General features: G+C 71.3%; 59 protein-coding genes (1 of these 59 running past the window's edge). 38 read left to right on the top strand and 21 right to left on the bottom strand.

Annotated features, from left to right (window positions below; all coding sequences use genetic code 11):
- Positions 1-13: 13 nt before the first annotated feature.
- Positions 14-1,615, top strand: coding sequence for a ricin-type beta-trefoil lectin domain protein (locus ABZS37_RS13750; protein WP_355168708.1), 1,602 nt, complete (start codon positions 14-16; stop codon positions 1,613-1,615).
- 39 nt (positions 1,616-1,654) lie between these two features.
- Here the strand turns inward: ABZS37_RS13750 and ABZS37_RS13745 are convergent, their stop codons facing one another.
- From ABZS37_RS13745 to ABZS37_RS13720, 6 genes are all read right to left on the bottom strand, one after another.
- Positions 1,655-2,263, bottom strand: coding sequence for a hypothetical protein (locus tag ABZS37_RS13745; protein ID WP_355168706.1), 609 nt, complete (start codon positions 2,261-2,263; stop codon positions 1,655-1,657).
- 56 nt (positions 2,264-2,319) lie between these two features.
- Positions 2,320-3,801, bottom strand: a complete 1,482-nt coding sequence (locus tag ABZS37_RS13740) for a HAMP domain-containing sensor histidine kinase (RefSeq protein WP_355168704.1) — start codon at positions 3,799-3,801, stop codon at positions 2,320-2,322.
- Positions 3,794-4,486, bottom strand: a complete 693-nt coding sequence (locus ABZS37_RS13735; protein WP_355168702.1) for a response regulator transcription factor — start codon at positions 4,484-4,486, stop codon at positions 3,794-3,796. The genes ABZS37_RS13740 and ABZS37_RS13735 overlap by 8 nt, the downstream gene beginning before the upstream one ends.
- 84 nt (positions 4,487-4,570) lie before the next feature.
- Entirely contained in the window at positions 4,571-5,083 is a 513-nt protein-coding gene (locus ABZS37_RS13730; protein WP_355168700.1) for a hypothetical protein, read from the bottom strand.
- A gap of 111 nt (positions 5,084-5,194) precedes the next feature.
- On the bottom strand, positions 5,195-6,208 hold the full coding sequence (locus ABZS37_RS13725; RefSeq protein ID WP_355168698.1) for an aminoglycoside phosphotransferase family protein: 1,014 nt from the start codon (positions 6,206-6,208) through the stop codon (positions 5,195-5,197).
- A gap of 58 nt (positions 6,209-6,266) precedes the next feature.
- Positions 6,267-7,439, bottom strand: coding sequence for an acetyl-CoA C-acyltransferase (locus ABZS37_RS13720; RefSeq protein WP_355168696.1), 1,173 nt, complete (start codon positions 7,437-7,439; stop codon positions 6,267-6,269).
- Positions 7,440-7,557: 118 nt separating this feature from the next.
- On the opposite strand from ABZS37_RS13720, the gene ABZS37_RS13715 reads away from it, so the two are divergent.
- Positions 7,558-7,992, top strand: a complete 435-nt coding sequence (locus ABZS37_RS13715) for a PH domain-containing protein (protein ID WP_355168694.1) — start codon at positions 7,558-7,560, stop codon at positions 7,990-7,992.
- 13 nt (positions 7,993-8,005) lie between these two features.
- On the opposite strand, the gene ABZS37_RS13710 is transcribed toward ABZS37_RS13715, so the two are convergent.
- Complete coding sequence (locus ABZS37_RS13710) at positions 8,006-8,917, bottom strand: rhomboid family intramembrane serine protease (protein WP_355168692.1); 912 nt, start codon at positions 8,915-8,917, stop codon at positions 8,006-8,008.
- A 100-nt stretch (positions 8,918-9,017) separates the two neighbouring features.
- Entirely contained in the window at positions 9,018-9,548 is a 531-nt protein-coding gene (locus tag ABZS37_RS13705) for a peptidylprolyl isomerase (protein ID WP_354997735.1), read from the bottom strand.
- An 84-nt stretch (positions 9,549-9,632) separates the two neighbouring features.
- Between ABZS37_RS13705 and ABZS37_RS13700 the strand changes: the two genes are divergently transcribed.
- The gene (locus ABZS37_RS13700; RefSeq protein WP_355168690.1) at positions 9,633-10,409 is read left to right on the top strand and encodes a hypothetical protein; all 777 of its coding nucleotides are present in this window, start codon (positions 9,633-9,635) and stop codon (positions 10,407-10,409) included.
- Positions 10,410-10,496: 87 nt separating this feature from the next.
- Here the strand turns inward: ABZS37_RS13700 and corA are convergent, their stop codons facing one another.
- From corA to ABZS37_RS13680, 4 genes are all read right to left on the bottom strand, one after another.
- Positions 10,497-11,645, bottom strand: coding sequence for a magnesium/cobalt transporter CorA (gene corA / locus ABZS37_RS13695; protein WP_355168688.1), 1,149 nt, complete (start codon positions 11,643-11,645; stop codon positions 10,497-10,499).
- Between the two features lie 309 nt (positions 11,646-11,954).
- Positions 11,955-13,049, bottom strand: coding sequence for a PLP-dependent aminotransferase family protein (locus ABZS37_RS13690; protein ID WP_355168686.1), 1,095 nt, complete (start codon positions 13,047-13,049; stop codon positions 11,955-11,957).
- A gap of 106 nt (positions 13,050-13,155) precedes the next feature.
- On the bottom strand, positions 13,156-13,614 hold the full coding sequence (locus tag ABZS37_RS13685) for an ester cyclase (RefSeq protein ID WP_355168684.1): 459 nt from the start codon (positions 13,612-13,614) through the stop codon (positions 13,156-13,158).
- Positions 13,615-13,721: 107 nt separating this feature from the next.
- The gene (locus tag ABZS37_RS13680) at positions 13,722-14,117 is read right to left on the bottom strand and encodes a CBS domain-containing protein (protein WP_354997740.1); all 396 of its coding nucleotides are present in this window, start codon (positions 14,115-14,117) and stop codon (positions 13,722-13,724) included.
- A gap of 113 nt (positions 14,118-14,230) precedes the next feature.
- Between ABZS37_RS13680 and ABZS37_RS13675 the strand changes: the two genes are divergently transcribed.
- The 5 genes from ABZS37_RS13675 to ABZS37_RS13655 all read left to right on the top strand — a co-directional run bounded on the left by ABZS37_RS13675 (position 14,231) and on the right by ABZS37_RS13655 (position 18,007).
- A complete protein-coding gene (locus tag ABZS37_RS13675) occupies positions 14,231-14,680 on the top strand; it encodes an NUDIX domain-containing protein (RefSeq protein WP_355168682.1) in 450 nt (149 codons plus the stop codon).
- Positions 14,677-15,444: a hypothetical protein gene (locus tag ABZS37_RS13670; RefSeq protein ID WP_355168680.1), complete on the top strand. Its 768-nt coding sequence runs from the start codon at positions 14,677-14,679 to the stop codon at positions 15,442-15,444. The genes ABZS37_RS13675 and ABZS37_RS13670 overlap by 4 nt, the downstream gene beginning before the upstream one ends.
- Positions 15,445-15,523: 79 nt before the next feature.
- Positions 15,524-16,255 carry a phosphocholine cytidylyltransferase family protein gene (locus tag ABZS37_RS13665; RefSeq protein WP_355168678.1) on the top strand — a complete coding sequence of 244 codons (732 nt, stop codon included), beginning with the start codon at positions 15,524-15,526 and terminating at the stop codon, positions 16,253-16,255.
- The gene (locus ABZS37_RS13660) at positions 16,243-17,310 is read left to right on the top strand and encodes an iron-containing alcohol dehydrogenase family protein (protein ID WP_355168676.1); all 1,068 of its coding nucleotides are present in this window, start codon (positions 16,243-16,245) and stop codon (positions 17,308-17,310) included. Before ABZS37_RS13665 ends, ABZS37_RS13660 begins: the two co-directional genes overlap by 13 nt.
- Entirely contained in the window at positions 17,285-18,007 is a 723-nt protein-coding gene (locus ABZS37_RS13655) for a CDP-alcohol phosphatidyltransferase family protein (RefSeq protein WP_355168674.1), read from the top strand. Before ABZS37_RS13660 ends, ABZS37_RS13655 begins: the two co-directional genes overlap by 26 nt.
- A gap of 172 nt (positions 18,008-18,179) precedes the next feature.
- Here ABZS37_RS13655 and ABZS37_RS13650 read toward each other — a convergent pair whose 3' ends face one another.
- Positions 18,180-19,448 (bottom strand): glycosyltransferase family 4 protein, encoded by a 1,269-nt coding sequence (locus ABZS37_RS13650; RefSeq protein ID WP_355168672.1) that lies wholly within the window; start codon positions 19,446-19,448, stop codon positions 18,180-18,182.
- Positions 19,449-19,528: 80 nt separating this feature from the next.
- Between ABZS37_RS13650 and ABZS37_RS13645 the strand changes: the two genes are divergently transcribed.
- From ABZS37_RS13645 to ABZS37_RS13625, 5 genes are all read left to right on the top strand, one after another.
- Positions 19,529-20,389: a DNA-formamidopyrimidine glycosylase family protein gene (locus ABZS37_RS13645; protein ID WP_355168670.1), complete on the top strand. Its 861-nt coding sequence runs from the start codon at positions 19,529-19,531 to the stop codon at positions 20,387-20,389.
- Between the two features lie 265 nt (positions 20,390-20,654).
- Entirely contained in the window at positions 20,655-22,226 is a 1,572-nt protein-coding gene (locus tag ABZS37_RS13640) for a sugar transferase (protein ID WP_355168755.1), read from the top strand.
- A gap of 39 nt (positions 22,227-22,265) precedes the next feature.
- The gene (locus ABZS37_RS13635; RefSeq protein WP_355168668.1) at positions 22,266-23,492 is read left to right on the top strand and encodes a histidine kinase; all 1,227 of its coding nucleotides are present in this window, start codon (positions 22,266-22,268) and stop codon (positions 23,490-23,492) included.
- A 31-nt stretch (positions 23,493-23,523) separates the two neighbouring features.
- The gene (locus ABZS37_RS13630) at positions 23,524-24,285 is read left to right on the top strand and encodes a LytTR family DNA-binding domain-containing protein (protein WP_355168666.1); all 762 of its coding nucleotides are present in this window, start codon (positions 23,524-23,526) and stop codon (positions 24,283-24,285) included.
- A gap of 65 nt (positions 24,286-24,350) precedes the next feature.
- A complete protein-coding gene (locus ABZS37_RS13625) occupies positions 24,351-25,013 on the top strand; it encodes a DUF5701 family protein (RefSeq protein WP_355168664.1) in 663 nt (220 codons plus the stop codon).
- Positions 25,014-25,105: 92 nt separating this feature from the next.
- Here ABZS37_RS13625 and ABZS37_RS13620 read toward each other — a convergent pair whose 3' ends face one another.
- Together ABZS37_RS13620 and ABZS37_RS13615 are read right to left on the bottom strand one after the other, a co-directional pair.
- The gene (locus ABZS37_RS13620) at positions 25,106-26,365 is read right to left on the bottom strand and encodes a hypothetical protein (RefSeq protein WP_355168662.1); all 1,260 of its coding nucleotides are present in this window, start codon (positions 26,363-26,365) and stop codon (positions 25,106-25,108) included.
- The gene (locus ABZS37_RS13615; protein WP_355168660.1) at positions 26,352-26,873 is read right to left on the bottom strand and encodes a sigma-70 family RNA polymerase sigma factor; all 522 of its coding nucleotides are present in this window, start codon (positions 26,871-26,873) and stop codon (positions 26,352-26,354) included. The genes ABZS37_RS13620 and ABZS37_RS13615 overlap by 14 nt, the downstream gene beginning before the upstream one ends.
- A 248-nt stretch (positions 26,874-27,121) precedes the next feature.
- On the opposite strand from ABZS37_RS13615, the gene ABZS37_RS13610 reads away from it, so the two are divergent.
- The 7 genes from ABZS37_RS13610 (at position 27,122) to ABZS37_RS13580 (ending at position 35,480) form a co-directional block, all read left to right on the top strand.
- Entirely contained in the window at positions 27,122-27,799 is a 678-nt protein-coding gene (locus tag ABZS37_RS13610; RefSeq protein WP_355168658.1) for a response regulator transcription factor, read from the top strand.
- Complete coding sequence (locus ABZS37_RS13605; RefSeq protein ID WP_355168656.1) at positions 27,796-28,878, top strand: HAMP domain-containing sensor histidine kinase; 1,083 nt, start codon at positions 27,796-27,798, stop codon at positions 28,876-28,878. Before ABZS37_RS13610 ends, ABZS37_RS13605 begins: the two co-directional genes overlap by 4 nt.
- Entirely contained in the window at positions 28,875-30,725 is a 1,851-nt protein-coding gene (locus tag ABZS37_RS13600; RefSeq protein ID WP_355168654.1) for a DUF4173 domain-containing protein, read from the top strand. The genes ABZS37_RS13605 and ABZS37_RS13600 overlap by 4 nt, the downstream gene beginning before the upstream one ends.
- A gap of 44 nt (positions 30,726-30,769) precedes the next feature.
- Positions 30,770-31,183 (top strand): hypothetical protein, encoded by a 414-nt coding sequence (locus ABZS37_RS13595; protein ID WP_355168652.1) that lies wholly within the window; start codon positions 30,770-30,772, stop codon positions 31,181-31,183.
- 1 nt (position 31,184) lies between these two features.
- Positions 31,185-32,825, top strand: a complete 1,641-nt coding sequence (locus ABZS37_RS13590) for a cation acetate symporter (RefSeq protein ID WP_354993081.1) — start codon at positions 31,185-31,187, stop codon at positions 32,823-32,825.
- A 202-nt stretch (positions 32,826-33,027) separates the two neighbouring features.
- Entirely contained in the window at positions 33,028-33,792 is a 765-nt protein-coding gene (locus ABZS37_RS13585) for an ABC transporter ATP-binding protein (RefSeq protein ID WP_355168650.1), read from the top strand.
- Positions 33,777-35,480 (top strand): ABC transporter permease, encoded by a 1,704-nt coding sequence (locus ABZS37_RS13580; protein WP_355168648.1) that lies wholly within the window; start codon positions 33,777-33,779, stop codon positions 35,478-35,480. Before ABZS37_RS13585 ends, ABZS37_RS13580 begins: the two co-directional genes overlap by 16 nt.
- Here the strand turns inward: ABZS37_RS13580 and ABZS37_RS13575 are convergent.
- Together ABZS37_RS13575 and ABZS37_RS13570 are read right to left on the bottom strand one after the other, a co-directional pair.
- Entirely contained in the window at positions 35,477-35,683 is a 207-nt protein-coding gene (locus ABZS37_RS13575) for a DUF397 domain-containing protein (protein WP_355168646.1), read from the bottom strand. The two genes, ABZS37_RS13580 and ABZS37_RS13575, sit on opposite strands and share 4 nt — an antisense overlap.
- Positions 35,680-36,465 (bottom strand): helix-turn-helix transcriptional regulator, encoded by a 786-nt coding sequence (locus tag ABZS37_RS13570; protein ID WP_354993075.1) that lies wholly within the window; start codon positions 36,463-36,465, stop codon positions 35,680-35,682. Before ABZS37_RS13570 ends, ABZS37_RS13575 begins: the two co-directional genes overlap by 4 nt.
- Before the next feature lie 582 nt (positions 36,466-37,047).
- Here ABZS37_RS13570 and ABZS37_RS13565 point away from each other — a divergent pair.
- From ABZS37_RS13565 to ABZS37_RS13510, 12 genes are all read left to right on the top strand, one after another.
- Entirely contained in the window at positions 37,048-37,800 is a 753-nt protein-coding gene (locus ABZS37_RS13565) for a flavin reductase family protein (RefSeq protein ID WP_355168753.1), read from the top strand.
- Positions 37,801-37,986: 186 nt separating this feature from the next.
- A complete protein-coding gene (locus tag ABZS37_RS13560) occupies positions 37,987-38,352 on the top strand; it encodes a DUF485 domain-containing protein (RefSeq protein ID WP_355168644.1) in 366 nt (121 codons plus the stop codon).
- Complete coding sequence (locus ABZS37_RS13555) at positions 38,330-40,021, top strand: cation acetate symporter (RefSeq protein WP_355168642.1); 1,692 nt, start codon at positions 38,330-38,332, stop codon at positions 40,019-40,021. The genes ABZS37_RS13560 and ABZS37_RS13555 overlap by 23 nt, the downstream gene beginning before the upstream one ends.
- Before the next feature lie 93 nt (positions 40,022-40,114).
- Complete coding sequence (locus ABZS37_RS13550; RefSeq protein WP_355168640.1) at positions 40,115-41,092, top strand: NAD-dependent epimerase/dehydratase family protein; 978 nt, start codon at positions 40,115-40,117, stop codon at positions 41,090-41,092.
- A gap of 76 nt (positions 41,093-41,168) precedes the next feature.
- The gene (locus ABZS37_RS13545; RefSeq protein ID WP_355168638.1) at positions 41,169-42,395 is read left to right on the top strand and encodes an LCP family protein; all 1,227 of its coding nucleotides are present in this window, start codon (positions 41,169-41,171) and stop codon (positions 42,393-42,395) included.
- Positions 42,396-42,590: 195 nt separating this feature from the next.
- Positions 42,591-43,853 (top strand): LCP family protein, encoded by a 1,263-nt coding sequence (locus ABZS37_RS13540; protein ID WP_355168636.1) that lies wholly within the window; start codon positions 42,591-42,593, stop codon positions 43,851-43,853.
- Between the two features lie 219 nt (positions 43,854-44,072).
- On the top strand, positions 44,073-44,990 hold the full coding sequence (locus ABZS37_RS13535; RefSeq protein ID WP_355168634.1) for an LCP family protein: 918 nt from the start codon (positions 44,073-44,075) through the stop codon (positions 44,988-44,990).
- 58 nt (positions 44,991-45,048) lie between these two features.
- Positions 45,049-45,384, top strand: a complete 336-nt coding sequence (locus tag ABZS37_RS13530) for a rhodanese-like domain-containing protein (RefSeq protein WP_354993067.1) — start codon at positions 45,049-45,051, stop codon at positions 45,382-45,384.
- A 10-nt stretch (positions 45,385-45,394) separates the two neighbouring features.
- Positions 45,395-46,183, top strand: coding sequence for a glycerophosphodiester phosphodiesterase family protein (locus ABZS37_RS13525; protein ID WP_355168632.1), 789 nt, complete (start codon positions 45,395-45,397; stop codon positions 46,181-46,183).
- 89 nt (positions 46,184-46,272) lie between these two features.
- Entirely contained in the window at positions 46,273-47,727 is a 1,455-nt protein-coding gene (locus ABZS37_RS13520; RefSeq protein ID WP_355168630.1) for a PAS domain-containing sensor histidine kinase, read from the top strand.
- A 61-nt stretch (positions 47,728-47,788) separates the two neighbouring features.
- Positions 47,789-48,205, top strand: a complete 417-nt coding sequence (locus ABZS37_RS13515) for an ATP-binding protein (RefSeq protein ID WP_355168751.1) — start codon at positions 47,789-47,791, stop codon at positions 48,203-48,205.
- 59 nt (positions 48,206-48,264) lie between these two features.
- Entirely contained in the window at positions 48,265-49,152 is an 888-nt protein-coding gene (locus ABZS37_RS13510) for a DUF5926 family protein (RefSeq protein ID WP_355168628.1), read from the top strand.
- Positions 49,153-49,154: 2 nt separating this feature from the next.
- Here ABZS37_RS13510 and ABZS37_RS13505 read toward each other — a convergent pair whose 3' ends face one another.
- On the bottom strand, positions 49,155-50,378 hold the full coding sequence (locus ABZS37_RS13505; protein WP_355168626.1) for an arginine deiminase: 1,224 nt from the start codon (positions 50,376-50,378) through the stop codon (positions 49,155-49,157).
- Positions 50,379-50,541: 163 nt separating this feature from the next.
- On the opposite strand from ABZS37_RS13505, the gene ABZS37_RS13500 reads away from it, so the two are divergent.
- The 5 genes from ABZS37_RS13500 (at position 50,542) to pheA (ending at position 54,053) form a co-directional block, all read left to right on the top strand.
- Positions 50,542-51,279: a hypothetical protein gene (locus tag ABZS37_RS13500; RefSeq protein WP_355168624.1), complete on the top strand. Its 738-nt coding sequence runs from the start codon at positions 50,542-50,544 to the stop codon at positions 51,277-51,279.
- Positions 51,280-51,447: 168 nt separating this feature from the next.
- On the top strand, positions 51,448-51,906 hold the full coding sequence (locus ABZS37_RS13495) for a hypothetical protein (RefSeq protein ID WP_355168622.1): 459 nt from the start codon (positions 51,448-51,450) through the stop codon (positions 51,904-51,906).
- A gap of 74 nt (positions 51,907-51,980) precedes the next feature.
- The gene (locus ABZS37_RS13490; RefSeq protein ID WP_355168620.1) at positions 51,981-52,370 is read left to right on the top strand and encodes an ACT domain-containing protein; all 390 of its coding nucleotides are present in this window, start codon (positions 51,981-51,983) and stop codon (positions 52,368-52,370) included.
- 204 nt (positions 52,371-52,574) lie between these two features.
- Positions 52,575-53,054 carry a hypothetical protein gene (locus ABZS37_RS13485; RefSeq protein WP_355168749.1) on the top strand — a complete coding sequence of 160 codons (480 nt, stop codon included), beginning with the start codon at positions 52,575-52,577 and terminating at the stop codon, positions 53,052-53,054.
- A 42-nt stretch (positions 53,055-53,096) separates the two neighbouring features.
- Positions 53,097-54,053, top strand: a complete 957-nt coding sequence (gene pheA / locus ABZS37_RS13480) for a prephenate dehydratase (RefSeq protein WP_355168618.1) — start codon at positions 53,097-53,099, stop codon at positions 54,051-54,053.
- A gap of 46 nt (positions 54,054-54,099) precedes the next feature.
- Here the strand turns inward: pheA and ABZS37_RS13475 are convergent, their stop codons facing one another.
- The 3 genes from ABZS37_RS13475 to ABZS37_RS13465 all read right to left on the bottom strand — a co-directional run bounded on the left by ABZS37_RS13475 (position 54,100) and on the right by ABZS37_RS13465 (position 55,867).
- A complete protein-coding gene (locus tag ABZS37_RS13475) occupies positions 54,100-54,822 on the bottom strand; it encodes an AIM24 family protein (RefSeq protein WP_354993057.1) in 723 nt (240 codons plus the stop codon).
- Between the two features lie 116 nt (positions 54,823-54,938).
- Positions 54,939-55,286: a metallopeptidase family protein gene (locus tag ABZS37_RS13470; protein ID WP_354993136.1), complete on the bottom strand. Its 348-nt coding sequence runs from the start codon at positions 55,284-55,286 to the stop codon at positions 54,939-54,941.
- Between the two features lie 149 nt (positions 55,287-55,435).
- A complete protein-coding gene (locus ABZS37_RS13465; protein WP_110564777.1) occupies positions 55,436-55,867 on the bottom strand; it encodes an OsmC family protein in 432 nt (143 codons plus the stop codon).
- 131 nt (positions 55,868-55,998) lie between these two features.
- On the opposite strand from ABZS37_RS13465, the gene ABZS37_RS13460 reads away from it, so the two are divergent.
- Positions 55,999-56,101, top strand: the 5' end (the start) of a protein-coding gene (locus ABZS37_RS13460) for a hypothetical protein (protein ID WP_355168616.1). It continues 641 nt past the right edge of the window; only the first 103 of its 744 coding nucleotides appear in the window; its start codon is at positions 55,999-56,001; its stop codon lies beyond the right edge, outside the window.

Raw genomic sequence — 56,101 nt, 5'->3', positions numbered from 1 at the left:
AAGGAGTGCGTCGATGCCTGCTATCCCCGCCAGGCCCGAACGCGCGACCCGACGACGAGCCATCACCGTCGCCGTCGCCGTCGCCGCTCTCGTCCTGCCGATGCTCGCCGGAACGGCCGCTCCCGCGGCCGCCGCCGACCGGCCGACCGTCCAACCACTCCCCGCCAACCTCGAGGCCATCCGGGCCGCCGAGGCGACCGCCCTCTACGGCAGCTCCGCGATCCGCCCGATCGAGCAACGCCGCACCGCGTTGATCACCATGGGCGACAGTCAGATCTCCGGGGAGGGGGTCGGCAACTACGTGCCCGGCACCCACCAGGATGGCAACTGGTGCGACCGCTCGTACGACCAGGCGGTGTTCCGCACCGGCATCCCGTCGGACGCGCGTTACAACATCGCCTGCTCCGGCGCCACCCCGTGGAACCTCATCGCCGGTGGCCCCACCCAGCACAACGAGCTGAACCAGGGCGACTACCTGGGGATCAAGGCGCGCAACACGCACGTGAAGCTGATCTGGGTGGTGGTCGGCGCGAACGGCGACGGCACGATCCAGTTCGGCCCGGTCGCCACCGACTGCGCAATCAGCCGGGTCTTCCTCCAGGGCTCCTGCTACGCCACCTACACCGACCAGTGGACGATCCGCACCGACGGCAGCCGCCGGGCGGTGGCCGACGCCCTCACCGACATCCGGCGGACCATGACCAACGCCGGTTACCTGGGGTCCGACTACGAGCTGGTGCTCATGTCGTACCCGAGCCCGGGCAGCCCGGACGTGGAGGACAACCCGAACTTCCCCGGCTGGTACTCCGGCGGCTGCCTGCTCTACCTGGCTGACGCCGCGTTCGCCCGGAACAAGGCGGTGCCGATGTTCGAGTCGGCGCTGCGCGCGGCGGCCACCCAGACGGGCACCCGCTACCTGGACGCCAGCCGACTCTTCCACGGCCACGAGGTGTGCACCGACAACACCTCGGTCCGCGGCCTCAACATCGAGATTGGGATCTGGAACGAGAACGCCGCCCGGCAGTCGTTCCACCCCAACGCGCGCGGGCACGGCATGTTCGCCCAGTGCATCACCCAGTTCTGGAACTCCGGGCAGACCCAGGCCACCTGCGTCGACCCGGCGAGCACCGGCAGCGGCGTGCTCTACTCCGGCCTGATGCAGTTCAAGCAGTTGCGCAACCTGGCGACCAGCACCTGCGTCGACGGTAAGGGCTACGACTCCCGCAACGGCACCGCCCAACAGTCGTACGGCTGCCACGGCGGGCGCAACCAGGGCTTCTGGTACGACTCGGCCCGGCGGTCACTGCACTCGGAGCTGTCCCACGACCGCTGCCTGGACGTCTCCAACAACTCGATGACCTCCGGCACCACGGTCAACGTCTACGACTGCAACGGCACCGCCGCCCAACAGTTCGTCTTCGTCGGTAACCAGATCAAGCCGGCCAGCGCCAGCAACCTCTGCGTGGCGTTCGACAATCCGTCGTCGGGCACTCCCCGGCTGCGGCTGGCCACCTGCTCCACCAGCACCCGGCAGCAGTTCTCGTTCGAGGCCCGCACCGCCGCCAACCCGGTCGGCTACGGTCACGACGACTTCATCGGCTCCCGCGTCTACTGACGAACGAAGGGGCCCTGGCGTCGACCAGGGCCCCTTCGCTCACTTGGCGCGGGGAATGAGGATGAGCCGGGCCACGCCCTTGTCGCCGTCCTTCGCCCCGGCGACGCCGAGCTTCGCGCCGACCTTGACCTCGCTGGCCTGCACGGTGGCGCGCCGCTCGACGACCCGCAGGTCGTCGCCGAAGGTCCAGGTCATGGTGAAGCCGTCGGTGGACTTGACGGTCATCGAGTCGCCGTCGATCGCGGTCACCTCGCCGCGTTGCACGGCGACGGTCTTCGTACCGTCCTTGGTCTGCACCACCGCCTCACCGTGCAGGGTGTTCTTCCGCAGCAGCACGCGGGCCTGGCGGCGCTTGCGCCACTCCTCGCCGCGCTTCTCCCGGGCCTTCTCCTGAGCCTTCTCCTGAGCGCTGGGGGAGGCACCCGGCGCCGGGGTCGCCGGCGCAGCGAGGGTCTGCACGTCCAGGTCGTTCGCGTCGAAGCCCATCGCGGCCAGTGCCTGGCCCTCCACGCCCATCGCGGCGGCGACCTCGACAGCGGCCTCCCGGGCAGGCTGGCTGGCCACCTCGGCCGCACCGCAGCCGCTGACACCGAGCGCGACCGCCGCGAGCAGTGCCGTGGTGCCGGTGGCGATTCCCCAACGTGACATGGCTTTCCCTCTCGTCCGTGGAGCCCTCAGCATTCCTTCCGACGACGAGCGGAGCGTCAGGCCGATGTTCGGGCCAGGTAAGGATCCCCGGGCAGCCGGACCGTGAAGGCGGCGCCGCCCTCCGGTGCGTGCCCCGCGACGATCTCCCCGCCCAGCCGGCGGACCAGCCCGGCGGCCAGCGCCAACCCCAGTCCGCTGCCCACCTTGCGCACTCCCCGGTAGCGCTGGTGCAGCGCACCGCGTTCGAACGCCACCGCCAGGTCGTCGTCGGTGAAGCCGGGTCCGCCGTCCCGGACCTCCAACACCCCGCCGGAGGCCGGACCCGCGCCGGTCGGCCGGACCGCGAGCACCACCGGCGATCCCGGGGGTACGACGCGCAGTGCGTTCTCCAACAACCCGTCCAGCACCTGCCGGATCCGCCCCGGATCGGTGTACGCGGGCACCGGCTGACCGGGCATCTCGACCCGGAACGGCACGCCCACCGCCGCACACCGGCCGGACCAGGTCGGCTCTGCGTCCATGGCCAGCCGGGTCAGGTCCACCGGCACCGGTTCAAGGGGGAAGTCGGCGGCCTCCAGCCGGGCCAGCGCCAGCAGGTCGCCGATCAGCCGGTCCAGGTGTTGGGCCTCGGCCAGCACGGTCCGGCCGGTCTCGACCGTGTCGTCCGCGCCGAGCACCCCGTCGGCGAGCGCCTCGGCGTAGCCCCGGATCGCGGTCAGCGGGGTGCGCAGCTCGTGCGACACGGAGAGCAGAAACTCCCGCTGTCGTCCCTCGCTGGTGGCCAGTGCGGCGGCCAACCCGTTCAATGCCTCGGCCAGGTCGGCGACCTCGTCGGGCGGCTCGACCGGCACCCGGACCGCACGGTCGCCGGCGCGTAGCCGGGCGGCGGCGTTGGCCGCGACGCGGATCGGCCGGGCCAGCCGACGGGCCAGCAGCAGTCCGGCCACCACACCGGCGGTCAACCCGGCCAGGAGCGGCAACCAGAGGCTGAGCAGCACCCGGGCCCACAGCCCGTTCGCCGTGGGACGGGAGAGCACCACCCCGTTGCCGTTGGGCAGCGCCCGGCCCTCGACCAGGGCACGTTCGCCGTTGACGGGGCGGCGGACCGATACGTTGCGCCCCTGCTCGATCCGTTGCACCACCCGGGGCGGCAGACCCGGTCGGTCGACCGTCCCGCCCCGGATCAGGTACGCGTCGATGCCCTGGTTGCGCAGTTGCTGGATGAGCCGCTCCTCGTCGGCGCTGCGACCCCGGTCCAGTCTCGTCCGCAGCACCTCGGCGGCGAGCCGGGCCTGCGCGGCGAGCGCCTCCTGATCGCGTCGCTCCGCGCCACGGATCGCCAGCGGCACCGCGACGATGGCGGTGACGAGCACCGACACCAGCGCCACCGCGCAGGTGACCAGCACCGCGCGGGCGGTCAGCGTACGGCCGAACCGGTTACCTCGAGGTGTGGGCGGCGGACCGGCGCCGATCACCGGCAAGGTCATGGTCGGCGAATCGGCGCGCGGCATCGGCCGCTGGGCAGGGTGGTCAGGCATCGACTGCGTACCCCACGCCGCGATAGGTCCGGATCACGCTGGCCGGGCCGAGCTTCGCCCGCACCTGGGCGACGTGCACGTCGACCGTGCGGGTGCCGGCGTGCGCCGCGTAGCCCCAGACCCCGGCCAGCAACTCCTCCCGGGTGAAGACCCGGCCGGGCCGGGCCATCAGGTGGGCCAACAGGTCGAACTCGGTGGAGGTGAGCTGCACCGGGGCGCCCGAGGCGGTGACCGTTCGGCGGGCCGGGTCGAGCATCACCGGGCCGACGACGCGCGGCCGGTCCGCGCCTTCCGGCCCGCCGGCGGAACGGCGCAGCACCGCGCGCACCCGGGCGACCAGCTCCCGGGGGCTGAACGGCTTGGTGACGTAGTCGTCGGCACCCAATTCCAAGCCGACGATCCGGTCCACCTCGTCGTCCCGGGCGGTGAGGAAGATGACCGGGGTCCAGTCACCGGCCTCGCGCAGCCGGCGACAGATCTCGGTGCCGGGCAGGCCCGGTAGCGCGATGTCCAGGACGCACGCCACCGGACGCAGCCGGCGGGCGGCGCTCAGGCCGGCCGCCCCATCCCGTTCCAGGTGGACGCCGAACCCGTCACGGGTGAGGTACAGCCGGACCAGGTCGGCGATGGCCGGCTCGTCCTCGACCACGAGGACGAGCCCGCGGTGCGGCGGTTCGACGGTCACCGGCCCATGATTGCCGACCCGGTGGCCTCGGGGCGATCGGTGCGTGTTCGAGTTCGGTAAAGACGATGCAAAGCCCGTGGAGCGTCAGCTCACCACGGCGGGGCGGAACACACTGGGCCGCGTGACGGCCGGCGCGTCACCGATGGTGGCGACGATCCGTTCGCGGGGCGTCCGCAGGCGGGTCCGGAACGCGTGGTTGAGCAACGCGTCGAGCTGCCAGACCCTCTTCGGGTGACTGGTACGGATCAGGAACCGCTCACGGATCCCGTCGATCGCGGTGGCCGCCAACTCAACCGAGTGCAGCCGGGGGTCCGGGCTCCAGGTGACGTTGCTCAGCTCGCGCAGCTCGGTGTTGAGGTGCAGGCGTAGTCGGTGCAGCAGTCGGGTCTGCTGGGTCACCACCAGCCTGCGGTGGGTGAGCAGCAGCAGGTAGTCGCCGGTGACCGGGCGGTCGGGGCGGCTGCAACGGGTGACCAGGATGGTGGCGTCACCGGAGCCGACGCAGCGCCGGAAGACCGGCATGTGCCGGCTCACGGTCTGCACGGCCAGGCCAGCCTCGGCGGCGGCCGGAAGGAACGTTCGGGAGAAGACGTCCATGACCTGCCCAACGACCTCCCCAGCGGGGTGACGTGGGTCACGCCGGCTTTTTGGAAGTTCCACGCGGCGGGTCGCACTGCCTGTCCGACTTCCGACTCGGACGGATCATGGTCACAAGTCGGGCTGGAGGGGATTCGCGGCGAACAACTCCTCCAGCCAGCCGGGAACCGCGTCGGCGTACCCGGTGCGGGACTCGTCGACGGTGTCCAGGGCTCGACGCCAGGAGAGCGACCGGCTCACCGGGCCCAGGCTGATCGCGAGGTCGGCGGCCTCGACGAGGCTCCGGTGGTCGTACCGGTCGGTCCACGCCTCCAGGTAGGCGTCGCGCAGCCGAGCCAGCTGGGCGTCGTCGGCTGCCAGCTTCTTGGCGTACCGGATCGAGCGCAGGGTCACCAACAGCGTGCCGAACGGGTGCGCCACCGAGGCGTCACCCCAGTCGAAGTAGCGGTACCCGTCCCGGCCTGCGAAGACGTTGCCGTCGTGCAGGTCGTCGTGTTGCACCGCTGCCGGAATACCGATGTCGGCGAGCCGGCGGCACCGCTCGGCGTACGACGGCACCTCCGCCCGCAGCCGCTCGTACATGTCCGGGCTGAGCCCGCCCTCGCCATCGATCAGCAGCGACTCGCGATCGTCGAGCAGCACGGCGAACAGCCCGGCCAGCACCTCGGGGCGGTGGTCCGGCACGCCTTGGGCGACCAGTTCGTCGGCACGCGGCGCGGTGGCCAGCTGGAGCGCGGCGTACCCGGGCAGCGCCCGCTCCCAGTGCGCCAGATCAGGGTCCCGCCCCAGCACGTCGCGCAACGACTGGCCCCCGTCGGGCAGCAGCGACCAGCCCTGCTCCGGGTCCACCGCGATGGGTGTCAGCACCCGCTCGGGCGTCAGCTGGGCGAGCGTCGCGATCAGAACGGCCTCGTGCACCGTGCCCGGGTTGTTGGCCTTGAACCAGACCGGGCCGTCGTCAGTGGGCACCCGCCAGACCAGCGACCAGGGACGCACCCGAGGCTCCACCAGCCCGGTCACCCGACGGCCGGTCCGGCTCAGCTGCGCGTCGACCCAGGTGCGGGCCCGCACCTGCCACTGCTCACTGGACCAGTCGGGGGCGCGCTCACCGGCGATCGTCGTCACGCTCGGCACCATAGGGGGCCCTCCCGGGCCGGGGCGAGGCGTTTTCCCGGCCGGGTTGTCAGACCAGCTCGACGATGGTGGCGTTGGCCATGCCGCCGCCCTCGCACATGGTCTGCAGGCCGTAGCGGATCCCGTTGTCCCGCATGTGCTGGAGCATGGTGGTCATGATCCGGGCACCGGAGCCACCGAGCGGGTGACCGAGGGCGATCGCCCCGCCGCGCGGGTTGAGCCGCTCCGGGTCCGCCTCGGTCTCCGCCAGCCAGGCCAGTGGCACCGGGGCGAACGCCTCGTTCACCTCGTACACCCCGATCTCCTCGATGCCCAGCCCCGCGCGGCGCAGCGCCTTCGCGGTGGCCGGGATGGGCGCGGTGAGCATGGTGACCGGGTCGTCGGCGGCGACCACGGCGGTGTGGATCCGGGCAAGCGGCCGCAGGCCGTGCCGGCTGGCCCACTCGGAGGTGGTCACCGCGAGGGCCGCGGCGCCGTCGGACATCTGGGACGCGGACCCGGCGGTCACCACACCATCGGCGCGGAACGGGGTGGTCAGCTCGCCGAGCTTGTCGAGTGACGTGTCCCGGCGGATGCCCTCGTCGGCAGTGAACTTGCCACCGTCGGCAAGCGGCACCGGCGTCAGCTCCGGATCGAAGGCGCCGGCGTCCTGCGCGGCGGCCGCCTTCTCATGGCTGGCCAGCGCGAACTCGTCGAGCTGCGTACGCGAAAGGCGCCACCGCTGAGCGATCAGCTCGGCGCCGACCCCCTGGTTGAACGGCAGTGGCGCGTCGTCGGCGAAGCCCTCCACGCCCCGGTAGCGGCCGCGCAGCTGGTCGCTGAACGGCATGCCGCCGGCCACGCTGGAGCCCATCGGCACCCTGGTCATCGACTCGACCCCGCCGGCGACCACCAGGTCGGCCTGGCCGGAGAGCACCGTCGCGGCGGCGAAGTGCAGTGCCTGCTGGCTGGAGCCGCACTGCCGGTCCAGAGTGGTGCCGGGCACCGTCTCGGGCCAGCCGGCGGCGAGCACGCCGTTGCGGGCGATGTTCCACGATTGCTCGCCGACCTGGGACACGCAGCCCCAGAAGACGTCGTCGACCTGGGCCGGGTCGAGCCCTGTGCGCTCGGCGAGGGCGCGCAGCACGTGCGCTGAGAGATCGACCGGGTGGACGCCGGCGAGGCTGCCCTTGCGCCGTCCGACCGGAGTGCGTACCGCGCCGACGATGACCGCGTCACTCATGTTTACTCCCCGGTAACTTGGGCTGTCCCGATCCTACGTCGTCCATGGACCGATCGTCCGCCCAGCCGTCGAGGTGCCCGCACCCCCGACACCCAGCAACCGCTGGCATGCTGGTCGGGTGGATGAGACCTCCCCGGTGCGGCAGTGGCGGGTGCCGGCGAGCCTGCCCGCGGTGAAGCTGGTCGGCGCGGCCCTGCTGGTCGCGCTCGGGCTGCTCTTCGCCGACGGCGACCCGGTCCGGCTGGCGCTGGCCGTCCTGGCCGCCGCACTGCTGGCCGTCTGGGCGGTACGCGACCTGGTCGTGCCGGTCCGGTTGGCGGTGGACCCGATGGGGCTCACCGTTGTCCACGGGTTCGCGAGCCGGCGGCTGCTGCCCTGGTCGGCCGTCGAGGCGATCGCCGTGGACCGTCGGCCACGGTTGGGGCTGAGCAGCGAAACCCTGGAGATCGACGCGGGCAGTTCGCTGCACCTGTTCGGCAGGTACGACCTGGGGGCCACCCCGGAAGAGGTGGCCGCCGAGCTGCGTGCCGTCCGCCCGGACACGGCCGAATAGCCCTCTCGATCGGTCAGCCGAGCAGTTGGGCGGTGCGGAAGAGGACCAGCGCGAGCAGGATCAGCAGGATGATCGCACCGCCGGCGACCTGCACCAGGGTGCGTCGGCCGCGCGGCGCGTACGCGAGCACCAGCGCCATCGCCCCACCGACCACCAGGCCACCCAGGTGCCCGGGGATGGAGATGCCCGGCACGGCCAGCGTGAACACCAGGTTGATCACCAGGATCGGGATCACCTGCGAGATGTCCCGGCCCATCTTGCGCTCGATGATGATCAGCGCGGCGAAGAGACCGAAGACGGCGGTCGACGCGCCGGCGGTGGCCGAGTTCTGGGCACTGAACACGTAGGCGGCCACGTTGCCGCCGAGGCCCGCGATCAGGTAGAGCGCGGCGAAACGCACCCGACCGAGGTTGGCCTCCAGCGACCGCCCGAGCACCCACAGCGCCCACATGTTGAGCAGCAGGTGGATCACGCCGTAGTGCAGGAACATCGCGGTGACCAGGCGGTACCACTGACCATCGGCGATGCCGCCGAGCGTGCCGTCGGGGAACACCGCCAGCCCGAGCACCGACCCCCAGTTGGTGAGTGGCGTGCTGCCGCCCATCAGACCGCCGAAGCCGGAGCCGCCCACCGCCGCGTCGCCGCCCCGGTCGGAGGCGATGGAGAGCAGCATGAGCAGCACGTTCAGGGCGATCAGCGCCTTGGTGACATAGCCGTGCCGGCCGGCCGTACCGCCACCGAAGGCGGTACGCGCCGGCCGGACACTGCGACGTCCCTCGTTGACGCACTCCGGGCACTGGTGCCCGACGGACGCCTCCCGCATGCAGTCCGGGCAGATCGGCCGGTCGCAGCGGGTGCACCGGACGTAGGTCTCCCGGCCGGGGTGCCGGTAGCAGACCGGGGTGGTCGGCGGCGACTCGCTCACCGGGCCGACCCTCCGGCCGCCACCGCGCGGTCCACCGGCGTCAGCCGGTGCGGTGCTCCCCAGCGCTCAATCATGCGAGCAAAGGTACCTCGCCGGCCGATCAGGCAGCAGACCGCTCGATCTCGACCCGCTCGATGACGACGTCCTGGAGGGGACGGTCGCTCGGGCCGACCGGGGTGTTCGCGATCGAGTCGACGACCTTCGCCGACTCCTCGTCGGCAACCTGGCCGAAGATGGTGTGCCGGTTGTTGAGGTGCGGCGTCGCGGACACGGTGATGAAGAACTGCGAACCGTTGGTGCCCGGTCCGGCGTTCGCCATCGCCAGCAGGTACGGCCGGTCGAAGCGCAGGTCCGGGTGGAACTCGTCGGCGAACTTGTAGCCCGGCCCACCCCGACCGGTGCCGGTCGGGTCGCCCATCTGGACCATGAAATTCCTGATCACCCGGTGCGAGATGGTGCCGTCGTAGTACGGACCACTGCCCGGCTGACCGGTGCTCGGGTTGGTGTACTCCCGGTTGCCCTCGGCCAGGTCGATGAAGTTGCGGACCGTCTTCGGAGCGTGGTTCGGGAAGAGCTCCAGCCGGATCGGGCCAGCATTGGTGTGCAGGGTGGCGTAGACAGCCTCGGCCACGGGTACTCCTCACTCGTTGGTCAGTTCCATGCGGATCCTCCCATGTGCCCGATCTGGCATCGCGGAGGCATCCGAAGGTGGAGGATGACGAAGGAACAACTCCCAGGAGGTAGGACCGTGTTTGGAATCGGGCGGCGTAAGTCCCAGGGGCAGCAGGCATTGGCCGAGCTGAACCAGAGCATCAGCCACCTGGTGCAGGCAGCCAACCACGCCGCCAAGGGCGCTGGCGCGACCGTCGGTCCGCGCGTCCAGGTGGCCCGGGGCTACGTCGGGCCGGCTGCGACGAAGGTGCGCGACCGCGCGTCGACCGGCTGGGGGACGACACTCACCACGCTGGCACCGCTGGCCGCGGTGGCCCGTGACGGCGCCGCGCAGGCAGGGCCGCTGACCAGAAAGGCCAGGTCGAAGAACATGCGGATCACCGGCAGGAAGAAGCAGCCGCGCCGTCGCGGCTCGATGATGACCGGCCTGTTGGCAGCGGGTGCCATCGCCGGCCTGGCCGGCGCGGTCGCCATGCGCCGCCGCCGGGAGCAGCAGGAGTGGGCCGAGTACGACCCGACCCGCACCCTCGCGCCGATGCGCGACGAGGTCGACTCGATCGAGGTGCGCACGCCGACCGCCACCAAGGGGACCGACGGGTCCGCCATGACTGGCGCGGCGGGGATGACCGGTGCCGGCAGCTCGGCGGTGGCCGGCGGCGACAGCGCCAGCACCACCGGCGCGGCCAAGCCGGCCGGCGTCCGGGCGACCGACAAGGTCCCCGCCGTCGCTGAGGGCGCCAAGGACGTCTCCGGGCGTCCGGCCGACGACCTCACCAAGGCGCTGGGCAAGGACACCGCCCGCACCAACGGGCGCCGCTGACCGCAGCGGTCACGGACAAGCGCCGGCGAGGCGGGGGTCACCCCGCACCGCCGGCGCTTCCGTGTCCGGTGGTCCGACGACGGGTGGTCAGAGCCAGCCGTTGCGGCGGAACCAGCGGTAGAGAGCCAGGGAGACGCCGAGCATCAGGGCCAGTACGACGGGATAGCCGTACGTCATCGTCAGCTCGGGCATGTTCTCGAAGTTCATCCCGTAGATCCCGGCGATGGCCGTCCACACGGCGGCGATGCCGGCCCAGGCGGCGATCTTGCGCATGTCGTTGTTCTGGTCGACGGTGACCTGGGCCAGCCGCGCCTGGAGGATCGAGTTCAGCAGGTCGTCGTAGGAGTTGACCTGCTCCACGGTGCGGCTCAGGTGGTCCTGCACGTCCCGGAAGTAGCGGCGAATCTCCTTCGGCACGTCCCGGTTGACCTGCGAGGTCAGCGTCATCATCGGCCGTTGGAGCGGCACCACGGCCCGCTTGAACTCCACCAGCTCGCGCTTCATCTGGTAGATACGCTGGATCCGCCCCTGGCCGTTGCGGTCGAAGACCTCGGCCTCCAGCACGTCCAGGTCATCCTCCAACTGGTCGGCGACCTCCAGGTAGAGGTCGACCACCCGGTCGGTCACGCCGTACGCCACCGCCCACGGGCCCTGGAGCAGCAGGTCCTGCTTGGTCTCCAGATCGGCGCGGATCGGTGCGAGCCGGCAGGCATCCCCGTGCCGGACGCTGATCACGAAGTTCGGGCCGATGAAGAGCATCACCTGCCCGGTCTCCACGACCTCGGAGTTCTCGGTCAGCTCGGCGTGCTCGCAGTACCGCGCGGTGCGCAGCACCAGGAAGACGACGTCGCCGAACCGCTCCAGTTTGGGGCGCTGCTCGGCCTTCACCGCATCCTCGACGGCGAGCTCGTGCAGCCCGTACGTCTCCGCGATGGCGGTCATCTCGGCAAGCTCCGGCTGGTGCAGACCGATCCAGACGAAACCGTGGTCCTCGCGGCGGGCCGCGGCCAGCGCGTCCGCGTACGTCCAGTCGCCGGGTTGCCGCTTGCCGTCGACGTACAGCGCGCAGTCGACCACCGCGCTGCGGTCGGTGCCGGCGGCGGCCGGCACGGGCGGCGAGCCGTCGGCGTTGAGGATCCGGGTCATCGCCCGGACCGGGGAGGGCCACGCCCGGGGTCGCAGGACCCGACCGGTGGTCGACGGTTCCGTCCGGTCCCGCTTTGTCCGATCCGTCATCGCGTCACCTCCCGCGCTCAGCTGCGGCTTGCAGGCTACGCCGACTGCGGTCGAGGACATGTGTGACGGCGGTCGCTTGGGGGCGGCGCCGGGCGGGCCGCATCGGGGGGGGTGCGGGGACGACACGGCCCACCCGGCGCCTGTGGGGGCGGGGGTTGTGCTGCCGCGTCATCCTGGTCGCGACCAGCCCGGAGGCCAGGCGGTGAGCTCCGCTACGTCTGACGCTTGCAGCATTGTGGGCCGCCGGCCGCCCGGGCGGGAGTCCCGGGACGGCCGGCATCGTCGTTCTGTCAGAACCCGACAGATGAATCAGCTGCGGACGGCCTCGACGGCCTCCGCGAGCCGGCGTACGCCCTCGTCGATCCGGTCGGCGGTGACCGCCGAGAAGGCCAGCCGAAGGGCGTGCCGCCCACCATCCAGCACGAAGTCGCTGCCCTTGACCACGGCGACCCCGCGCTCGGCCGCTGCCGGGGCGAGCCGGTCGACCAGCACGTCCTCCGGGAACTCCACCCAGAGGAAGTAGCCGCCGTCGGGCTCCACGAACCGCGCCTGCGGCAGGTGCCGGCGCAACGACTCGGCGAGTATCCGGGACCGTTCGCCCAGCGCCGCCCGGACGGTCTCGATCGAGCGGTCGATGTCACCGGAGACGCAGAACTGGTGCACGATCGCCTGGGACACCATCCCGGGCGAGATGTAGAGGCTGGTCGCGTTCTTGGCGATGGAGGCGATCAGGTCGGCCGGGCCGATCAGGTACCCGACCCGCACACCCGGGCACACCGTCTTGGTGAAGCTCGACGCGTGCACCACCACGTTGCGGGTGTCCAGCGAGAGCATCGACGGCAGCGCCTCGCCGCGGAAGCGGATGTCCGCGTACGGGTCGTCCTCGAAGATCGTGAACTCGTACTCGGCGGCCAGGTCGAGCAGCTCCCGACGCTTCTCCTCCGAGAGCGTCATGCCGGCCGGGTTCTGGTAGTTCGGGATGACGTGCGCGAGCCGCGGCCGGACCCCGGACTCCAGCAGCTTGCGCAGCTCGGCGGTGTCGAGGCCGTCCGGCTGGACGGAGATGCCGTGCAGCTCACTGCCCATCCGCTGGAGGTTGAGCAGCGTCCGGTCGTACGTCGGGCGTTCCACCACCACCGCGTCGCCGGGGCGGACCAGGTGGTCGAAGAGGAACGCGTCGGCCTGGAGCGACCCGTTGGTGACCAGCACCTGGTCGGCCTCGACCCCGTGCTTCTCGGCGATCCACTTTCGCAGCGGAAGGTAACCGACGGAGGTGCCGTACGCCGTCACCCCCGCGGGGTCGGCGTCGAAGGCGCGGACGGCGGCGGCCTTGAGCCCCTCGACATCGACGATGTCCAGCGAGGGAGCCCCACGGGCAAAGGAGATCAACTGCTCGGCGGTCATGGATGTTGAGCGTACGGGCGGCGGCGGGGGACGCGCGGACGGCACGGCGATGTCCGCATCCTGAGCCACCGGGTCGGGTGACCCGACTCCACCGGTCGGCGGCAGATCAGACCGGAAGGGCGAGCGCGTCGTGCTGCGCCGACCGGGAAAGTCCCTCCAGCTGCACGCCGAGCGCATCGAGGAGCTGGCTCCAGTCGAAGTAGGAGCGCCAGGCGATGATGCGACCCTTGCGGGCCCGGACCACGTCGGCCACCTCCCAGCTCACCGTCCGGCCGGTGGGCGCGACAGTGCCGTACGGCGAATGCAGTGTGCCAGTGTGGGTGCCGGTCAGGCGCAGTTCCACGGCCGCACCACCGCCCGTGCGCACCGCGCCCAGCGGGTCGAGCCGCAGGTCCGGGAAGGCGCCGGTCCAGGTCCGCAGCAGCGCGGGCAGCTCGATCGGACGGACCGTCGCGCCCGGCATGGCGTAGAACGCCTCCGGGGCGTAGAGATCCGGCAGACGGGCCACGTCCCGACGCAGGAGCATGGCGTACTGCTGCTCGACCAGGCGCTCCGCGTCACGCATCGGGCCCTCCCCCGCGGGCTCACGGCATCTCCGCGCCCGCAGGGGATCCCTACCCGTCTATTCAGCCGGGCACACCTGCGCGCGCGCCGAGATTCCGGCCCGCCCGGTCAGGTCGCGGCGATGGCGGCCTGGTCCTCCGCCCAGACCCGCATGATGTCCCGGACAGAAATCACCCCGGCCACCTCTCGGCCGTCCAGCACCACCAGGTGCCGGAACCCGCCCCGGGCCATCGCGGCTGCAGCCTCGGCCACCGTCCACTCCGGGCCCGCGTAGACCACGTCCCAGGTCAGGTGGGCGCCGGTGCGTTCCACGTCGCAGTCCAGGCCAGCGCCGATGGCCTTCAACACGTCGCGCTCCGTCATGATCCCGACCCCCTCGGAATCCGGGTCGATCACGACCGCCGACCCGACACCGCGGGCCGACATCATCCGGGCCGCCTGGCGGAGCGTGTGCTCCGGACCGACGACGAGGACCTGGCTGGACATCGCATCCCGTACCTGCATCACGCATCACCCCTTTGGGACGGTGGCATTCGGTACCGACATGGTGGGCTGTGGATGTTTCCGGGACAAGGCCGAACATCGCCGTTACACCGGGCGCTCGCTACTGTCGAACGGTGTCCACCGAGCCCTTGCGCTGCGCCGGCGCGCTGATCGTCGACCACGACGGCCGCATCTTCTTTCAGCGCCGCTCACCGCACCGACGCCTGTTTCCCAACTGTTGGGACATCGTCGGCGGTCACCTGGAGCCCGGTGAGGAGATCGACGAAGCGCTCAGCCGGGAGATCACCGAGGAGACCGGCTGGTTTCTCTCGCACGTCCTCGGCCAGGTGGGTGAGTACAGCTACGTCGGCGACGACGGCCTGGCCCGGATCGAGCACGACTTCCTGGTCCGCGTCGACGGCGACCTCGACCGCCCGATGCTGGAGGCCGGCAAGCACACCGAGTACCGCTGGCTGGCCGAGCACGAGGTGACCGTGCTGGACGAGCACCGCGACGTCAACAACGGGCTGATCCGGCGGATCGCGGAAGAGGGCTTCGCCGTCCTGCGGTCGATCGGTCTGTGAACACCGTCGAGCTGGCGCCGCACCGGTTCGCCGGGCTGCTCGCCCCGGCCGTGGACCGGACCTTCCGCGCCGGCATGCTGGCCGGCCGCGACGGTGGCGGTGCCGAGCTGACCCAGAGGTACGGCGGAGTGGCGGCGACCGGCTTCCTGGTCGACCTGCGCACCCGGTTGGCCGCACCCGGTGGCACGGTCGACGGGCCAGGGTTCGCGGCGATCACCCGGTACCACGATCCGGCCGCCTGCCAACGGGCCGTGGACAAACAGGTGGCGTACGGGATGCTCTACCGCGACCCGGACGGCTCGCTCTGTGCCACCGAACGGGGTACGGCCTTCCTCACCGAGCTGTACCAGGTGCACGCCGAGGTCACCGAGGAGCTGTGGGCGGGGCACGACGAGCGGGTGTCGCGGCTGGTGGCAGCGCTCGGCCGGCTGCTGTCGTACGCCCTGGTGCTGGCCGACGAGGAGGGGCCCCTGGGCGGCTCGGCCTTCGTCGCGATGGCACCCCCGTACGAGCCGGACGGCACCCCGTCGGGTGTGCTGCTGCTCAACCGGCTCGGCACGCTGCGCTACCACCGGGCCGACGCGCACGCCGCCGCCTGGGCCGCAGCCGGGCACACCGCATCGAGCGTCGCCGCCCTGCCCGCCGGCCCCGAGCGACTCGCCATCGAGCTGGAGACCGACCGACGGGCGGCCGGCCCGTACGCCGCGCTCAGCGCGGAGGAGCGGCTGACCATGCTGGCCGACCTGGCGGCGTTGCCCGGCTGACCCGGTTGACCGGAGCGGCACGGCCACCCGGCGCTATCCTCCAGCGGTGACGGGGAGCAGGACGAGGGAGGATGTCGCGATGATCGGAATGGTGCTCGCGGCCGGAGCAGGACGCCGGCTGCGCCCGTACACCGACACCCTGCCGAAGGCGTTGGTGCCGGTGGACGGCGAGACCACGATCCTGGACATCGCGCTGGGCAACCTCGCCGAGGTCGGGCTCACCGACATCGTGATCGTGGTCGGCTACGCGGCGGACACGGTCCGCGAGCGGCAGGCCGACCTGGAGAAGCGGTACGGGGTCACGCTCACCCTGGTGCAGAACGACAAGGCCGAGGAGTGGAACAACGCCTACTCGCTCTGGCTGGCCCGCGAGTATTTCGCACGCGGAGTGCTGCTGGTCAACGGCGACACCGTGCACCCGGTGAGCGTGGAGAAGACCCTGCTCGCCGAGCGCGGGCCGGACATCCTGCTCGCCGTGGACACGCTCAAGCCACTGGCCGAGGAGGAGATGAAGACCACCTTCGACGCCGCCGGCCAGCTCACCCGGATCACGAAGATCATGGACCCGGGCGAAGCGTACGGGGAGTACATCGGTGCCACGCTGATCGAGCCGCAGGTCGCGGACGCGCTCGCCGACGCCCTGGAGGCGACCTGGCGGCGTGACCCGAACCTGTACTACGAGGACGGCTACCAGGAGTTCTCCGACCGGGGCGGCGAGGTGCGGGCGGCGCCGATCGGTGACGTCCCGTGGGTCGAGGTCGACAACCATGCCGACCTGGCCCGTGCGCGGGAGATCGCGTGCCGCTACTAGCGCGGAGCGTCCTGACCCCGCTGCACATCGACGTGCGCCGAGGGGCGGTCGCCGACCTCGGTGCGATCCTGGCCGACGGGCGGATCTCCTCCGGCGGTGACGTCGCGGTGGTGGTCGGCCCAGGTCAGGGTGCCCAGATCGCGGAGCTGATCCGACCGTCACTGCGAACGGCCGACGTGTTCACCGTCGCCGGGGGCACTCTGGACGCCGCCGACGACCTGGGCGGCAAACTCCGCGCCCGGTCGTACGACGCGGTGGTCGGGATCGGCGGCGGCAAGACCATAGACGTCGCCAAGTACGCGGCCACCCGACGAGGGCTGCCGATGGTGTCGGTGGCGACCAGCCTCGCCAACGACGGGATCGCCTCCCCGGTGGCCAGCCTCATCACCGACGGGATCAAGGGTTCCTACGGGGTGCACATCCCGATCGGGGTGATCGTCGACCTGGACTTCGTGGACAGCGGCCCGGACCGGCACAACCGCGCCGGCATCGGTGACGTGATCAGCAACATCAGTGCGCTGGCCGACTGGGAGCTGGCCCGCCGCGTACGCGGCGAGCCGGTCGATGGGCTGGCCGCCTCGCTGGCCCGGGCGGGCGCCGAGGCGGTGCTCAACCACCCCGGCGACATGGCCGACGACGCGTTCGTCACCGTGCTGGCCGAGGCGTTGATCTCCAGCGGCCTGGCGATGGCCGTCGACGGCACCAGCCGGCCGTGCAGCGGCGGCTGCCACGAGATCATGCACGCGGTCGATTCGCTCTTTCCCGGCACCGCCTCACACGGCGAGTTGGCCGGGCTGGGTGCGCTGTTCTGTACCTGGCTGCGCGGGGATCTGCGCCGCTTCGGGGAGATGTCGGCCTGCCTGGCCCGGCACGGTCTGCCCCGACTCCCCGCCGAGGTGGCGCTCACCGACGACCAGTTCGTGGAGGCGGTGCAGTTCGCGCCGCGTACCCGGCCGGACCGGTACACCATCCTGGAACACCTGGCGCTGTCTCCTACCGAGACGCGGGAGCGGCTGGCAGACTACGCCGGTGCAATCCGCGACCAGCTTGGCTGACCCCCGTCCCACCGTCGCCGACTTCCACCGGGTGAACCGGGGCGGCGGCCTGTTCAGCGAGTCGATCAGCCAGTGGCTGGGCGCCGTCTTCGCGCTGGTCGCCCAGCGGCTCGGGCTGCGCCCGACCGCGCTGACCCTCACCAACCTGTTGCTCGGTCTGGCCACCTCGGTCACCGTGGTGGCACTCGCCGGCCCGGTCGCCGCCGGCGACGTACCGGCCTGGGTGGTCGGCCTGCTCGCCCTGGTCGGCTGGCAGGTGGCGTACTCCCTGGACTGCGCCGACGGGCAGTTGGCCCGGGTGACCAACCAGGGCAGCGCGGCCGGTGCCCGGATCGACATCCTCTGCGACGTGGCCGCGCAGATCGCCCTCGTGGCCGCGCTGGCCGCCACCGCGGTGGCGCAGGAACCGTCGACCCCGACCTGGCTGGTGGCGACCTTCGCGGGCACCTGGATGGTCAACCTGGTCACCTCGGTGATGCAGGCCGGCCCGAACGCGGCCAGCATGGTCACCTCGACCTCGCTGCCCGTCCGCCTGGTGAAGCTGGTCCGCGACTACGGTGCGGTGATCTTCGTGGCCGCCCTGGTGCTGGCCGTGGCCCCCGCGCTGGTCCTCTGGGTGATGGTCGCGTTCACCATCGTCAACGGTGGCTTCCTGCTGGCAAGCATCGCCTTCTCAGCCCGCGCCTCCCTCCGCTGACCGCCCCCACCCCTGAGCCGCGTCCACCCCTGAGCCGCGTAGACCCCTGAGCCGCGTCGATCTAGGGAAGATTGCAGTTAATTGATCTCCAACAACAGCGATTCGCCCTAGATCGACGCGGCTCAGGGGCCGGGCGGGGGCGGGGGGGCGGGGGGGCGGGGCGGGGTGGGGGTTAGGCGCGGTTCGGGGTGCGAGCCAGGCCGGCGTAGATGTCGAGGAGGCGCTTGGTGACCACGTCCGGATGGAAGGTCTGTTCGTAGCGGAGCCGGGCCGGCCCGGCGAGTGCGGCGGCGCCGGCCCGGGCGACGGGCAGCGCGGCGGCCAGGGCGGCCGGCTCCGGCGACACCACCCAGCCGGCGGTCCCGGTGCGCACACCGGCCGGCATCGACACTCGGCCACCTCCGGCGACCGCGGAGGCGACCTCGGCCGGGCCGGTGCCGGCGGGCTCGTGCGGGGCGTCCGCCCCGACCATGTACGGGATGCCGCCCAACGCCGTGCCGAGCACTGGCCGACCGCTCGCCAGCGCCTCGATGATCACGGTCGGCAGCACGTCGTGCCACAAGGCGGCGACGATCACCACCGCGCTCGCCTCGACCGCCGCCCGCACCCCGGCCCGGTCGAGCTGACCGAGGTAGACCACGTCGGGTCGCTCGGCGGCAGCCGCCTCCACCAGCGGGCGCAGCTCGCCGTCGCCCGCCACGCGCAGCGTGCCCAGCGCACCCACCGGGTGCCGGCGCCAGGCCTCCAGCAGCAGGTCGACGCCCTTCTCGGGTGAGAGCCGGGCCATGTAGAGGAAACCGTCACCGAGCGGCGTCGGTCGGCCCGGGTCGGGTACGGAGTTCGGCTTCACCACGACCCGTTCGTCCGGAATGCCGTAATCCCGGAGGTGATCGGCGATCGCCGAGGTGAGCGCGACGTACCGGTCCACGGAGCGCCAGGTGCCCCGGTGCACCGCGAGGGTGGTCGCCATCAACGCGCTCTGCGCCGCCGAGTCGCGGTAGCAGCGGTGCTTGATCGCCGGCACCCCCAGCGCCCGACCCTTGCAGTCCTGACAGATCACGCCGTCCCGGAAGTAGATCCCCGAGGAGCAGACCTGCCGGTAGTTGTGCACCGTCTGCACCACCGGCACGCCGTGCCGGTGCGCCGTCCGCACCACCCACGGCGAGATCAGGGGGTACGGGTTGTGCAGGTGCAGAACGTCCGGTCGGTGTTCGGTGAGCAGCCGGCTCAGGTCGTGCTGGGCGCGCGGAGCCCAGATCGGCGAGATCGGCAGCAGCGCCTTCGCCGCCTTCGACATCGACGGGATCTCGTCCGAGCTCCGGATGAACGGCAGCACCTCGACGCCAGCCTCGGTCAGCTGAGCGATCTCCGAGTCGACGATCGTGTTCTCGCCGGAGGGCTGGGCTTCCCGGTACCGGTTGTGCGCCACCACGATTCTCAACAAGCTCGCCTTTCGTTCGCGATTGCGGGACTCGCAAGCTCATTCCTCGCGCTCACCGGAAAGAAGGCTACCGTTGTGTCGTGCCCGAACTACCGGAGGTTGAGGCGCTCGCGGGTTACCTGCGACAGCGCGCGGTGGGGCGGCGTGTCGACCGGCTGGAGATCGCCGCGATCAGCGCCCTGAAAACGTACGAACCGGCACCGACCGCTGTCACCGGTCTGACGGTGGTCGACGCCAGCCGGCACGGCAAGTTCCTCGACGTCCACTTCGAGGGCGACCTGCACCTGGTGGTGCACCTGGCCCGGGCGGGTTGGCTGCACTACCGGGAGGCGTTCCCGGCAACCACCCCGCTGCGTCCTGGCAAGGGCCCGATCGCGCTGCGTGTACGCCTGGACGACGGTTCCGGCTTCGACCTCACCGAGGCGGGCACGCAGAAGAAGCTGGCCGCGTACCTGGTCACCGACCTGGCGACGGTGCCCGGGGTGGCCAAGCTGGGCCCCGACGCGCTCGCCGCGGACCTGCCCACCTTCGCCGAGCGGCTGCGTAGCCGGCGGGGGCAGGTCAAGGGGGTGTTGACCGACCAGTCGGTGTTGTCCGGGGTTGGCAACGCGTACTCCGACGAGATCCTGCACGCCGCGAAGCTGTCCCCGTTCGCGATCACCGATCGGCTCACCGACGGCCAGGTCGCCACCCTGCACGCGGCCACCCGGCAGATCCTCGGCGACGCGGTCGAGCGGTCCCTCGGTCAACGGGCCGCGGAACTGAAGGGTGAGAAGCGCTCCGGGCTGAAGGTGCACGCCCGCACCGGGCTGCCCTGCCCGGTCTGCGGGGACACCGTGCGGGAGGTGTCATTCGCCGATTCCAGCCTCCAGTACTGCCCGACGTGCCAAACCGGCGGAAAGCCGCTCGCTGACCGACGGTTGTCCCGCCTCGTACGGTGAGTAATTCCACTCGACGACTACGGAGCGGAATCGCCCTTACTGAGCGGAAGCTCCGGTCCGCCGTTCTCGCCACGCGCGCATCCATCGGTATAGTGGCCCCGGTCCCCGGCTCTTGAAATGGTGCGGAGCCGGCCAGATCCCGCCAACACCATCGGTCGCCAATCTTCTTCTGGGCGGCGACCGGTCGGAGCCCGCGTGGGAGACTGGGACGGTGGGCGACCCGGGCCCTCACGCCGAGTGAGCGGCCCGTGTCATGCGGGAGGACATGGGTGAGGTGACGGCAAGCCTCCAGCGCCCGGTAACCAACGAAGGCCGGAGCAGATTCGTGCGGCACGTCGACAGCTTCGAGATCCAGCCGCCGACGCCGCCGTCACACAACGGCGTCCCTCGGTCGGCGTGGACGAGGGCGCGACGGCGTGTCTCCCGCTGGCACCGCCCCTACATCGCGGTTCTGCTGCTGCTCGACTTCGGCGCGGCGGCGTTCGCCAGCTGGATCGCGATCCAGCTCTTCGACCAGGCCGCCTCCGGCTTCTCTGGCACCGAGCAGGACCCGACCTGGTTCCACACCATCTCCTACCTGCTGCTCCCGATCGGCTGGGTGGTCATCCTCTGGAGCAACCGGGCATACGACCGGCGCTACCTGGGGCTCGGCCCGGACGAGTTCAAGCGGGTCATCCGGGCCGCGGTGACCGTCGCCGCGAGCGTCTCGTTCCTCGCCTTCTCCACCGTGACCCAGCTCTCCCGGTTCACCGTGGGCACGGCGCTGCTCGGTGCGACGCTGCTGATTCTCTGGGGCCGGTTCGTGGCCCGTTGGGCGCTGCACTACATCCGGCGGCGGGCCGGTCAGGCCGCGCATCGGATGGTGCTGGTCGGCACCCTGCCCGAGTGCCTGGAGGTCTACGCGGCGGTCACCCGCAGCCCGAACGCCGGGCTGGTGCCCGTCGCCATCCACATCACCGACGGCTACGCGGCCGCCCGGGGCATGCCGACCCCCGTGCCGGTGCACGGCGGCCGGGACGTCCTGGCCCTGGTCCGGGAGGTCGGCGGCGACACCATCGCGGTCTGCGGGTCGGCCAGCGCCGAGCCGGGCGAGCTGCGCCGGCTGGCCTGGCAGCTGGAGGGCTCCGGGGTCGACCTGGTGGTCGCCCCACAGCTGACCGACATCGCGGGGCCGCGCGTGCACATCCGGCCGATCGAGGGCCTGCCCCTGCTGTACGTCGAGGAACCGACCCTCTCCGGGCCGGCGCTGTTGGCCAAGAACCTGATGGACCGGGTCGCCGCCGGCCTCGGCCTGCTGCTGCTGACCCCGCTCTTCGCGGCCATCGCCGTGGCGATCCAGATCTCCGACCGTGGGCCGGTCTTCTTCCGTCAGCCCCGGGTGGGGCACGAGGGACGCACGTTCCACGTGTGGAAGTTCCGGACCATGTACGTCGACGCCGAGGACCGGCTGGCCAGCCTGGTCGACCGGAACGAGACCGACGGCATGCTCTTCAAGATGAAGCTGGACCCGCGGGTCTACCCGGTGGGCCGCTTCCTGCGGGCCTCGTCGCTGGACGAGCTGCCGCAGTTGATCAACGTGCTCTGGGGTGAGATGTCGCTGGTCGGGCCCCGGCCGCTGCCGGCCGACGACGGCGACTTCCTGGGTGACGTGCGCCGCCGGCTGCTGGTCCGCCCCGGCATGACCGGCCTGTGGCAGGTCTCCGGCCGATCCGATCTGTCCTGGGACGAGTCGGTCCGACTGGACCTCTACTACGTCGACAACTGGTCGTTGGCGTACGACCTGAGCATCCTGTGGCGCACCGTCGGGGTGGTGCTCGCTCGCAAGGGCGCGTACTAGGGGGTTGGCGCGCGGGCTCGCAGGGGCAAGGATCGCTGCGTGGGTGCCAACCTCTCCGCCGTGGTCGGCGTCGTATCACTCGTCACCGCGCTGACCGCAGCCCTGTTAGCGGTGCTGCGGCTGCGTGCCCGCCGTGGCATCGCCACCGCCACCCAGCGGGCCACCTACGAGGTGCTGCACACCGCCGGCCTGGCCGCCGATCCGCTGCGAGCTGGGCTGAGCGAGGCGGGCGCGGCGAAGGCCGTACGCCATCTGCGGGCCCTGGTGGGCGCGGCCGGGCTGGCGCTCACCGATACCGACCGGGTGCTGGCCCTCGACGGGCGCGGCACGCACCACGGCGAGCAGTTACTCGTGGCGGCCCGGCGGACGGTGGACACCGGCCGCTCAACGGTGCTCGGTGAGCAGGATCTGCACTGCGACCGGGTCGACTGCCCGATCCGAGGGGCGGTGGTCGCGCCCTTGCAGGGAGCGGATGGTCGGGTGGTCGGCGCGCTGGTGGCGATCGCCGACAGCCCGCCGGCGCCGGGGCTCGTGCAGGCCACCCTGGAGACCGCGCACTGGGCCGGCAACCAGCTCGCCCTGGCCGAGCTGGACTCGTCGCGGGAGCGGTTGGCCCGCGCCGAGGTCCGGGCATTGCGGGCGCAGATCAGCCCGCATTTCATCTACAACGCGCTGACCGCTATCGGCTCGTTCGTCCGCACCGATCCGGAGCGGGCCCGGGAGTTGATTCTGGAGTTCGCGGAGTTCACCCGGTACTCGTTCCGGGCGCACGGGGAGTTCACCACCCTCGCCGAGGAGCTGCGGTCGATCGACCGCTACCTGACCATCGAGCGGGCCCGGTTCGGCGACCGGTTGCAGGTGCAGTTGCAGATCGCCCCGGAGGTGCTGCCGGTGACGCTGCCGTTCCTCTGCCTGCAGCCGTTGGTGGAGAACGCGGTCCGCCACGGGTTGTCCCGCAAGCCGGGCACAGGCATGGTGAGCATCGAGGCCCGGGACGCGGGCGCCGAATGCCACATCACGGTGGAGGACGACGGAGTGGGAATGGATCCGACCACGCTGACCGCCGGCATCGCCGAGCTGGCTCGCGGCACCGGCGACCCGGGCGACGACACGGGCCAGCACGTCGGCCTCTCCAACGTCGACGAGCGGCTGCGGTCGGTCTTCGGGGACCGGTTCGGCCTGGTCGTGGAGACCGGGCTGGGCTCGGGCACCAAGGTGAGCATGCGGGTGCCGAAGTTCCACCCCGGCGTACGGGCAGGATCGTGAGCGAGCGCAGCGAGCGGCCCGGGGCAGAGCGGTGACGACATCCGGTTTCCTCCGGGTGCTGGCGGTGGACGACGAGCCGCCCGCGCTCGACGAGCTGGCGTACCACCTGCGGGCCGACCCCCGGGTGGCCCGGCTGCACACCGCCGGGGACGCGACCGAGGCGCTGCGGCTGCTCCGTGACGGTGATGTGGACGTGGTCTTCCTGGACATCCGGATGCCCGGGCTGGATGGGATGGAGCTGGCCCGGGTGCTGCGCCGGTTCGCCCGGCCACCGGCGATCGTCTTCGTCACCGCGTACGACGACGGCGCGGTGGACGCCTTCGATCTGGGTGCCACCGACTACGTCCGCAAACCGGTCCGTGCCGACCGGCTGGCCGAGTCGTTGCGGCGGGTGATCGGCTCGCGGGTGGTGCCGTCGCACCCGGCGGCGCTGGCCCGCGCTGAGGAGGACCCGACCATCCCCATCGAGTTGGCCGGCACCACCCGGATGCTGCCGCGCTCGGCGGTGCGCTGGGTGGAGGCGCAAGGGGACTACGCCCGGTTGCACACCGCGGAGGGGTCGCACCTGGTGCGGGTCTCGCTGGCCACGCTCGCCGAGCGGTGGGCCGATGCCGGTTTCGTGCGGGTGCACCGGTCGTACCTGGTGCAGTTGAAGTTGATCGCGGAGCTGCGACTGGTCAACTCCGGCTATGTGGTGGTGATCGACTCCACCGAGCTGCCGGTGAGCCGGCGGCACACCCGGGAGCTGAAGGACAAGCTGGTCAGGGCGGCAAAACAGGACTGGAGTCGCTGAGCCGGGAATGGGATGACGGCCGTCGTACGTTGTACGCTAGTCCGTACGACTTCCGGGAGGCCGCCGTGACCGTGACCCCGTTCGACGCCGAGAGCGAGTTCGACCGTCAACTCGACGGACTGGTGCAGCTCGGCTATCCCGCTTTGGCCGGGCTGCCCGAGACCACCTTCCGCGACCTGGTCGCACCGCTGCGGGCCAGGGCCGTCGAGGGCGCCGACGGCCTGCCCGCGCCCACCGACGCCCGGGTGCCCTTCGTGCTGGTCATCACCCGCGATCTGATCGCAGTCGAGGCCCGGCTCGAGCTCACCACCCTGGCCGGCAAACGCAAGCCCGGCTTCCTCGACAAGCACTACGCCGAGGACGACCTGCCGCGCTTCGACCCGATCAAGGAGCTTGAGGTGCCGGCCGGGCCGGCGTACCTGCTCTTCGACGTCGACCGGGGCGAGGAGTTCCGCAACCTCGCTCCCTCCACGGCCATGGAAGGGATGACCGCCCAGGGGCGGCTGCCGCTCACCATCGACGAGGGCCTCGCCTTCATCACGCTGCACCCGGCCGCACTGGCGAGCAACCGGTGCTTCTCGCTGGTCGGCTCCCGCTGCGGCGACAAGCGGGTGCCGGCGCTCTGGATCAGCCAAGGCGCACCGAAGCTGGGCTGGTGCTGGTACGGCAACCCGCACACCTGGCTCGGCTCCGCCTCGGCCCGTCCGGAGCGCATCGGCCTGGAGTGACCGCCGAAATCGGTGCCCTGTCGACGGGGCCGGTGGCAGTTCACCGGCCCCGTCGCACGTCGTCACCGCCCCTGCCGCACGTCCGGCGACGCTCAGTTCGGGAGCGGTAAGCGCGTCCAGGCTGTGCCGTCGCCAGTCAGCTGCACGTGGTCCGCACCGCCAACCGTCATGTCGTCCCGGCCGTAGAGCCAGGCGTATCCGGGCGCGGCACCGACGCCCCCGTCGCGTCGGTCGTACTCGCGGACCGTCTTGAAGTGTCGCCCGGCATCCAGGCTGATCATGGCTTTGGATCTGTTGCTGGAGGGCTGCATGTTTCCCGCCTCGACGAGCAGCAGGGACCCGTCCGAGCCGACGACGAGAAACCGGGTCTCCAATGAGTTGGGCAGGTCGGTGCCCATGTCCGCCCAGGTTCGCCCTCCGTCCGTGGTACGCAGCAGCTGCGACGTCCCCTCGACCTCCATCGGCTGGGCACCGGCCGGTGGTGGCGGCGCGATCAACAGGTACGCCTCCTGTGCGCTGACCCCGGCTATCGCGATCGCGTTCGCCCCCTCGGCCGGTTGCCAGGTGGTCCAGGTGGCTCCCCGGTCCACGCTCCGAGCGACCACCATGACGCCGATGTCCCCCGGCCAATAGGTCACCCAGATAGTTCCGTCCGCACTCGGATAGATGCTCGCGGGCGGATAGGGCGACGGCGGCTTGCCTTTGAGCCGGTACACCGTCCCCGTCGACGAGACCGCAACCGGTTCACGTAGTGCCCCGCAGCCCCGGCCCCATTGACAGAAGGCCGGCTGCGCTCTCGCCGGAAAGGACGGCACCGTCACCATGGCCTGCTCGGCGTCCCGCCAGGTGCGGCCGTAGTCGGTGGAGAGCCGGAGCTGGTCGCCATCCCGGACCAGGTAGGAGCGCTGGCCCAGCACCGAGAACTCCGGCATGCTCACCGGATTTCCCTGTTCATCCTGTCCGCATTGGCTGGTGCGGTAACGGGTCATCTCGTCATCGGTCCAGCTCCGCCCGCCGTCGTCGGTGTGCCGGAACCGCACCGAGAAGCAACCCTCGTCGGCGTCCCACACCCCCGCAACGACGGCCGACTCCGGCCCGGTCAGGAAGAGTTCGCCGCCGCGGTCCGGCTTGACCGGCGGCTGGTCCGGACCGGTCCATTCACCCCGGCCGGTGTTGCCGAACAGTGGCAGCATCGCCACGCCGGCCAGGGCGATAACCAGAACAATCGCCACCCCGCTGGTACGCCGCCGACGGCGGGCCCGCGCTGCCGTCCACATGTCGTCCAGGGGTGGCTGGCGGACCGCGTCGGCGACGGTGTCGACGTCGAAGCCGGTGAACTCACGTTCGGACATCGATCCTCCCGATGTTCATGCTCTCGCTGATCTCTGAGTCGAAGAGCAGCGCCGCCAGCGCCTGCCGGCCCCGGGACAACCGGGACTTCACCGTGCCCGGCGAAACGCCGAGTGTCGCCGCCACCTCACCGATCGGCAGGTCGACCAGGTAGTGCAGGGCCAGCGCGTGCCGCTGTCCCTCGGGAAGGCCGCGCAGGGCGGCCAGCAGCGCCAGATGCTCCGGTGAACGGTCGGCGACCGCCGGGGGTGGCCCGATCCGGCGCAGCAGCCCGTCCAGCACGCGCCGTCGGCGGTAGCGACTGCGGGCGACGTTCACCGCGACCCGGCGCAGCCATGCCTCCGGATTGTCGAGGCTGGTGAACCGACCGGGTGCCACCAAGGCCCGGGTGAACGCCTCCTGGACCGCCTCCTGCGCCTCGTTCAGGTCTCCGGTCACCGCGTAGAGCTGCACCACCAGGCGCCGGAAACTGCCGGCGTACAGATCGGAAATCAGATCACCGTCGGACACTGTCACCTCCCCTCTTTACCTGTCCCACTCCTGGGCGGAAGGGAAGGTTCCGGGTGACCGGTCCGAAGATGTCGGGTGCTCGGTGCGCCCACCCTGACAACTCGGTCGGTCGTCCACAGCGAGGCTCGGGAGTTCACCGAGGCCAACGGTCGTGATCCTCGGGTTATCCACAGGGATGAGCGGTTCTCCACAGGTTATTCACAATGCCACCCACTGATCTCCACGGCGGCTCCCTACAGTCAGAGCCCATGAAGGAACGCCGGGTACTGGTGGTCGAGGACGAACGCACCATCGCCGAGTCGGTCGCCGCCCGACTCCGCGCCGAGGGCTTCGTGGTGGAGATCGCCCCGGACGGCCCCAGCGCGGTGGAGCGGTTCCGGGCCTGGCAGCCCGACCTCGTCGTCCTCGACGTGATGCTGCCTGGCTTCGACGGCCTGGAGGTGTGTCGGCGGATCCAGGCCGACCGACCGGTGCCGGTGCTGATGCTCACCGCACGCGACGACGAGACGGACCTGCTGGTCGGGCTCGCGGTCGGTGCGGACGACTACCTCACCAAGCCGTTCTCGATGCGGGAACTGGCCGCCCGCGTGCACGTGCTGCTGCGCCGGGTGGAGCGGGCCGCCACCCCCGCGCCGCCGGCCATCCGCCTCGGCGACATCGAGATCAACGAGGCCGAGCGGCGGGTCCGCCTGGACGGTGCGGACGTGCACCTCACGCCGACCGAGTTCGACCTGCTGGTCCACCTCGCCGGGCGACCCCGCACGGTGCTTCCCCGGGAGCGGCTGCTGGCCGACGTCTGGGGATGGGCCGACGGGAGCGGCACCCGCACGGTGGACAGCCACGTCAAGGCCCTACGCCGCAAGCTGGGCGCCAACCTCATCCGCACCGTGCACGGAGTCGGCTACGCCCTGGAGCTGCCGTCATGACCACCACCATGCTCGCCCGGCTGGACCGGGTGCTGGAGCTGCTGCCCCGCCCGCTGGATCCGGTGCGCTCCATCAAGCTGAAACTGGGCGTGCTGCTGGTCGCGTCCGGCGCTGCCGGGCTGGCCTACTTCTCGTACGGCATCGGCTGGCCACCACCGGTGACCTCGGCGACCGCCATCGCCGTCGCCCTGCTCACCTCGCAGGTGCTCGCCCACGGCATGACCTCGCCGCTGCGGGACATGACGGCGGCCGCCGGCGCGATGGCCCGTGGCGACTACACCCGGCGGGTACGCGCCACCTCCCGGGACGAGGTCGGCGAGCTGGCCCAGGCCTTCAACAAGATGGCCGAGGACCTGCACGCCGCGGATCAGCGCCGACGCGAGCTGATCGCGAACGTCTCCCACGAGCTGCGTACGCCGATCACCGCGCTGCAGGGCGTTCTGGAGAACATGGTGGACGGGGTGGCCGAGCCCGAGCCCGCGGCGCTGCGCTCGGCGCTGTCCCAGACCGAGCGGCTCGGACACCTCGTCGCCGACCTGCTCGACCTGTCCCGCCTCGACGCCGGGGTGGTGCCGCTGCGCCGGGTCCGCATCGATGTGGGGGACTTCCTCGACGAGGCGGTGGAGCACGCCACCGCCAGCGCGGCCGGCGCGGGACTGGACGTGCACTTCCGGCTCCGCGAGCTGACGGTGCCGCTGACCATGCACGCAGACCCGTGGCGGCTGCACCAGGTGTTCGCGAACCTGCTGGACAACGCCGCGCGGCACAGCCCACCCGGCGGCACCGTACGGGTGAGCGCCGAGGAACACGCCGGCCACCTCCGCTTCGAGGTGAGCGACGAGGGGCAGGGCATCCCGTCGGCCGAGCGTTCCCGGGTGTTCGAGCGGTTCACCCGCGGCGACCGGTCGGCCGGTGGTGGGACCGGGCTCGGCCTGGCCATCGCCCGGTGGGTCGTCGAACTGCACGGCGGCCGGATCGGCGTCCTCGACCCCGTCGGAATCGCCAAGGGTTCCCAACCCGGCTGCCGCATCCAGGTCACCATCCCGAGCAACGGGCCGCATCGAGAAGAGGCCGCATGACCAGCCCCGGCAGCACCTCCGTTCCGGCGACCGGCCCGGCGGGACCGCAGCCCTCCCCACCTGTCGGGACCGGCCAGCCCGGTTTCGGTCCCGGCCCGGCGATCCCGCCGACGACCGGCCGGCCCCAGCCCTCGCCCGCGCCGCCGGTCACACCACGGCCACCTTCGCTGATCCAACAACGTTGGCCGGGGCCGTCCCGCGCACCCCACCCGCTGCTCCTGGCCGTGCTGGCGGCGGCAGCAGTCCTCGGTGCCTCGGCGCTGACGGTGGTCCGTCCCGGACTCGGTTGGCTGGCCGCCGCGCTGACGGCCACCGCCGCGCTCGTCGCCGCCGGGGCCATCCGTTCCGAGACAACATCCTCACCGGGGGGCCGCACCGAGCGGACGACGCCCGGCGACGCACCCGGGACCGCGCCGACGCCGCCCGCCGCGCCCGCCACTTCGCCGGTGCCGCCCACCGCCGCGCCCGCCGCGGCTGCGGCGCCCGCCGCGCCCGCTGCGGCTGCGGCGGCTGCGGCGGCTGCGGCGGCTGCGGCGGCTGCGGCGGCCACCGCCCGTCCCGGTGCCACGGGGGCACCGGGGCGGGTGGCGCAGGTCGTCTGGGCCGCCGCGACGGTTGGTCTCGTCGCCGTTGGCACGGTTCGGGCCGCCGGCTGGCTCTTCGCGCTCTGCCTGGTCGCCGCAGCGGTGACCGGGACACTCGCGGTGACCGGCGGGCGGAGTCCACTCGGGATGCTGGTCGCCGGGACGCTGCCGCCGGCCGCCACGGTACGGGCGCTCCCCTGGGCGGTACGCGGGCTGCGCCGCACCCGCTCGGCCGGCCCCGGAATCGGCCGGATCGTGACCAGCCTGGCGATCTCGGTCGGCCTGCTGACGCTGTTCGGTCTGCTCTTCTCCTCCGCCGATGCGGTCTTCGCCGACCTGGTGACGGGCCTACTGCCTGACATCGATCCGGCCGGGGTGATCGGCTGGCTGATGCGTCTGCTGCTGATCGGCGGTGGTCTGCTCGGTGGTGCATACCTGGTCAGTCGTCCACCCGACCTGGACGGCCTGCGGCCGGGGTCGGCCCGCCCGGTGCACCGGCTGGAATGGGTTCTGCCGCTGGCGTTGCTGGACGCCCTGTTCGCCGCCTTCGTGCTGGTGCAGTTGACGGTGTTCTTCGGTGGCGCGGGGCACGTGCTGCGCACGGCGGGGCTCACCTACGCCCAGTACGCCCGCGGCGGGTTCTGGCAACTGCTCGCCGTCACCGGGCTCACCCTGCTGGTGATCGCGGTCGCCGCTCGGCGAGCACCCAAGGCCACCCGGGCCGACCGGCTGCTCGTCCGCGCACTGCTCGGCACGCTCGCCGCGCTCAGTCTGGTCGTCGTCGCCTCGGCGCTCTACCGGATGCAGGTCTACGCCGACGCGTACGGCGCCACCCGCCTGAGGCTCTTCGTGGCGACCGTCGAGCTGTGGCTCGGGCTGCTGTTCGTCCTCGTCGGCGTGGCCGTGGCGCGGCTGCGGGCGGACTGGCTGCCCCGGCTGGTGATCGGCACGGCGGTGCTGGCGCTGCTCGGGCTGGCCTTGGTCAACCCGGACCGGTTGATCGCCGACCGGAACGTCGACCGCTACCTGGAGACCGGCCGCCTGGACGTCAGCTACGTCTCCGGGCTCTCCGCCGACGCCGTACCGGCCCTGGAGCGGCTACCCGAGCCGATGCGGACGTGCGCGCTGCGGGAGATCGCCTTCGAGCTGCCCCGGGACGGCTTCTGGGCGACGAACATCGGCCGGGAACGGGCCCGGTCGGTCCTTGACTCGATCCAGGTGACCAGCAGCACGACGAGCTGTCCCGGTCTGCGGAGCTGGTGAGCGCGAACGCTTGACAATCCCACACGGCGGGCAAGACTGCCGGGGTGGCCAAGCAACTCCCGGACGTGGGATCGGGCGGTACGGTACCGCCTCCCCGGCGGGCTCGGATCGTGCTGGCCGAGATCACCCGGCAGGACACCCGCGCTGAGCGGACCCGCGCCGAGTTGGCCCAGCAGACCCAGGTCGGCGAGGCGCTGGTCCGTGGCCTGGTCCGGGCCCAGCTCGCGCTGGCGCTGCGGCTCTCGCTGGTGGTCGCCATCGGGCTGGGCGGGCTGCCCTGGCTGTTCGCTATCGCGCCGTCGCTCGGCCGGACCACCGTCGCCGGCGTCAACCTGCCCTGGCTGCTGCTCGGAGTGGTCTCCTTCCCGTTCCTGATCGCGGTGGGCTGGGCGTACGTGCGGCTCGCCGAGCGCAACGAGCAGGACTTCAGCGACCTGGTGCAGCGGCCGGAGCGCTGAGGTGGGCAACGACTACGTGGTCCCGGCCATCGTCACGGTCACGCTGGTCACCCTCGGGATCGGCTTCTACGGGCTGCGGCTGGCCCGCACCACCTCCGACTTCCTGGTCGCCTCCCGCGCGATCAGTCCGACGTGGAACGCCGCGGCCATCGGCGGGGAGTACCTGTCGGCGGCGAGCTTCCTCGGCATCGCCGGCCTGGTTCTCAAGTACGGCGTGGACGTGCTCTGGTACCCGGTCGGGTTCGCCGCCGGTTACCTGGCCCTGCTGCTCTTCGTGGCAGCGCCGCTGCGCCGGTCCGGTGCGTTCACCCTGCCCGATTTCTGCGAGCTGCGGCTGGGCTCCCGCCGGCTCCGCATCCTGGCGACCGCTTTCGTGATCTTCATCGGTTGGCTGTATCTGGTGCCGCAGCTTCAGGGCGCCGGGCTGACCCTGGCCACGGTGGCCGGCTCCCCGTACCCGCTCGGTGCCCTGCTCGTGGCCGCCGTGGTCACCGCGAACGTGGCGCTGGGCGGGATGCGGGCGATCACCTTCGTCCAGGCGTTCCAGTACTGGCTCAAGCTGACCGCACTCGCCGTACCGGTGATTTTCCTGGCGTTGCAGTGGCAGGCCGACGGCCGGCCCCCGGTGACCCCGCCCGACGGGCCGACGTTCCGGGCCGCGACCACCGTCGTGGTCGAGCACCGCGCGACCCTCACCCTGCCCGACGGCGAGATCCGGGAGGTACGCCCCGGCGACGAGTTGACCTTCGCCCCGGGCGACCCGGTGCCGGAGGTGTCCGGGGTGGCCACCGACGCCAGCGACTGGCTGCTGCCCAGCGCCGCGGGTGACGACGACCGGGGCCTGTTCGCCACGTACTCGCTGATCCTGGCCACCTTCCTGGGCACCATGGGCCTGCCGCACGTGCTGGTCCGCTTCTACACGAACCCGGACGGCGCGGCGGCACGCCGTACCACCCTGGTCGTGCTGGCCCTGGTCGGCGCCTTCTACCTGCTGCCCACCCTGTACGGGGTGCTCGGCCGGATCTACACGCCGCAGCTGCTGATCAGCGGGCAGACCGACGCGGTGGTGGTGCTCCTGCCCGGGGCGGCCCTCGGCGACGGGATGGTCGGGCGTCTGCTCGCCGCCCTGGTGGCAGCGGGCGCGTTCGCGGCCTTTCTCTCCACCTCGTCCGGCCTGTTGACCAGCGTCGCCGGGGTGATCTCGACGGACGTGCTCGGCCGGGGCTCGGTACGCGGTTTCCGGCTGGCGACGGTGATAGCCGGAGCTGTGCCGACGGTGCTGGCGCTGCACGTCTCCGGGCTGGACGTGTCGCAGGTGGTCGGGCTGGCCTTCGCGGTCGCCGCGTCGAGCTTCTGCCCGCTGCTGGTGCTCGGCATCTGGTGGCGCGGGCTGACCGACCTGGGCGCGGCCGCCGGGGTGCTGGTCGGTGGCGGGGCGGCGATCGGTGCGGTGCTGATCACGGTGCTCGGGCCGCCACTGTCCGGCTGGCCGGCCACGCTCACCACACAGCCGGCCGCCTGGACGGTGCCGCTGGCCTTCACCGTGATGGTCGCGGTGTCGATCGCCACCCGCCGTCGTGCCCCCGCCGACGTCGCGGCCACCATGCTCCGCCTCCACACCCCCGAAGCCCTCCGCCTGTGAGGCGGGCGGTCTCACTCGCGAGATCATCGGCCAGGTGATGATCCACTCCATATCGGCGATGTGGTGGCATCGCGACGCCCGGACACGCCCATATCGCCGACATGGAGTGGATCACGCATCGGAGGAACTCCGCCTCCAGGATGATCGCGGGTCCGTCCGCCGCCGGAGGGCGGAACTGGCGACCGGCAGATAGCGTCGGTCCATGACTGTTGAGCACCCCGCGCTCGCGCTGCGTGGCCTGGCCAAGCGGTTCGACGGCACCATCGCGGTGGCCGGCGTCGACCTGGACGTGCCCGCCGGCTCCTTCTACGGCCTGTTGGGCCCGAACGGCGCCGGCAAGACCACCACCCTGTCGATGGCGGTCGGGCTGCTGCGGCCGGACGCCGGCTCGGCCTGGGTGCTCGGGCATGACGTCTGGCGGGACCCGGTCACCGCGAAGCGGTTGCTCGGCGTGATGCCCGATGGGGTACGCCTGTTCGACCGGCTGACCGGGGCGGAGCTGCTGGCCTACAACGGTCTGTTGCGGGGGATGGACCCGGCGGTGGTCGACCAGCGGGCCGCCGAACTGCTGGACGTGCTGGCGCTCGGCGATGCCGGTCGGACGCTGGTGGTGGACTACTCGGCGGGCATGAAGAAGAAGATCGGCCTGGCCTGCGCGCTGCTGCACGGCCCTCGGGTGCTGGTGTTGGATGAGCCGTTCGAGGCGGTCGACCCGGTCTCCGCCGCGCTGATCCGGGACATCCTCACCAGGTACGCGGCCGGCGGCGGCACGGTGGTCTTCTCCAGTCACGTGATGGAGGTCGTCGAGCGGCTCTGCTCACACGTGGCGATCCTCGCCCAGGGCGTCATCAAGCGGGTCGGCACGCTCGCGGAGGTACGCGGCGAGCGCTCGCTGGAGCAGGTCTTCGTCGAGGTGGTCGGCGGGCGCACCGCGACCGGTGACGAGTTGTCGTGGCTGTCCCGGTGAGCGTCGGCGCCGCGCCCGCCGCGCCTGTGCGCGCTGTCTCCGCCCGGCACTTCGTGCGGCTCAAGCTGCGGGTCATGGGCAACAGCTTCCGGGGCCAGGGCTGGCGGATCGCGCTGTTCATCGGCGGTGTGCTGTTCGGGCTCTGGTTCGCCGCCAGCGGCTTCTTCCTGTTCGCCGCGCCGGGCCTGACGGACAACGGCCGGTACGCGGTGCTGGTCGCGGCAGCCGGCGGCGGGCTGCTGGTGCTGGGTTGGCTGCTGCTGCCGCTGGTCTTCTTCGGGGTGGACGAAACGCTGGACCCGGCCCGGTTCGCGTTGTTGCCGCTGCCCCGTCGCACGCTGGTCACCGGCCTCTTCGCCGCCGCGCTGGTCAGCGTTCCGGTGCTGGCGGTGTTGATCGCGTCGTCGGGGCTGGTGCTGACCTCCTGGGTGTTGGGAGGATGGTCCGCTGGTCTGGTGGCCCTGTTCGGCGTACTCGGTGGGCTGTTGCTCTGCGTGGCCGCCAGCAGGGCGGTGACCAGCGCCTTCGCGACCATGCTGCGGTCCCGCCGGGTGCGGGACCTGGCTGCCGTGCTGTTGGCGGTGACGGCGGCGCTGCTCGGCCCGTTGCAGGTCTTCGGCCTCGCGGCGCTGCGAGAGACGGACTGGACCCGGCTGACCGGGGTGGCGACCGTGATCGGCTGGACGCCGTTAGGCGCTCCGTGGACCGCCGGCATCGACCTGGCGCAGGGACGGGTGTGGGCCGCGCCGGTCAAGTTGTTGATCACGGTGGTGACGATTGGCGCCCTGCTGGCCTGGTGGTCGCGGTCGTTGGAGTCGGCGATGGTGGGTGCGGCGAGCTCCGGTAAGGCCCCGGCGCAACGCGGCGTCATCGGCGGCGCGGTCGCACAGCTGTTTCCCCGGGTTGCCGGCTGGGCGCGTCGGGACCGCTTCGGTGCGCTGGTCGCCCGGGAGGCACGCTACTGGTGGCGGGACGCCCGCCGCCGCGCAAACCTGATCACGATCGCGGTGGTCGGCATCTTCATCCCCGTGATGATCAACCTTGGTGGCTCGAGCTTCGCGGTCGAGGACGGGCAGGGCTTCACGATGGGTGCCGGCGACAGCTCGCCGGTGCTGGTCACCCTCTCCATGATCTTCGTCGGCGTGCTCGCCTCGGTCACGCTGGCGAACCAGTTCGGCTTCGACGGCAGCGCCTACGCCGCGAACGTGGTGGCCGGGGTGCCCGGCCGGGTGGAGCTGCGCGCGCGGATGACGGCCTTCTCGCTGTACGTCCTGCCGATGCTGGCGTTCGTCGCGGTGGTGCTGGCGGTGGTGCTCGGTCGACCGGGCTGGATCGGGCTGACCGCCGGCAGCCTGGCCGCCACCTACGGTGCCGGACTGGCGGTGAACAGTTTCGTCTCGGTGCTCGGGGCGTACTCGCTGCCGGAGACGAGCAACCCGTTCGCGATGAACAGCGGCGCGGGCCTGGCGAAGGGTCTGCTCACCCTGCTGGCCATGATCGTCTCGGCGGTCGCCGCGGTGCCGATGCTGGTGGCCGCGGCGCTGCTCGGTGACGCCTGGCTGTGGCTGGCCCTTCCGCTCGGCGCGGCGTACGGGCTGGGCGCGGCGCTGCTGGGCGCTTACCTGGCCGGCGACGTGCTGGACCGGCGCCAGCCGGAGCTGCTGGCCACGGTCACCCCCCGCCGTTAACCAGCGCGTCGGCTGGGGGTCTGGGCGGCGTCGGCGACGAAGCCACGCCACGCAGCCGGAGCGAAGGCGAGGGTCGGGCCGGAGCGGTCCTTGCTGTCCCGGACCAGGACGACACCGGGCAGGTTGTCCGCAACCTCGACACAGTTGCCGCCGGAATCGGTCGACCGGGTGGACGTGCGCCAGCGTGGCTCATTCGTCGTCATGGCGTCACCTTCAGCTTCCGGATCAGATCCATTGAGGCGTTTGTGGAGAGCGCTTCGCCGAGCAGGCTATCCCATTTGAGACTAATCAATCCGATCATTTCCGGGTCGTCCATGACGTGTCCGCGAGCGGCATTCTCCAGGTAGAGAACCACGTCCCCGCCGGGCAACTCGGCGCACACGAACCCACCGCCAAGGCCGACATGCTCACCGACGCTCAGTGGGATGACGTGCAACCGGACGAACGGCAGCTCTGCCACCTCAAGCAGTCGGCCGAGCTGGGCATTGAGCACGGCGGGGCCGCCCACCGGCCGGTGGAGGCCCATCTCGTCCACCAGGAAAACGCAATACGGCGGCATATCCCGGGACAGCAGCAGTTGGCGTTCCAAACGAAGCGCAACAAGTTCGTCGACCACAGCCGGCGGATGCAGTCCACCCGCCGAGATAACGGCGTGGGCGTACTCCTCAGTCTGCAGGAGGCCGGGCACGAGGCATGCCTCGAAAGCTCGGAGGCGCGTCGCCTGTTGCTCATATCCCCGCCACGGGACGAACCAGGATGGGCCGCGCTCCTGGTCCGCCGCCTTGAGGAGTTCGGCGAGGAGGCCGCCGGTGGCGAGGGCTTCGTCTGCGGCGACCGCGAACTCCATGGTTGGCCGGCGCCGGCCGGTCTCGATGGCAGCCACCGTGGAGGGACTCCACCTGGTCAGGGTCGCCAATGCCTCCTGAGACACCTCAGCACCGGCCCGGGCGGCCTTCAACGCCCGTACCCACATCTCGACGTTCATCCTTACCTCTCCGGTAAGTACGTGACCCCGCTGCGTAGTAAGCCCTGGCATCCTCCCCTGTCCGCGCCTCTCCGTCCAGGGTGGAGGTACGCGGCCCGGCCGGTGGAGGCGATGTCCCGCCGTCCGGTCCTGCGCTCGGGCCGCCCCGGTCATCCCCCCGACCGGGGCGGCCCCCATTGACCGGGAGGAGATCAGCCATGTTCGGATTCATCCGTGGCAGGAACGGGGCGCGGTGGTCGTACCGCAGAAGGAAGATCGCGGCACCGGCGGCGGTGCCAGGCGCGACCGGATCGGAGCGGTCGGCGGGCCCGCCGAATCAACCACCCGCGTGGGCGACCGGGCCGACGGTGGCCCTGCCGCGACCGGGCCGGGCCGGCTGGCTGACCCCGGCGCAGACCTGGCGGGCAAACGGCGGCCGCTGGTGACGGCCGCCGGCCGGGAGCATCGCAGCGAAGACCGTCGTGTCCCCACGAGCGATATGACTCTCAGGCATATTCATGCCTCTGAGTCATATTCCTTCAATCGGGACTGCCCGCCGACGCGGTCGACGGGAGGGCGGTGGTGAGCCGGCCACACCTGCCGATGCGGCCGCTCTGGCGGTGTCGCGGCTGCGGTGCGCTCTGGCCATGCCAGCCGGCGCGGCTGGCGCTGCTCGCCGAGTACCGGCACGACCGCGTGGCACTGCTGGTCTACCTGGGCACGGCGATGGCGGAGGCGGGTGATCAGCTCGCCCGGCTCAACGGGCGACCCACCGACCTGCACGAGCGCTTCCTGGGTTGGGCGCGGGGGCGGGGCGGCACAATGTTTCACGTGAATCATGAGCCGGGAGCCGAAATCCACCACACCGATCCGTTCGCGGTGCCGACCGGGCAGCGGTCTCCGGTACGCCGCCTGCGTGGTCGCCTCGCCGCACCGGTGACCCTCTGGACGGCGCCCGGCCCCGCCGGGCTGACGGTCTCGTCCACCCTGGTGGCCGAGGGAGAACCGGACCGGTTGGTTGGTCTGATCGATCCGGAGTCCGACCTCTGGGCGGCGGTCGAGGAGGCGGGCCGGTTCGCGGTCTCGCCACTCGGCCCGCCGCACCGCCAGCTCGCCGATCGATTCGCCGGTCTCTTTCCCGCCCCGGGCGGGCTCTTCGCCACCGGCGCGTGGATCGACACGCCGTACGGGCCGGTGCCGGGGGACGCTGGCGGCTGGGCCGGGTGTCGACTGGACACCGCCCGGGAGTACGGCTGGGCCCTGCTGGTGGAGGCCACCATCGAGGCGGTCGACCTGGCCGAGGAGGCCTCGCCGCTGCTGCACTATCGCGGTCGCTATCACGAGCTGCCCGGCTGAACGGGCAGCCTCGCGACCACCAGAGTCGACCGACCGGTCACCGGAGTGATCTGAGTCACTCGGCGCAGCCAGCCAACCGCTCGGCGCACTCGACGACCGGCGTCGATCTCGCCCTTCCCCGTCGGGGAGCGCGCTCTTTACCGTGCGCGAAACTCCTCTGACGCCTGTGAAGGTGGTGATCCACACATGTCCACGGACACGCCCGCTCCGGCCGCTTCCCAGTCGGACAAGTACCTGGCCGTACAACGGTCGGACGAGTTCGCCGGGCTGCGGCGTGCGCTGCGCGGCTTCGTCTTCCCGATGACCGTCGCGTTCTTCCTGTGGTATGCGCTCTACGTCATTCTCTCCGCATACGCCCGGGACTTCATGGGCACGAGACTGTTCGACAGCAACATCAACGTCGCGCTGGTCTTCGGCCTGCTCCAGTTCGTCTCCACGTTCCTGATCGCCTGGCTCTACTCCCGGTACGCGGACCGGAAGATCGACCCCATCGCCGACCGGATCCGCGCCGAGATCGGGGAGGTGACCCATGAGCAAGGTCCTCGCGGTTGAGACGTTCCTCGCGGCCGAGGCGGGCAACCACACCGCCCGCAACCTGACCATCACGCTGTTCCTGGTCTTCGTGGCGGTGACCCTGGCCATCACCATCTGGGCCAGCCGGCAGACCAAGACGGCGACCGACTTCTACGCGGGCGGCCGGTCCTTCACCGGATTCCAGAACGGCATGGCGATCGGTGGCGACTACATGTCGGCCGCCTCGTTCCTGGGTATCGCCGGCATCATCGCGCTCTACGGCTACGACGGCTTCCTCTACTCGATCGGCTTCCTGGTCGCGTGGCTGGTGGCCCTGCTGCTGGTCGCGGAGCTGCTGCGGAACTCGGGCCGGTACACGATGGCCGACGTGCTGGCCTTCCGGATGCGTCAGCGTCCGGTGCGTACGGCGGCGGCGGTCTCCACCATCACGGTGTCGATCTTCTACCTGCTCGCGCAGATGGTGGGTGCCGGCGCGCTGGTCGCGCTGCTGCTCGGCATCCGGCCGGGGACGACCTTCCTCGGCATGGACGCGGCCACCGCGAAGGTGGCGACCATCATCATGGTCGGCACCCTGATGATCATCTACGTCACCGTGGGCGGCATGAAGGGCACCACCTACGTACAGATCGTCAAGGCGTTCCTGCTCATGGGCGGCGCGCTGGTGATGACCGTGCTGGTGCTGGCGAAGTTCAACTTCAACCTGTCGGAGCTGCTCGGCCAGGCGGCCGAGGCCTCCGGCAAGGGCAGCGCGTTCCTCGAACCCGGGCTGCGGTACGGCGTCGAAGTCGCCGGCAACTCGACACAGACGTTCTACAACAAGGTCGACCTGCTGTCCCTGGGTATCGCCCTGGTGCTCGGCACCGCCGGTCTGCCGCACATCCTGATCCGCTTCTACACCGTGCCGACCGCGAAGGCGGCCCGTAAGAGCGTGCTCTGGGCGATCGGCATCATCGGCACCTTCTACCTGCTCACCCTGGCCCTGGGCTTCGGTGCGGCGGCGCTGGTGGGCAGCGAGGCGATCACCGCGCAGGACAAGGCCGGCAACACCGCCGCGCCGCAGTTGGCCGAAGCGCTCGGGATCGACTTCTTCGGCGGCGAACTCGGTGGGGCGGCTCTGCTGGCGATCATCGCGGCGGTCGCCTTCGCCACCATCCTTGCCGTGGTCGCCGGGTTGACGCTGGCCTCTTCGTCCAGCCTGGCGCACGACTTCTACGCGAACGTCATCAAGCGGGGTGAGGCGTCGGAGCGGCAGGAAGTGCGGGTCGCCCGGATCTCCGCCCTGGGGATCGGCGCGGTGTCGATCGCCTTGTCGATCTACGCGCAGAACCTGAACGTGGCGTTCCTCGTGGCGCTGGCCTTCGCGGTCGCCGCCTCGGGCAACCTGCCGGCGATCCTCTACAGCCTCTTCTGGCGGCGGTTCAACACCTCCGGCGCGGTGTGGGCGATCTACGGCGGTCTGCTCGCGGCCGTACTGCTGGTGTTCTTCTCGCCGGTGGTCTCCGGTGCGCCGACCTCGATGTTCCCGGATCACGACTGGCAGTGGTTCCCGCTGTCCAACCCGGGCATCCTCTCGATCCCGTTCGGTTTCCTGTGCGGGTGGATCGGCACCGTCATCTCCAAGGAGCACGACGAGGACAAGTACGCGGAGCTGGAGGTACGCGCCCTCACCGGCGCTGGCGCCCACTAGCCACGGCACCCTGTTGCAAGGGAAGGGGCCCTGTTGACGCCACATGTCAACAGGGCCCCTTCCTCGAATTTCGGGGTCGGTAGGCTGAACGGTATGAAGGTTGCTGAGCGCTTCGGGTCCGGTCACCGCATTCTCGTCACCGGCGGAGCTGGTTTCGTCCCGTCGCACCTGGTGGACGTCCTGATCGCTCGGGGTTGCACGGTGGTGGCGCTGGACAACTTCGTGACCGGCTCCAAGGAAAACGTCGCCCACCTGCTGGATCGGCCAACCTTCACCCTCGTCGAAGCGGACATCTCCGACGGCCTGCCGACCCACCACCCGGCGCTGGCCGAGCGGTTCGACGCGATCCTGCACATGGCGTCGCCGGCCAGCCCTACCGACTTCGCCCAACTCCCGGTGGAGATCCTCCGGGTTGGCTCGGTGGGCACCCTGCACCTGCTGGACCGCGCGGTCGCCGATGGTGCCCGGTTCCTGATGGCCTCCACCTCCGAGGCGTACGGGGACCCGAAGGAGCACCCGCAGCGCGAGACCTACTGGGGCAACGTCAACCCGATCGGGGTCCGCAGCGTCTACGACGAGGCAAAGCGCTTCTCCGAGGCCGCGACAATGGCGTACCACCGGCACCGCGGGCTCGACGCGGCGATCGTCCGGATCTTCAACACGTACGGCCCGCGGATGCGCCCGGACGATGGCCGTGCCATCCCCACCTTCATCTCCCAGGCGCTGCGCGGCGAGCCGATCACCGTGCATGGCACCGGCAACCAGACCCGGTCCATCTGCTTCGTCGAGGACCTGGTGCGGGGCATCCTGCTGCTGCTCGACTCGACCGAGACGGGCCCGATCAACTGCGGCACCGAGCATGAGCTGTCCATGCGGCAACTCGCCGAGTTGATCGTGTCGCTCTCCGACAGCAGCTCGCAGGTGACCTACGTCACCCGCAGCTCGGACGACCCGGAGATGCGCCGCCCCGATCTCACGCTCGCCCGCGAACTACTCGGATACGAGCCGACGGTGACGCCCGAAGATGGCCTGCGACGCACGATCGAGCACTTCCGGGCGCGACTAGGGTAACCGGTTCACGGCGCACCGCCTGCCGCTGAGTGTCGCCTGAAGGCGGCGGTGGCTCCCGCTACGTACCCTGATTTACATGTCCGCGACTTCGTCTGCCGGCGTCCCGCATCCGTTCCTGCATCGCAGCGCCGGGCGCGCGTCGGTGCCCGGCCCCGATCAGGGCGCCTCCGGGCGCGCCCGTCCGACCGAGGCGCGCTTCTACCCGTCGTACGACGAGGAGCAGCCCGGTCCGGGCGGCCCGGCGGGGCCGAAGGGGCCCGGCGGGCCGGGTGGCACCGGCGGGCCGCGGCGGCGTGGCCCCCGACCGCGCTGGGGTCGGATCGCCCTCGTGGCCGGGGTCGCGGTGCTGGTGTTGGCGCTGCTCGGCAGCGTGGGTGCCTGGCTGTACGCCCGCAACCTCAACGGTGACCTGGCCCGCACCGACCCGTTCGCGGAGATCACCGGTGGCCGGCCGGCCAAAACCGTCGACGGCGCGCTGAACATCCTGTTGGTCGGCAGCGACTCGCGGGACCCGGACGCGCCGGTCGATTCCAAGAGTCAGTGGCGCGCCGACACGATCATCGTGATGCACATTCCGGCCGACCACCAGAAGGCGTACCTGGTCTCCATCCCGCGTGACCTCTACGTGCCGATCCCGGAGAGCGCCGGCGCGGACTGCGGTTCCGGACAGCGCGCGAAGATCAACGCGGCGTTCGCGTTCGGCGGGCTGCCGCTGGCGGTGCGCACCGTGGAGTGCTTCACCGACGTTCGGATCGACCACGTGATGGCGATCGACTTCGGCGGTTTCAAGGAGGTCACCGACGCCCTCGGCGGGGTGGACCTGAAGGTGGAGCGGACCATCACCTCGATCCACAAGCCGTACCGGACGTTCACCGAGGGCACCAACCACATGGACGGCTCGGAGGCGCTGGACTGGATCCGGCAGCGCAAGCAGTTCCCGGACGGGGACTTCGCCCGGATGCGGCACCAGCAGGAATTCCTCCGGGCACTGATGGACAAGGCGGCCAGCACGGGCACTCTGGCGAACCCGAAGAAGCTCAACGATTTTCTCCAGTCGGTGACCGCGGCCGTAACCGTCGACCAGGGTTTCTCGGTTACAGACATGGCGCTGCAGTTCCGCAATCTGCGCGGCCAGAACCTCACCTTTGTGACCAGCCCGAACTCGGGCAGCGAGACGATCAACGGCGAGTCGGTGGTGGTCTCGGACCGGGAGAAGGCGCTCGCCATGTACCAGGCCATGTCGGCGGACACCATGGCGGACTGGGTCAAGGCCAATCCGCCGAAGGGCAACAACGGCGGCTGACCGTCCCGGACGGGTGGTCTGGCGATACCGCCGTTGGAGGGCAGACGGTCACTCCGCCGTTCGGGTCATCGAGCGGCGGCGATCGACTGAATCCGAGAAAGTCGACGTCCGGATTGACCCGGGATGAACTCGCCAAGTCGATTTGATGTCCGTACAGTGGTGCCGCCCCCCTCCTGATCACGAGCTGGAGCACGCATGCCGGTTCAGGCCAGTCGTCGCCCTTCGTCCCCCGGGTCCGCCGCTCCCAGCGGCCGGGTCTCTGCGGCCATCCCAGCGCAGCCGCGCTCTTCGGGCGGTGGGCCGGGCGGTCTCCCGCCTGGCAGCGGCGGCGATGGCGGCGGCGCGGGTGGCGGTGGGTCGAAGAAGCGGACCAAGCGCAAGGACCCGCTCTGGGCCAGGCTGACCGTGGTCTTCGGTGCCGTGTTGATGCTGACCAGCGGCGTGGCCATCGTCGGCAGCAAGGCGCTGATCGGGCAGGCGACCGGCGGCATCGCGAAGGGCAACCTGCTGGGTGATGCGGGCAAGTCCGACGCCGAGGGCGGTGCGAGCCTGGACGGCCCGATCGACATGCTGCTGCTGGGCGTGGACGCGCGGGAGCGCTGGGCCGCCGACGACGTCCGCTCGGACAGCATCATCATCCTGCACATTCCGGCCACCCACGACCAGGCGTACCTGATCTCGATCCCCCGGGACACCGAGGCGCAGATCCCGGCGTTCAAGAAGAGCGGCTACGGCGGCGGCTCCGGGAAGATCAATGCCGCGTTCCAGGCCGGTGCCGCCAACGGTGGCGGCTGGGAGGGTGGCGCCCAGCTGATGGCCCAGACGATCAAGCAGCTCACCGGGATCAGCTTCGACGGCGCGGCGATCATCAACTTCGGTGGCTTCAAGAACGTCATCGACACCCTGGGCACGGTGCGGATCTGTGTCAGCCAGGAGGTCCAGTCGCTGCACATGTCGTACGTCGACGGCAAGCCGATGTGGAACGCGGACGCCAAGAAGACCGGCAAGGCGCGGACCCCGGTGGTGCACAAGAAGGGCTGCCAGGAGATGGAGGGTTGGGCTGCGCTCGACTACTCCCGGCAGCGCAAGACCCTCAAGAACGGCGACTACGACCGGCAGGCGAACCAGCAGCAGCTGATCAAGGCGATGGCCAAGAAGGCCACCGAGGGCGGGATGTTGTCCAACCCGGCCAAGATGAACAACCTGATCAAGGCGGCGGGTAAGGCGTTCGTGCTGGACACCGGCGGTGTGCCGATCGAGGACTTCATCTTCACCATGCGTGGGGTCACCGGCAACGAGCTGACCATGCTCAAGACCAACAACGGCACCTTCCACGCCAACGGCAACAACACCGAGGGCTTGAGCGAAGAGACGATGGACATGTTCCGGGCGGTCAAGCAGGACAAGCTCGCCGAATTCGTCTTCACGCACCCCGAGGTGATCTCCACCCGTAAGTGAGACGGGAGTCGAGGAAAGCCAGCGACGGCACCGTCACCGCCCGTAGCCTGACGTGAGTAGGTTTCACGTATCGGCTGCGGGGAGGCGGTCACGTCCAGGTGGGGACGGAACGCAGCGGGCCGGCCCGGGACGGCCTCGTCCGCCCGATCACGCCGCGCCCGTGGGTCACGGATCCTGCTCGGCATCGGCCTGGCCCTCGTCCTGCTGGCCGGGCTCGCCATGGTCGGGCTCAAGACCCTCACCCACCGGTACGACCGCTCGGTGGCCAAGGAGCAACTGCTCGATCCCGACGCCCGCACCGGCCGGACCGACCTGGACGGACCCCTCAACTATCTCCTGATCGGCTCCGACCGCCGCCCGGGCGACAGCGGGCCGGACCAACGCTCCGACAGCATCCTCATCGTGCACGTACCCGCCGGGCAGCAGGAGGCTTACCTGGTTTCCATCCCGCGTGACCTGTTGGTCGCCATCCCGCCCGGGAACGGCTTCGGTGGCGGTCAAGACAAGGTCAATGCGGCGTACGAGCACGGCGGCGGCGGACGGGCCGGCGCCCAACTGCTCTCCGCCACCCTGAACAGGCTCACCGGCATCCGGTTCGACGGTGCCGCGCTGATCGACTTCTCCGGCTTCCGGAAGGTCATCGACCTGCTCGGCGGGGTGCAGATGTGCGTGGACACCGAGGTGCGCTCGATCCACACCAACCGGGTCTTCCCCACCGGATGCCAGCAGATGGACGGGGCGAAGGCGCTGGACTACGTACGACAGCGCTACGACCTGCCCGGCGGCGACTACGACCGGCAGCGCCACCAGCAGCAACTGCTCCGGGCGATGCTGGACAGCGCCGGCAAGGCCGACCTGCGCAGCAACCCGGTCAAGCTGGACCAGGTGCTCCGGGCGGTGGGCAGCTCGTTGACCGTCGACAGCAACGGCGTACCCCTGGAGGACCTGCTCCTCGCGCTGCGCGCGCTGCCGCCCGACGGGATGCGCGGCGTCCAGGTGCCGTCCTCCCCGCAGACGATCGACGAGGTCTCGTACGTGGTGCTGGACAACGGGGGCAACGGGCTCTTCGAGGCAGTTCGCGGCACGCGGGTGCCAGCGTGGGCCCAGGCCAACCCCCATTGGGTGACCCGGTTGTGACCGTGCCGACGGCCGGGTCGGTGCCGAACCGGCCGCTGAGGATCTAGTGTTGCTTTCTGTGTTCGGACCCCAGGTTCCCACCGTGCCCGTGACCGAGATCGCCGACGAGACCTACCTGCTGGATGTGCGGGAGGACGACGAGTGGGCGGCCGGCCATGCTCCCAACGCCCACCACCTGCCGATGATGGAGCTGCCGGCCCGGCTCGCGGAGGTGCCCACCGACCGGGACGTGGCGGTCGTCTGCCGCTCCGGCGGGCGTTCCGCCCAGGTCGTCGCCTACCTCATCAACAACGGCTGGGAGCAGGTGCGAAACGCCGACGGTGGGATGCGCCAGTGGGCTGCGGTCGGCCGACCGGTGGTCGACGCGAACGGACAGCCCGGCCAGGTCATCTGAGGCGGGCGGGATGGGCGGGCCACTGGTCTTCGCGCACCGCGGTGCGTCGTACGACCTTCCCGAGCACACCCTCGCCGCGTACCTGCGCGCTCTCGATGAGGGCGCCGACGGCCTGGAGTGCGATGTCCGACTGACCCGGGACGGGCACCTGGTCTGCGTGCACGACCGACGACTCGACCGGACCAGCAACGGTCGCGGTCTGGTCAGCGCGCGTACGCTCGCCGAGCTGGATGCGCTGGACTTCGGCTCGTGGCATCCGGGCAGCGCGCCGAGCGGCGACCTGCCGCCCGACGAGTCGCACACCCGGCTGCTGACCCTGGCGCGGCTGCTGGACGCGGTGCTCGCCGCCGGCCGGCCGGTCCGGTTGCTGGTGGAGACGAAACACCCGTCCCGTTACGGCTCGAACGTGGAACGGCGACTGGTCAGCCTGCTGCGCCGGTACGGGCTGGCTGATCCGGCGCCGGACGACCCGGTGCAGGTGACCGTCATGTCGTTCTCCCCGCTGGCGCTGCGGCGGCTCCGCGAGCTGGCTCCGACGCTGCCGACGGTGTTGTTGCTGGAGGTGCTGCCGCGCTGGCTGCGGCTGAACCGGCTGCCGTTCGGCGCCCGCGTCGCCGGGCCGGGCATCGGCCTGGTCCGGGCCCGCCCGCAACTGCTGCCCGCACTGCGCGCGGCCGGCAACCAGGTGTACGTCTGGACGGTCAACGATCCGGCCGACCTGGAGCTGGTGCTGGCCACCGGGGTGGACGGGATCATCACTGATCGGCCGGCGTACGCCCTGGCCCGCCTGGACCGCTGACCGGCGGCCCGGCGGCCGGTCTGCTCGGACCCGAGCAGGCCGACCGGGCGGGGGTGCCCAAATCGGGGTCGGCGAGGCAGACTCGGCACATGCCGGAGCGTATTGATTTCCCCGCTCTCATCGCCGGCCACACCGTCGTGATCGAGATGATCAATTCTGGGGACGCGGGCCTGCCGGTCCTCACCCAGCTGCTCCGGGTGGCCCAGCCGGCACTCGGCGCGACCGGTATGGCGTTCGTCGAGTTCGGTCCGACCGGCGGTCGCGTGATCGCCGCGACCGGCGCGGCGGAATGGGCCCTCGGCCGTCCGCTGGCGGCCGACGACCCGGACACCGTCTGTCTGCTCTCCGGGCCGCGGGTGCGCCAGGTCCGGGTGGGCGACCTCAACGGCAAGTTGGCCGGCGAGCTGGCGGGCAGCGGCCTGCGCCGGATGGTGGTCTCGCGAGCCGAGATCGGCGGCCACACCGTCGGGAGCCTGCACGCGCTCTACCCGGGCGACGACGAGCCGGGCGCCGAGCAGCAGGGGGTCGTCGGCTACCTCGCGTCCTGCGTCGGGCACATGTACGGCGACCAGGGCGGTCTGCCGGTGCACGGCGACGGCCCGGTGGTGGCCGCACTCGCCGACGGGCTTGCCGTCGTCGACCGGGACGGGCACGTCCGACTCTGGAACCCGGCCGCCGCCCAGGTCACCGGCCGGTCGGTCGAGCAGGCGCTGAGCCGCCCGTTGCCGTTCCCGCTGCCGCCCTCGGGCCAGGTGCGGGACCATCGGATGCCCGACGGCCGCTGGCTGCGGATCACCTCCGGCGAGCTGCCCGGCCCCGGCACGTTGCGGGTGGTCACCTTCCGCGACATCACCGATCAGCAGCGCCGCGACCACGACCGGGAGCTGTTCGTCGCGGTCACCAGCCACGAGCTGCGTACCCCGGTCACCGTGATCAAGGGGTACGCGGACACGCTCACCGACCACTGGGAGTCGCTGACCGAGGTCGACCGACGGCAGGCTGCCCGGGTGATCGGGCAGCGCGCCAACGAGTTGGCCCGGCTGGTCGACCGTCTCCTCTCCTCGGCGGCCGAGGCGGGGCCGGGGGACGACCCACCCACTCCGTTCGACCTCGGCGAGGCGCTGCGCTCCGCCGTCCTGGACCTGCCGGCGGAGTTGCGTCGCCGGCTGGTGCTCGGCCTCCCGACCGATCTGCCCAAGGCGCTCGGCCATCGACCCAGCCTGGCCACCGTGCTGACCGAGTTGACGACCAACGCCGGCAAGTACTCGGCACCGGGTTCTCCGATCGAGATCACCGCCTCGGTCGACGGTCACCTGGTGGCGTTCCGGGTCAGTGACCGGGGCATCGGCATCCGACCGGAGCACGTGGAGCGGGCGTTCGACAGGTTCTGGCAGGGCGAGTCCGGCGACCGGCGCGGCTACCCCGGGGCAGGGCTGGGCCTCTATCTCGTCCGCCGAATCGTTGAACAGCAAAATGGATGGGTATCCCTACGTCCAAGGACCGGCGGCGGTACGGTCGCAGAGGTGCGGCTACCGCGCGGTTGACCGAGGGTGGCGCGACGTGGAGGCGACGGTGGCAGCGGCAGTGAGGGAGCGGGCGTGGTGTGTGGTGGTTCCCCATCACCCGGCCGGCGCACGGCTGGCCCGGCACCGGCTCGCCGGTGAGCTGGCGGACGTCGTACCCCCGACGCTCCTCGCGGATCTGATCGCGGTGCTCGCGGAGCTGGTGGGCAACGCGGTGCGGCACGCGCGGCCCCTGCCTGGCGGGGTGGTCCGGGTGGCCTGGGGGCTGCGGCCCTCGGCCGAGGGCCCACGGATCCAGCTGCGGGTCACCGACGGCGGCGCGACCACCGGGCCACGGATCCGCACGGCCAGCCCCGACGCGGCCGACGGGCGGGGGTTGCACATCGTGGCCGGGCTGGCCACCCGCTGGGGCGTCGAGCGGGACGGCATGGGCCAGCGCGTGTGGGCGGAGTTCGACCTGGTGCCGACACCCCGACCCACCCTGGTGCCGGCGGGCTGAGTGCGGCTCGGGCGGGTCCCGCCCACGGCGAGCCGGGCGGGGCTCTAGGCTGTGACGCCGTGAGCAAGCGTCGAAAGAGCCAGCGCACCGCCGCCGACACCGCCCCCCGCCGAGACAAGGTGCGGGACGTCTTCGTGCCGCGTCCCTTCGACGGGCTGGTCGACGAGCCCGAGTGGATCGCGCTGCGCGAGTTGGTGCCCGCCGCCTCCGCGCCGCTGAGGCTGGCACCCGCCCTGGTCGAGGAGTTCGGTGACCGGTCGGCGACGCTGGCAACGGTGCTGCCGATGGCCGCCCCGGCGATCACGAAGCCGGACGGTCGGGTGCTCATCGGTCTCCAGCGCCACCAGCAGTCCGGTGACGTCTCCCGGGACCTGGCCGAGGCGTTGCTCTGCGCGCTGCGCACCGAGCCGGGCGCTCAGGTGACCGTGCCGCCGCTGCCCGGCCCCGGCCCCCGCCTGCAGGACATCCTGGTGGACGAGCCGCTGGAGATCAGCATGCACGAGGGTTTCGAGTTCTGGCTCGACCCCGGGGCCGCCGACGATCCGACCGTCCAGGCGTCGCTGGAGCGGGCGAACGCGGCCATCTACCCGACGGTGCGGCTGACCGCGGCGAAGGCCGCGTACTGGTGCCAGGTCCCGGAGAAGGCACACGTGCGCTGGGTGCTGCCGGACGACGAGGACGCCGCCCTGGACGCGCTGGCGCGGCTCGGCGCGGCCGGCACGTTGACGCTCGGCGAGCAGACCAAGTTCGCCGGCATGTTCCGCGCGCACGGTCGGCTGGTGCCGGTCTGGGACCTGCCGGAGGAGACTCCGGCGACCGAGTGGGAGGAGCCGGTGGCGCAGTTCGCCAAGCGGTACGCCGAGGCGCTCACCGCCACCGACCCGCTCGACGCCGCCGGCCGCCGGGCCCGCCAAGGGCTGCTCGGCCGCCAACTCACCCTCCGCTGAGGTCAGGAAGAGCCCTTTCCTGGCAAGGGATCGCGGGTGATCGGGCAGGACATGCAGCGCGGCCCGCCCCGACCGGAGCCCAGCTCGGAACCGGCGATCGGGATCACCTCGATGCCGGCTCGCTCCAGCTGGGCGTTGGTCTCGGTGTTGCGCTCGTAGCCAACGCAGAGCCGTGGCGCCAGAGCGAGGGTGTTGTTGCCGTCGTCCCACTGCTCGCGTTCCGCGGTGACCGGGTCCAGCCCGGTGTCGATGACCCGGAGCAGGTCGAGGTCCATCGCGTCGGCGGCGGCCCGCAGGAACGGCGCGGGCCCGTCCACCCGCGGGTCCTCACCGTCCGCGCCGGCGATCACCGTGTACGCGGACAGCGTGCTCGCGATGTTGGGATACATCAGTACGGCGTCCACGTCGACCATCGTGCAGACGGTGTCGAGGTGCATGGTGGCGCGCTTCTGGGCGATCGGCACCACCAGGATGGTGTGGGCCAGGCCGGCGGCGAAGACCTGCCGACCGAGGCGCTCGGCACCGGCCGGCGTGGTCCGCTCGCCCACCCCGACGGCCAGCACCCCGGGTGCGAGCAGCAGCACGTCCCCGCCTTCCAGGTGCTCAAGGTTCGGGCGGTAGACGAACTCGGTGCCGGCGAAGCGTGGGTGGTGGCGGTAGATGGCGTCGGTCAGGGTGGTCTCCCGGCGGCGGGCCGGCATGGCCAGGCTGGTGACACCGACCCGATCGCCGATCCACAGCGACGAATCGCGGGTGAACAGCAGGTTAGGTAACGGATCGATAACGAAGTCGTGTCGATCCATCAATGTGTAGACCAACCCACCCGGCCGCTCCGAGCTGATCCGAAGCTCCTCGTGGGCCAGCCCGGCGGTGAGCACGTCGGCCAGGGCAGCCGGGTCGAGATAGGAGAGGTGGTCGGCGACGCGGGCCCGCAGGGTGTCGCCGAGCCGTCGGGAACGCAGCACCTGCTCGATGAGCTCGGCCCGGGCGTCCGCGACGGCCAGCGTCTCGGTCAGCAGGGTGGCCAGGTAGAGCACCTCGACCCCGCGCTCGCGCAGGGCGGCGGCGAACGCGTCGTGCTCCTCCTGGGCGCGCCCGACCCAGGGGATCGCGTCGAACAGGAGCGAGTCGTTGTTGCGCGGGGTGAGCCGGGCCAGTTCGGGGCCGGGCCGGTGCAGCAGTACGGTGCCGAGCCGGCCGACTTCACTGTCGACGTAGTGGGTCACTCCCGCAGCGTAGGGCAGGGTTTGGCGGCATCCGAGAAAAGAACTGTGGATGAATATGGCATTCATCCACAGTCACTCCGGCGTTCCGGCTTGCCGAACACCGGTAGTGGCAACGTAGGGTAGTGAGGACATAACTTCGAGGGACCTTTTGCCGGAGGTCGCGATGACTGTCTTTCCCGCACGACGAGCCGTACCGTCCGCTCGGGCACTGCCGCCCGTCGCGGTGCCACACCCCCGCGTCGAGTCGCCGGGGGTTCTCGAACCAGTCCGTCCGACACCGCTCGAATGGGCACGCCGCCGTCGGGCCGAGCGGGGTGCCCGCCGCCTGGAGGCGGCCGGGGCGCGGGCGCTGGGTCAACTCGACCACCTCGGGCCTGCCTGGCACGTCATCGAGTGGCCGCGCACCGACGTGACGGACGTCCTCGACCACGGTCACGACGATCGCGCCGGGTTCCTCGCCATCGGGCCGAGCGGTCTCTTCGCCGTGACCATCGCCGACCACGGCCGGGCCAGGGTGCTCGTCGCCGGGGACGTCGTGCAGATCAACGGCAAGCGGCCTCCGTACGTGGCCGAGTCCCGCCGGGACGCCAAGCGGGCCAGCAAGGCCCTCTCCGACGCGGTGGGGCTGCCCGTTCCGGTGACCCCGGTGCTGACCTTCGTCGGCTCCGGCGTGATCAGTGTCTACGGCCTTCCAAAGGACTGCCTGATGGCCACACACCGGGAGCTGGACCGGCTCCTCGTGGCCGGTGGCAGCCGGATCAGCCCTGCCACGGCCGAGAAGCTCTCCCGGGTCGCGCAACACCCCGGCACCTGGCTGAACGGCACGTACCGTCCAACGGGCGACTACCGGTGGTATGACGAGGGCCGAACGGCCGCTGACAAGCAGGCCCACCACCGGTAACGTCACCGGCGACGCCACGCGGCTCCGGTCCCCTCTCCACCTCACCGGTTTCCGCGCCGTCATCGGCCGCCCCGGTTCAGGCCGCGCGGCCCGGTGACCCGGTGCGCTCGGTGATACCGTCGGCGACCCGCTAGCGTGGACAGTCGATCGGTGTACATAGGAGGCGCGGTGGCCCACGTCGAACTTTCGCTCTCGGAAGCGTTCGTGCCGGCGGCGCGGGCCTCGACAGAGCCGGAGTCCGACAACGTCGGTCAATGGTCCTCGACGGTCTCCCGGGCCGATGAGCCCTGCCTGCTGATCGACGCCGACACCCGCGTGGTGGCGATCTCCACAGCCGGGTGCGAGCTGCTCTGCCTGGGCGAGCCGGGCGGCCTGATCGGGCGACCGCTGCTCGACGGCGGGCTGCGCCTCCTCGATTTCACCGCCAACCGGGGCGAGCTGACCGAGGCCGAAGCCGACAAGATCCCGCCCCTGCTGGCGCTCTCCTCCGGCCGACTCGCCCGGGGGCTACTCCGGGTGCAGGCCGCCTCGGCTAACAGCTCCGACGCGACCGTCGACGCGATCTCCACGCCGGTGCTCACCGATGGTGCCGTCGCCGGCTCACTCACCTTCTTCTCCGAGGTCTGACCTGCGGCGGAGTGTGTCCTTCGCCGCACTCCGCGTTGCTGGGATGGCCCACGCGAAGGCCGTAAGGTGCCCTCATGCTCGATATCGCTCTGCTGCCGGGGGAATACGCTGTGTGCCGGTTGACCGCCGGCGCCACCCTGCCGTACGCGTTGTCGAGCGGGCTGCGCGGCACCGACGTGGTCACGGTGAGCTGGACGGCCGACGGGATCTCCGTGATCTGCCCGACCGACCGGGCCCCGACGCACGCCGTGGTGGAGACCGTTTGGCGCTGCCTACGGGTCACCGCCCCGGTGGAGTCGGCCAGCACCGGCAACCTGGCCGCGCTCGTCGACCCGCTCGCCGAGGCACGGGTCAGCGTGGTCACATTCTCCACCTTCGACACCGACTACCTGCTGGTGCCGGCCGTCCGGCTGACCGAGGGCACGGCCGCGCTGCAGCGCGCCGGGCACCGCGTCATCGGCTGAGCTTCACCCGACCGGCCGCTCGCCCTACGATGGGCTCGGCCACCCCGGCCGCGACGAATTCTCCGATGTCCCGAGGATCGGCCCGTGCCGTTCGCCCCGCCCCGCCCCGTGTCTCCCCCGCCGCGCTCCCGCCCCACGGCTGCCCGTGTGCTGTCTGCGAGCCGGGCCCTGCCGGTGGTGCTCGTACTGCTCGTGATCGGTGCGATGACCGGCTGCGGCAGTCCACCCGAGCTGCGCGAACCAACGGGCCTGCCGAGCCACACGGCGGCCCCGACCACACCCGGCACGCCGACCGGCGCCCCGAGCACCGCCCCGAGCACCGCGCCGACCATCCCGCCGGTCGTCACGGCCACCCCCGACGCCGGGCTGGTCGCGACGGCCTGCCGGAACGGGCCGACCGGGCAGCGGGTGGTGCAACTGCTGCGCGGGCGTGCGGGAGTGCTCCCGGCCAACGTCCGGGTCCAGGTCCACACCGGGCCGCTCTGCGCCGCTGACTGGCAGTACACCGTGCTGGAGGTCACCGGGCACGAGGAACTCCAGGTGGTCACCCGAGGCCAGCCCACCGCGCCGACGCTGGTCACCGCCGGCACCGACGTCTGCACCATCGAGGTACGCGCCACCGGCCCGGCCGGGATCCGCGCCCTCGCCTGCGACGCCGGTCCGGCCGCCCAGCCGGGTGCGTAGACGCCGGTCCGGCCGCCCAGCCGGGTGCGTAGGCTGATCGACATGCCGGGAACACCGCCGACGCGCTTCGTCTACCTCGGGCCGGAGGGCACCTTCGCCGAGCAGGCCCTACGCTCCGTCCCCGCCGCCGAGCGCGGCAGCCGTACGCCTGCGCGCAGCGTCGGGGAGGCGCTCGACAGCGTCCGGGCCGGGGACGCCGACGCCGCGCTGGTGCCGCTGGAAAACTCGATCGGCGGCGCGGTGGGCGTCACACTGGATGAGATGGCCGAGGGCGAGCCGTTGGTGATCACCCGGGAGGTGATCCTGCCGGTGGAGTTCGTGCTCGGCGCCCGTCCCGGCACCTCGCTGACCTCGATCCGCACCGTGGCGGCCCATCCGCAGGCGTCCACCCAGTGCCGGGGGTGGCTGCGCGACCACCTGCCCGACACCGTGGTGGTCGACGTGCTCTCCAACGGCGCAGCCGCCGCTGGTGCCGGTGCCGGTGAGTACGACGCGGCGATCTGCGCACCGATCGGCGCGACTCGGCACCGGCTCGCGATACTTGCCGACAAGATCGCCGACCACCCCGACGCGGTGACCCGGTTCGCGCTGGTGTCCCGCCCCGGGCCGCCCCCACCGCCGACCGGCGACGACCTCACCTCGCTCGCGGTCTACATCGCCCACGACCGGGTCGGCGCGCTGCTGTCCGTGCTGATGGAGTTGGCCGTGCGCGGGGTCAACCTGACCCGGATCGAGTCCCGCCCGACCGGCGAGGCGCTGGGCCGGTACGTCTTCTTCCTGGACTGCACCGGGCACGTGGCCGACGTACGCCTGGGTGAGGCGTTGCAGGGGCTCCGCCGGGTCTGCGCCGACGTCCGCTTTCTGGGCTCGTACCCCCGGCACCGATGGGACGTGGCGGCGGGTGAGCGGCCGGTGCCCGCGCCGGCGGGCCTCTCCGACGTCGACTACGTCGACGCGGCTGCCTGGCTGTCCCGGCTGCGGACCGGCGAATTGACCTGACCGGGCGGGGCGCTCCCGGAGCCCGGGAGCGCCCGCACCGCTGGGGTCAGCTCAGCAGACCGCCGAGCAGACCGCCCTCCTGCTGTTGCTGGCCGCTGCCCATGATCGGCGGCTCCTCGGACGGCTGCACCACCACGAAGCCCTGGCCGGCGAAGCTCATCGTGAACGACTCACCGGTGCGGCGACCGAGCAGCGTGCCGAGGCCGAGCTGCTCGGCACGGTGGTAGCCGGTCTGGAGGTTGGCCGACCAGCAGACCGCGGCCTGCGGGTCGACGTACGTCGGAGCGTCGACATTGAGCACGACCGGGGTGCCCCTGGTGGTGATGGCGATCCGTCCGTAGCCGCTGAACACGCAGTTGAACAGGCCGGACGAGGAAGCCATCCCGGCGCCGCCGACCATCCTGATGTCGTACTGGAGGGTCGAGTCGAAGGCGAGCACGCTGGAGCCGTTGATGGAGAGCGCGTCGCCTGGCTCCAGGTCGATGATGTGCACGTCCTTGGCCAGCTCGGCGAGGAAGACGTCACCCTGGCCGGAGACCTTCATCAGCGGGACACCCTCGCCGGTGAGCTTCTGCTTGAGGAACTTGCCGAGCCCGCCCGAGCCCAGCGCCTGGAACTGCACATTCCCCTGGTAGGCGACCATCGACCCGACCCGGGCCATCGCCTCGCCGTTGAGCTCGATCTTCAACATCTTGGAGCTTTGCAGCCGCATGCCGGGCTGCGCGGACTCCTTCTCCAGATTCTCCGAGGAGAACAGCTCGCTGCGCATGAAAGGGTGCCTCCTGAAAGGGTTGCGGTCGCTGCACCGAAGGTAGGCGACCAGGGCAACCACGGGCCATCGGCCGAGCGGCGCGGCGCGCTCTGATTGGCGCTGACCGGTGGGGCTCAGCCCCAGCCCAGCGCGTGCAGCCGCTCGTCGTCGATGCCGAAATGGTGGGCGATCTCGTGCACCACGGTCACCGCTACCTCATCGACGACATCGTCGTCGTTGTCGCAGATCCGCAGGATCGGGCGTCGGTAGATGAAGATCCGGTCCGGCAGGACGCCGGAGTAGTCCCAGCCACGTTCGGTGAGGGCGTGGCCTTCGTAGAGGCCGAGCAGGTCGGGCTCGCCCTGCGGCGAGTCGTCCTCGACGAGGATCACCACGTTGCTCATCAGGCCGAGCAGTTCCTCGGGCACCTCGTCGAGGGCTTCGCCGACCAACTCTTCGAAGCGCTCGCGGGTCATCTCCACCGGCATCTCAGCCATTCTGCCCGATGCCGGAGGCGGCCCGTACGGTCACGACGCACCGCTGACCGGTTCGCGCGTCCACGGAGAGAGCGACCGCCCAGGGGCGGGCGGGAACTCTGTCCGTGGACGGGCGGTGTGTTGGGTCGACCGACTCAGGAAGCCAGGCGGGCGCTGAGGGTGATCTCGGCACCCGGCGAGAGCAGGCGGGAGATCGGGCAGTTGGCCTTGGCGGCCTCGGCGAGCTTCTGGAACTCCGCGTCGTCGATCCCCGGGACCTGGCCGACGGTCTCCAGGTCGATCCGGGTCACGGTCATCCCGGCGTCGGTCTTGTCCAGGTGGACCTTGGCGGTGGTCTCCACCGAGGTGGCCGTCGAGCCAGCGTCGGCAAGCGCCTTCGAGAACGCCATCGAGAAGCAGCCGGCGTGCGCGGCGGCGATCAGCTCCTCAGGGTTGGTGCCCTCGCCCTCCTCGAAGCGCGACTTGAAGGAGTAGTTGCCCGACAGGCCGCCCTTTCCGGTGCGGACAGTGCCGGCGCCCTCGGTGAGATTGCCCTGCCATTGTGCTGAAGCGGTACGGATTGGCATGAGGAGAACGCTAGCGGAAAGGTGACCGCCGAGCGACCGACCGGCACGCACGCCCGCCCTGCGATCCCTGTCACCACCAGTCGGCTGTGCCATGATGCGACCCAGGTCCGTGACCGGCGGAAGGATGGCCGATGCCCGAGGAGCTTCCAATCCCACGGCAGGGCGACCGGTCCGAGGACCCGGCCGTGATCGAGTGGGGTGCTGCCGACCCGGCCCCCCGGAGCCGCTTCGGCT

The organism is Micromonospora sp. NPDC005413, assembly GCF_040606435.1.
Classification (GTDB): domain Bacteria; phylum Actinomycetota; class Actinomycetes; order Mycobacteriales; family Micromonosporaceae; genus Micromonospora.
The sequence above is the reverse complement of the archived record's forward strand: the minus strand, read 5'-3'. Positions and strand labels throughout refer to the sequence as shown.

Coding starts and splice junctions, on each gene's coding strand:
- pheA (WP_355168618.1), top strand. CDS start 53,097: ATGCCGGGAACACCGCCGACGCGCTTCGTCTACCTCGGGCCGGAGGGC.
- ABZS37_RS13520 (WP_355168630.1), top strand. CDS start 46,273: ATGCCGGAGCGTATTGATTTCCCCGCTCTCATCGCCGGCCACACCGTC.
- ABZS37_RS13750 (WP_355168708.1), top strand. CDS start 14: ATGCCTGCTATCCCCGCCAGGCCCGAACGCGCGACCCGACGACGAGCC.
- ABZS37_RS13680 (WP_354997740.1), bottom strand. CDS start 14,117: ATGCAGGTACGGGATGCGATGTCCAGCCAGGTCCTCGTCGTCGGTCCG.
- ABZS37_RS13570 (WP_354993075.1), bottom strand. CDS start 36,465: ATGAACGTCGAGATGTGGGTACGGGCGTTGAAGGCCGCCCGGGCCGGT.
- ABZS37_RS13610 (WP_355168658.1), top strand. CDS start 27,122: ATGAAGGAACGCCGGGTACTGGTGGTCGAGGACGAACGCACCATCGCC.
- ABZS37_RS13620 (WP_355168662.1), bottom strand. CDS start 26,365: ATGTCCGAACGTGAGTTCACCGGCTTCGACGTCGACACCGTCGCCGAC.
- ABZS37_RS13690 (WP_355168686.1), bottom strand. CDS start 13,049: ATGACCGCCGAGCAGTTGATCTCCTTTGCCCGTGGGGCTCCCTCGCTG.
- ABZS37_RS13475 (WP_354993057.1), bottom strand. CDS start 54,822: ATGCGCAGCGAGCTGTTCTCCTCGGAGAATCTGGAGAAGGAGTCCGCG.
- ABZS37_RS13550 (WP_355168640.1), top strand. CDS start 40,115: ATGAAGGTTGCTGAGCGCTTCGGGTCCGGTCACCGCATTCTCGTCACC.
- ABZS37_RS13485 (WP_355168749.1), top strand. CDS start 52,575: ATGACCGGCTGCGGCAGTCCACCCGAGCTGCGCGAACCAACGGGCCTG.
- ABZS37_RS13465 (WP_110564777.1), bottom strand. CDS start 55,867: ATGCCAATCCGTACCGCTTCAGCACAATGGCAGGGCAATCTCACCGAG.
- ABZS37_RS13560 (WP_355168644.1), top strand. CDS start 37,987: ATGTCCACGGACACGCCCGCTCCGGCCGCTTCCCAGTCGGACAAGTAC.
- ABZS37_RS13685 (WP_355168684.1), bottom strand. CDS start 13,614: ATGCGTGACGCGGAGCGCCTGGTCGAGCAGCAGTACGCCATGCTCCTG.
- ABZS37_RS13605 (WP_355168656.1), top strand. CDS start 27,796: ATGACCACCACCATGCTCGCCCGGCTGGACCGGGTGCTGGAGCTGCTG.
- ABZS37_RS13525 (WP_355168632.1), top strand. CDS start 45,395: ATGGGCGGGCCACTGGTCTTCGCGCACCGCGGTGCGTCGTACGACCTT.
- ABZS37_RS13575 (WP_355168646.1), bottom strand. CDS start 35,683: ATGACGACGAATGAGCCACGCTGGCGCACGTCCACCCGGTCGACCGAT.
- ABZS37_RS13665 (WP_355168678.1), top strand. CDS start 15,524: ATGATCGGAATGGTGCTCGCGGCCGGAGCAGGACGCCGGCTGCGCCCG.
- ABZS37_RS13740 (WP_355168704.1), bottom strand. CDS start 3,801: ATGCCTGACCACCCTGCCCAGCGGCCGATGCCGCGCGCCGATTCGCCG.
- corA (WP_355168688.1), bottom strand. CDS start 11,645: ATGACGGATCGGACAAAGCGGGACCGGACGGAACCGTCGACCACCGGT.
- ABZS37_RS13720 (WP_355168696.1), bottom strand. CDS start 7,439: ATGAGTGACGCGGTCATCGTCGGCGCGGTACGCACTCCGGTCGGACGG.
- ABZS37_RS13545 (WP_355168638.1), top strand. CDS start 41,169: ATGTCCGCGACTTCGTCTGCCGGCGTCCCGCATCCGTTCCTGCATCGC.
- ABZS37_RS13745 (WP_355168706.1), bottom strand. CDS start 2,263: ATGTCACGTTGGGGAATCGCCACCGGCACCACGGCACTGCTCGCGGCG.
- ABZS37_RS13640 (WP_355168755.1), top strand. CDS start 20,655: ATGGGTGAGGTGACGGCAAGCCTCCAGCGCCCGGTAACCAACGAAGGC.
- ABZS37_RS13540 (WP_355168636.1), top strand. CDS start 42,591: ATGCCGGTTCAGGCCAGTCGTCGCCCTTCGTCCCCCGGGTCCGCCGCT.
- ABZS37_RS13585 (WP_355168650.1), top strand. CDS start 33,028: ATGACTGTTGAGCACCCCGCGCTCGCGCTGCGTGGCCTGGCCAAGCGG.
- ABZS37_RS13555 (WP_355168642.1), top strand. CDS start 38,330: ATGAGCAAGGTCCTCGCGGTTGAGACGTTCCTCGCGGCCGAGGCGGGC.
- ABZS37_RS13565 (WP_355168753.1), top strand. CDS start 37,048: ATGCGGCCGCTCTGGCGGTGTCGCGGCTGCGGTGCGCTCTGGCCATGC.
- ABZS37_RS13700 (WP_355168690.1), top strand. CDS start 9,633: ATGACGAAGGAACAACTCCCAGGAGGTAGGACCGTGTTTGGAATCGGG.
- ABZS37_RS13600 (WP_355168654.1), top strand. CDS start 28,875: ATGACCAGCCCCGGCAGCACCTCCGTTCCGGCGACCGGCCCGGCGGGA.
- ABZS37_RS13535 (WP_355168634.1), top strand. CDS start 44,073: ATGGTCGGGCTCAAGACCCTCACCCACCGGTACGACCGCTCGGTGGCC.
- ABZS37_RS13500 (WP_355168624.1), top strand. CDS start 50,542: ATGACTGTCTTTCCCGCACGACGAGCCGTACCGTCCGCTCGGGCACTG.
- ABZS37_RS13730 (WP_355168700.1), bottom strand. CDS start 5,083: ATGGACGTCTTCTCCCGAACGTTCCTTCCGGCCGCCGCCGAGGCTGGC.
- ABZS37_RS13490 (WP_355168620.1), top strand. CDS start 51,981: ATGCTCGATATCGCTCTGCTGCCGGGGGAATACGCTGTGTGCCGGTTG.